Source organism: Terrisporobacter sp. (assembly GCF_017888745.1).
Lineage (GTDB): Bacteria > Bacillota > Clostridia > Peptostreptococcales > Peptostreptococcaceae > Terrisporobacter.
Genome location: NZ_JAGHFM010000328.1, coordinates 1 through 56,927, shown reverse-complemented (window position 1 = coordinate 56,927; position 56,927 = coordinate 1). Strand labels below are relative to the sequence as shown.

The window sequence follows — 56,927 nt, the reverse complement described above, 5'->3', positions numbered from 1 at the left end:
CAGTGTGCCAAGTATAGAATAAGAAGTAGAAGGACCTTTTCTAACGTTTAGGTTAGACTTTGTTACACCTGTCTTTGTAGTTGAAACAGGTGGATTAGTATCAGTAGATGTATTTTGAATAGTTATATAATCATTAGATACATAACCATAGTCATTTTTATACTTAATTTTATACCAACCAGTTTTAGAGTCAGTACCAACTATTTCAACCTTAGTGCCAGAAGGTAGTGTGCCAAGTATAGAATAAGAAGTAGAAGGACCTTTTCTAACATTTAAGTTTGATTTTGTCACACCTGTTTTTATTACACTTACTTCAGCATCTGTTTTTGTATCTAACACTGAAGAGAATTCTCCATAATAAACTTTACTATTAATTTCTTTATAAGCTCTTATTTTATAGCTATAAGAAGTATCAGGTTTTAATCCACTATCTTTATAAGATGTAGTTGAATTACTTGTTATTTTATTTAATAACTTATATGAATTAGAGCTTGAATCATACTTGTAAACTTCGTAACCAGTTGAATTATTTATCTTTGACCAAGAAATATCTAAAGAAGTTGTAGTTTTACTATTTAATTTTAAGTTGGAAACTTTTTCTACATTTGTAACTTCATTAAATATATCAGAATAATCACCATAATGATAATTTCCATTTATAACCTTATAAGCTCTTACTCTATACTTGTAAGAGGTAGCTGAGCTTAAATTTATATCAGTATATGAGTTATCAGTAACATCTCTTAATTTCTTATATGAATTAGAATTTGAGTCATATCTTTCAACTTCATAACCATCAACATTATCAAGTTTTGACCATGAAAACTGTATCGAATTAGAAGTTTTTTTAGTAAGAGAAATATTAGTTACTCTATTAGGTACAAAATTAACTATTTCAAAAGTTGTTTTTATAGTACCTTCATAATTTCCTATACCTGTTATAATTATATTTGCCACACCAACATTAATATTATTAGAGTAATTTACTTCATAATCTGTATCTAGTTTTAATTCTTGTCCATTAAGAGAAAGTTTTACATCAGGTTTTATTTCTTTTCCAGTGTAAACTTGTGAATCAATTTTATCTACAGAAGCATTTTCTATATTTTCTTTTGTAGGAGTAGGAACACTATTATTACTTGTTGGCTTTAAGAACGTATAATTCATATCAAACTTAGTGCTATTAATACCATCTATAGTACCTTGGTCAGTATATTGCCACATTATATAAGGTCTATTATATGTACAATTATCTGAGTATTGAGCAACCCAAAGATTATTTTCAAGAAGTAAATCTTCACTAAAGTATCTATCACCAAAGTCTTTATTAGTATATATACCGCTTGTGTATCCTTGTTTTTCTACTTCATTTAAGAAAGTATTAGCCATTTCTGTGGCTAAAGATTTTGTTATTGTTGCACCATTGTCATTGGCATATCTTACACTATCATACTCGAAGTCAAAGTATACTGGATAAGATATATTATTTTTATAAGGAGCTATAGTTTCTAAACAAACCTTAGCTTCATTTTTTGCCATTTCTACATTATAAGCATAGCTGAACCAATAAACACCTATCTTAAGACCAGCTTTACTAGCACCTTCTATGTAAGACTTGAACTGAGGATCCACTGTTTTACTTCCATATCCAACCCTAATTATAACATAATCAATACCACTGGCTTTTACTTTGTTCCAATCAATAGTACCATTCCATTTACTTACATCTATACCTTTTTCAAAAGGACTAAGACTTACATAAGATGATGAAATATATCCAACACTATCTTCAAAAGAAATCTTGTACCAAGTTCTATTTTTCTCTAAGACTTCAATCGGAGAATCTTTTACGAGTGTGCCAATTTTATCATAAGATGTTGATGGTCCACTTCTTACATTTAAAGTTGCTGCAGTAGTTTTTCCTAGTCCAATAACATTTGGTTTTGTTATAGGTGTTATTGGTAAATTTGGTATACCACGACCAGATTTGCTGTAAGTAGAATTAAGTAGACCCATATTATAAGTTGGATTTTCTTTTGGATCAGGTTCTACTAAAGAAGTTTCATTATTTAAGTTGATTTTTACTAAAGAATTTTCTTTACTAATATTTGTTTTGGCTATTTCTTCAGCATTAGCTATAAAAATTACATTTTGAGAAACCATTGTAATCGATAATGATAATGCTAGAAATGATTTTGCTGTTTTTTTCATAAATTTCCCCCTGGGGTGAAAGAGGTTATGCTCTTTCACGTTTAATCTCCTTTCTTTTAAAATTTTAATTGATTTAATACACTATAATTTTACATAATTATACACATATGTCAAAAATAGTACAATAAATTACATATAAACAACTATATAATAAAATTAATGAATAGTAAATGGTTTCATAATAGAAAATTGAAATATATAATAAATTTTTTAGTATTTTGTAAATATATATATTTAAAAGGTCTGATTTCGATAGAATATCGTAATCAGACCTTTATTGTTTAAATATTAAAATAGATATTACCAAAGTTTTTATTCGTATATATACCGCTTGTATAGCCTTGATTTTATAATTTATTTAATAAAGTATAAGCCATATCAGTAACTAAAGATTGTATAATTGCTATGCCTTGATCATTAGCATATCTTACACTATAATATTCAAAGTCAAAATATACTGGATAACTTATTTTATCCCAATCAATATCACCATTATAATAACTTACATCGACACTTTCTCTAAAACTTTAATATTTGAATCTTTTTTGTGTTTCTATTTTATTATGATTAGCTGATGGATCACTTTTTGAATTTAATTTTGTGGCAGTTGTTTTTCCAATAACGATGATATATGGTTTTGTGATAGGTGTTACTTTTGCATTTTATATTTAAAATAATGATCCTTCTGAATATCTGTGAATACCTATGCGATAAGACTGATTATTTTTTGATTTTACTCGATTGAAGAATCTTACTTTATAGAAGTTTTATGTTTAAAAGAAATATATTGAGTATCAGATTACTCTTGTTTGAGAGCAAAATTTTCATATGAAGATTGTTCTTCATTAGTATCATTTTCTTATTAATTTGAGTAATTCTCGTTAGTCAAAGATTTATTAGTGGGGATCAGTTATAAAAATATACAGTTGGGTGGAAAATAACAGTTTATAATACTAACTTTAGCTTTTCACATTTTATTTATCTATATTTATAAGATCATATTCATCTTCTTTAATACATAGTTTGTTAAAAATAGTAGTGTAATTAAAAATTATCATCAAAAAAATTATAAATAAAAAAACAGATAATAAACTTATAAAAACTTATTATCTGTTTTATTTACAGTTATTTTTTTAATTTTACAATCATTTCTTCTGTAGGCGTTACATAAATTGTACTGTTAGTTTCGTAAATTACCATACCAGGTTTAGAGCCACTTGGTTTTTTTACATGCTTTTTCAGAGTATAGTCTACTGGTACCTGAGATGACATTCTACCTTTACTATAGTATGCAGCTAGCATAGCACTTTCGTATAAAGTTTCATCGGAGATATTTTGACCAGCACACTTTATAATAACATGAGAACCAGGAATATTTTTAGTATGCATCCAAATATCCTCTGGATCTGCTATTCTCAGAGTAAGATAATCATTTTGTTTATTATTTTTACCGACTAAAATAGTAAATCCATCTGAAGATATGAATTGATTTGGCTTTGTAGTCAAATCTATGTCTTTTTTAGCTTTGTATTTATGAGGAGATTTAGCATATCCAAGTCTTATTAATTCTTCTTTAATATCTTCAAGTTCTTCTAAGTTTTCGCAGTTCTCAATGCCTAACATAATATTTTCTAGGTACTCAATTTCTTCATTACAAATTTCTATTTGAGAAGTTAATTCTTTTTTTGCAGTTTTTAATTTTGAATATTTTTTAAAGTATTTTTGTGCATTTTCAGAAGGTGTTAAGTTCTCATTTAGAGATATAGTTATATTACTATAATTTTCATCGTAGAAATTAGCAACTTCTATACTTTTCATACCTTTTTCTATCATATATATATAAGCCGTTAGAAGCTCACCTCTAACTTTATAAATATCAGCATTATCAGCATCTATTAATTCTTTTTCTATTTTCTTTTGTTTATGATAAAGTCTATCTAATTTAATAGAAATACTTTTTCTTAAATCAGAAGTTCTTTGGTGAATTCTATCTTTTATGTCTTTTGTTTTATAGTAATCTTCAATAATTTGAGATATACTATCATTTCTAATGAATTTATTACCATCTAAATAAGTAAGATCAATACAACTAAAATCAATTACTTTATCAAGTTTTTCATCGATTACTATACAAGGAGAATATTCATTATTTTTTATTTTAGTAAATAAATCTGAAAAAATTCTATATAAAATAGACAACTCATCTCTAGACATATTCTCAGCTTTATCATTAGGGTTTAAATTTGACCTATGACAAATTTCTCTAGCAACACATGGACTTACTCCTAAAAACTTAGAATAGATACCTTTAAAAAGAGGTCCATCAAATTCTCTTAAAGTGTTGATAAAACTTTTTATAGAAGTACCCTTAATTGGATTTATTTTATCCTGAGCGGGAGGTAGTTCATAAGTTAAATTTGGTAATAATTGACGTACTCTACTTATACTAGGAGGAATTCTTTTTATTGAATCTATTATTTTTTCTTCCTTCTGTTGAACTAAAATTATATTACTATGTCTCCCCATTATTTCTATATAGATATCTTTTGTAGTTTTTTCTTTCAATTCATCAAAAGACTCAATACTGATTTTTATTATTCTTTCAAAATTAACTTGAGAAATTTCTGTTATAATACCACCTTGTATGTACTTTCTAAATAGCATACAAAACATAGGTGCTTTTATAGGATTTTCTTTTTTATAATCATTTGCTATATAAACTCTAGGGTTAGAAGCGCTAGAACTTAATACTAGCTTAAAGTTTTCTTTATTATTTCTTATATATAAAACTAATTCATCATTTTCTGGCTGATGAATTTTATCTATCTTACCACCCACAAGCTTAGAATGTAGCTCATGTGCTAGGCTATGAATCACTAAACCATCTAATGCCATAATAATCTCCTTTCAAACATAAGTAATAAACCTATTATTACATATTATAACCAAGATGTGAATACTAGGCATACAATCTTTTATATGAATGTGTAAAATGAAATAATATTAAATAGATCTTTATATTTTATTTAAAATGAAAATAGAAAAAAAGCTAAAAATAAGGTATAATATTTAGTTAGAAATAATGAAAAAAGGGAGATAGAAAAATGAAATTTTGGAAGTTACAAGGGATAGGAAATGATTTTATTGCAATAGATGGAAGATTTGATAATATAGATACAGATAATTATGGAGAATTAGCTAAGAAAGTTTGTCATAGAAGATTTTCAGTAGGCGCAGATGGTCTTTTAGTAGTGAAAAATAGTGATGTGGCGGACGTTGAAATGGTTTATTATAATTCTGATGGAAGTCGTGCTCATATGTGTGGTAATGGAATTAGATGTTTTGTTAAATTTGTTTATGACAATAATATAGTTAATAAAGAAGAATTTGATGTTTATACATTAGATGGCATAAAAAAAATAAAAATAAATTTAAAGGGCAATGAAATTGATACTGTAAAAATAAATATGGGATCAGGTAGCTTTAAAACATGTGATATTCCAGTAAATGATGAAGATAATACTTTTATAAATAAAACTGTTAAAGTATTAGATAAAGAATTCATTATAAGTTCTATGCTAATGGGAGTTCCTCACACAATAGTATTTGTAGATGAATTTGATATGTATGAAATACATAAATATGGAGCATTGCTAGAAAAGCATGAAAAGTTTCCTAAAAAAACTAACGTAAACTTTGTAAAAGTATTAGATGAAGAAAATATAATAGTACGTACATGGGAAAGAGGTTGTGGATATACATTAGGATGTGGAACTGGTATAACAGCTTCAGTAATAATTAGTAATTACTTAGGCAAAGTAGGAAAAAGTGTTAATGTTACTTCAGAAGGTGGAAGTATAAAAATAGATTTAGAAGAGGACTTTGCATATATGACTGGAAATGCAGTGAAAATATGTGAAGGAATTTTGGAGGTATAGAAAATGGCTATAAGTATGACTGGTTTTGGTAGAGGTGAGTTTAAAAATGATAATTATCATTTTTTAATAGAGTGTAAAACTATAAATCATAAATATTGTGATATAAATGTGCGACTACCAAGAAAAATATCTTTTTTAGAAGATAAAATTAGAAATTACGTTAAGAATTTTGTAAAAAGAGGAAGAGTGGATTTATATATAAAGCTTGACTTAATTGGTTCAGAGGATGTAAACTTAAAGTTCGATGATAAATTAGCAACTCAATATGTAAATATATTAAAAGAAATAAAAGAAAAATTTGATTTACAAGATGATATAAGTGTCATGAATGTGGCTAAATTTCCTGATATAGTTAAATGTGAGGAAAAAGAAGAAGATGAAGATTTATACTGGTCAATGCTTAGAGAAGCTTTAGATATTGCGCTTGAAAAATTAGGTCAAATGAGACAAGAAGAAGGTAAAAAGCTTGCTGAAGACACACTAGAAAGATGTGATATTCTAAAAAATATAGTTAATAAAATTGAAACATATTCAGATACTGTTGTAGATGAATATAAAGAAAAATTAAGCACTAGAATAAATGAAATACTTGATAATCCAAGTATTGTAGATGAAAATAGATTAGCACAAGAAATTGCAATTTTTGCAGATAAAAGTAATATTACAGAAGAGATAGTTAGATTTAAAAGTCATATTGAGCAGCTTAAAAATACAGTTGTAAAAAATGAATCTATAGGTAGAAAAATAGATTTTCTAATTCAAGAAATGAATAGAGAAGTTAATACAATGGGCTCAAAATCATCTAATATAAATATAACTAATTTAGTTGTAGAAGTTAAAAGTGAATTAGAAAAAATTAGAGAACAGATACAAAACATTGAATAGTATAAAGTATTATTTATACTATTTAATGTATAATACTATTATAGATAAGTTGAAAGGATGAAATATTAATGGTTATAAATAAGAAAGGTCTTTTACTAGTTGTATCGGGGCCATCTGGTGCAGGAAAAGGCACTATTTGTAAAGTATTAATGAACAGAAATAATGATTTAAAACTTTCTGTATCAGCAACAACTAGACAGCCAAGAAATGGAGAAGTGGAAGGTGAAAACTATTACTTCTTAACTCATGAAAAATTCAATGATATGATAAGTAAAAATGAGTTTTTAGAATATGCTCAAACATACAGTAATTTCTATGGAACTCCAAAGGGACCTGTTATGGAGAGTTTAGAAAAAGGTCAAGATGTTGTACTTGAAATAGAAATGCAAGGAGCAAGACAAGTAAAGCAAATATATCCAGAAGCTATATTAATATTTGTTTTACCACCAAGTTTAAATGAACTAGAAAATAGATTATCTTCAAGGGGAACAGAAACAAAAGAACAAATGCAAGAGAGACTAAGCTGTGCCTTTGAAGAAATTAAACAAATTAAAGATTATAACTATTTTATTTTCAACGAAACTAATAGGGAAGTTGAAGCTGCACTGGAAATTGAACACATAATAAGTGCAGAAAAAAATAAATCTGCAAGATATGAAGAAGAAATAATAAGAAAATTTAGGGAGGAATTATAAAATGAAACCATCTATAAACGAAGTATTAGCGAAAATAGACAACAGATATTATTTAGTAGGAACAGTAGCTAAAAGAGCTAGAGAATTAGTTGACGGAAATGAGTCTTACGTAGATAGCAAAATAAATAAAGGTAAACCAGTAATGCTTGCTACTGAAGAAATATCTGAAGGAAAAATAACTTACAGATTATTAACTGAAGAAGAGATAGAAATACAAGAAGCATTACATGCTGAGGAACAAAGTAAATTAATTGAGGAGTAAGATATGTTAAAAAATAAAACTGTAGTAATTGGAGTAAGCGGAGGAATAGCAGTATATAAAGCTTGTGATGTTGTAAGCAGACTTAAAAAGTTAAATGCTAATGTTCATGTAATTATGACTAAAAATGCAAAAGAATTTGTTACACCATTAACCTTTCAATCACTTAGCCAGAATTATGTTGTATCAGATATGTTTGAAGAACCGAAAACTTGGGATGTTGAGCATATATCTTTAGCAAAAAAAGCAGATGTATTTTTAATAGCGCCAGCTACTGCAAATGTAATTGGTAAGATAGCAAATGGTATTTGTGATGACATGCTTACAACTACAGTTATGGCAACTACAGGTAAGGTACTTATAGCACCAGCTATGAATACAAATATGTATAAAAATCCTATTCTTCAAAGAAACATAAAAATACTAAAAGAACTAGATTATAGTTTTATAAATCCTGAAAGTGGTAGACTTGCTTGTGGAGATGTGGGAGAAGGAAAACTAGCTTCTCCAGAGGTAATCGTTGATTCTGTGATAGATTTACTTTGTAATACTAATAAAGATTTAAAAGGTAAAAAAATAATGATTACAGCAGGACCTACAGTAGAAAGTATAGATCCTGTAAGATACTTAACTAACAGATCTACTGGAAAAATGGGATATGCTATTGCTAAAGCAGCTGCTAATAGAGGGGCAGATGTAACCTTAGTTAGTGGACCTACAAATATTGAGCCACCTTCTAATATTAAAAAATTAATAAAAACTCAATCAGCAGAAGATATGTACAATGCAATTATAGATAATTTTGATGAAAGCCAAGTAATTATAAAAAGTGCAGCAGTAGCAGACTATAAACCTAAAACTTATAGTGATAAAAAAATTAAAAAAAGTAATGATGATTTAGTAATAGAGTTAGATAGAAATAAGGATATAGCCTTTGAAATAGGAAAAATTAAAAAGGATAAAATTTTAGTAGGATTTGCTGCTGAAACTAATGACCTTATTCAAAATGCAAAAGGTAAAGTTAGAAAGAAAAATTTAGACTTTATTGTAGCTAATGATTTAACTGAAGAAGGTGCAGGATTTGGAACTGACACAAATATTGTTAAAATAATAGACAAAGAAGGTAACATAAGTAAGTATCCTCAAATGAAGAAGGATGAAGTTGCAGATGTTATTTTAGATAAAGTAAAATCATTATTAGAAAAGTAAGCATCTATTTATAGGTGCTTATATTTTTAAGGAGCAATCTATGTATATAGAAAAATACGCAAAAGTTATAGTTAAAAACAATAGCATATATACAGATAACTTATTTACATATAAAATACCAGAATTTCTTTTAAATCATGTAGAGGTAGGTCATAGAGTACTAGTTCCTTTTGGAAAAGGAAATAAGCCTATAGAAGCTTATGTATTTTTAATTACAGATATAGTTGAAAATAATATAGACTTCAAAGAATTATTTGATATTTTGGATGAATATCCAATTTTTAAAGTTGAAGATATTAAACTTATACAATGGATGAAAAATAGATACTTATGTACTTATATGGATTGTATTAGTTTACTTCATCCTAAAGGATATAAGGTAGAAAGTTTTAAGGAAATAAGTTTAAATAATGACTTAAAAGAATTAGATGCTAAAAGTTTTTACGAAAAAATAGATAGCTTAAGTGAAAATAGAAAATTTATTCTTAATAAGATAATAGAAAATAAAAACAAAATTAAAGTAGATAAATTAATAAAAGAAAAGGCTATAGATGAAGGTATTAATCCAAAAGATTTAAAACTTTCTACGACTATCAATAATCTTTTATTAAAAATGAAAGAAGAAAAGTTAATAGATATATATTGGAATTATAAAAGTCAAAAAAATGAGAAGAAAATTTGTTATGTATCTTTAAATATAGATAAAAATATTATAGAAGATTATATAGGATATAATAAAATTAGGCTTGGAGAGAAGCAAAGAGATATTATAGAGTTCTTAAAATATAATGATGATATAGAAATTAATGATTTAATTAAATTATTAAATGCTTCAAAATCTAGTATAAGTTCTTTACATAAGAAGAACTTAATTACACTTGATTTTAAAGATTACTACAGAAGTCCTAGTGATTTTTATGATGAAAAAAGAAAAGAAATAATCTTAAATGAAGAACAAAAGACGGTAGTTGATAAAATTACATCTGATATGTTTAAGGAACATAAAAAACCTTATATGATTCACGGCGTAACAGGTAGTGGAAAAACAGAAGTTTATATGGAAATAATTGATTATGCTTTAAAACAAGGTTTAGATAGTATATTTTTAGTTCCAGAAATATCCCTTACTCCTCAAACTATTTCTAGATTAAAAAATAGATTTGGAGATATTGTGGGGGTATTTCATAGTAAGCTTTCAGAAGGTGAAAAACATGATGTATTTAAAGCCATAAAAAAAGGTAAAATCAGAATATTAATTGGAGCTAGATCGGCATTATTTGCGCCATTTAACAGTTTAGGCGTAGTAATAATAGATGAATTCCATGAAAGTGCATATAAATCAGAAAAAAATCCAAAGTTTAGCGCTATAGAAGTTGGAAAGTATATGGTGTTAAAACAAAATATTACATTGATTCTTGGCTCGGCAACACCATCAGTAGAAGAGTATTATAGGGCTAAGAATAATGAATATGAATTAATAACTATCAAAGAAAGAGCTAATAAAAAGCCTCTTCCATCTATAGAAGTGGTGGATATGAAGAAGGAACTAACTTTAGGCAATAAAAGTATTTTTTCTTATAAACTTCAAGAAGAAATTGAAACTGAACTAAGTAACAATAATCAAGTAATATTGTTTTTAAATAGAAGAGGATACGGAAATTTTGTATCCTGTAGAAAATGTGGTTTTGTTTTTTCTTGTAAAAATTGTGATATTTCTTTGACTTATCATAAAAATAATAATAGTGGTAGATGTCATTACTGTGGATATGAAGAAAATATACCTAAAAGTTGTCCAGAGTGTGGTAGCGATTATGTAAGACCTTTTGGAATAGGAACAGAAAAAGTAGAAGAAGAAATAAAAAAATTATTTAAAAATGCAAAAGTTCTTCGAATGGATAAAGATACAACTTCTAAAAAGGGAGAACTTGATAAAATTTTAAATAAATTTAAGAATAAAGAAGCAAACATCTTAATAGGAACTCAAATGTTAAGTAAGGGGTTAGATTTTGAAGATGTAACCTTAGTTGGTATATTATCTGCTGATATGATGTTAAACTTTCCTGACTTTAAAAGTTTTGAAAATACATTTCAGTTAATTACACAAGTATCAGGTAGAGCTGGCAGAAGTGATAAAGAAGGTAAGGTAGTGCTTCAAACTTATGACACAGATCATTATGTAATACGAAGGGCTTTAAATTACGATTTTGAAGGCTTTTACGAAGATGAAATAAAAATTAGAAAAATATTTTCATATGCACCTTTTAATAATATGATAAGTGTAGTTGTAAGTGGACGTAATCAAAAACTTGTTGAGAAGAATATAAAAAATATGTACAATTCTCTTATCTATTTATTAAAAAATAGAGGAGTAGACGATTTTGACTTTATATTAGGTCCAAATCCTTGTGCTATTTCTAAAATTAATCAAAATTACAGATATCAATTATTATTTAAAGATGATAATATTGAAATTAATTTATTAAAAGGTATAATAAAATATATATGTATAACGAAGAAAGAAGTTGTATTTGATAAGGATGTTAATATATCTATAGATGTTAATCCAAACAATATTCTTTAATTATAGGAGGAAGAAATAATGGCAATTAGACAAATAGCTCAAATTGGAGAGCCAGTGCTTAGAAAAAAATCAAAGGTTGTAGAAAAATTTGATCAAAAATTAATAGATTTATTAGAAGATATGGCAGATACTATGTATGAAGCTGATGGTGTTGGTCTTGCAGCACCTCAAGTTAGCATATTAAAAAGAGTTGTAGTAATAGATATTGGAGATGGTTTATTAGAACTTGTTAATCCAGAAATAATAGCAACAAGTGGTGAGCAAATAGATGCAGAAGGTTGTTTAAGTGTTGCTGGAGAAAATGGTGACGTTAAAAGACCATATGTGGTAAGGGTAAGAGCCCAAGATAGACATGGGAATACTTTTGAAATAGAAGGTGAAGAACTATTAGCTAGAGCTTTCTGTCATGAAATAGATCACTTAGATGGAATATTATTTGTAGACAAAATAGAAAAATAATAGGAGTGATATAAATGAAAATAGTATTTATGGGAACACCAGATATAGCAAAAGGATGTCTGGAAAAATTAATAAATGAAAATCATGAAGTAGTAGGTGTTGTAACTCAAGCTGATAAGCCTATTGGTAGAGGTAAAAAAATGGGTATGCCACCAGTAAAAGAGCTTGCTCTAGAACATAATATACCTGTATATCAGCCAACAAAAGCAAGAGATGAAGAGTTTATAAATACTTTAAAAGAAATAAATCCTGATGTAATAGTAGTTGTTGCATATGGTCAAATCTTACCAAAAGCTTTATTAGATATACCTAAACATGGATGTATTAATGTACACGTATCTCTGCTACCTAAGTATAGAGGAGCAGCACCAATAAACTGGGTAATCATAAATGGAGAAGAAAAAACAGGAGTTACAACAATGTATATGGATGAAGGTCTAGATACTGGAGATATAATACTTCAAAATGAATTCCTTCTAGATAATGAAATAACAGCTGGTGAATTACACGATGTAATGACTGTTAAAGGTGGAGAACTTTTAATAGAAACTTTAGATTTAATAAAAAAAGGAACTGCACCAAGAATTAAACAAGATGATGAAAAATCTTCTTATGCACCAATGATGAATAAATCTTTAGGGAATTTAGATTTTTCTAAAGGTGCAAAAGAAATACATGATTTAGTAAGAGGAGTTAATCCTTGGCCAAGTGCTTATACTACTTATGAAGGAAAAACTATGAAGGTTTGGAAAACCAAAGTATTAGATGAAGCTAGTAGCAAAGAACCTGGTACAATAATCAAAGTAGATAAAGATGGAATAAGAGTATCTACTAATAATAAAGTTTTATTAATCGAGGAAATACAAATGCCAAATAAAAAGAGAGTGGCAGTATGTGAATATATAAAAGGAAATAAAATAGAAGAAGGTAGTATATTAGGCTAGGTGAGGAATGACTGATATAAAGAAGTATGTTACTACAATTAATGTTTTTTTAATTATACTTATTAGTGGAGTATTTATAATTAACTTATTTTTATCAAAGTTTATAAATACATTGAGTTTAGTGATAAATATAGTTGTTGTAGGAATAATATTAATAACTATATTTTCAACAATTACAACTTATTATATAGCAACGAATAAAAATGTTGATAATAAGCTAATGAAAATTAACTTTAAGATAGTAAGCATTATATTTCCTATAATAAGTAAATTAGCTAAATTTATAGGAATATCGAAAGATGAAATAAGAAAAATATATATAAAAATAAATAATGCTTATATTTATAGTAATAAGTATAATTTTAAAGGTGAAGACTTAATAATATTAATACCTCATTGTATTCAAAATCATGATTGTAAGCTTAAAGTAACAAATGATATAGAAAATTGTAAAAAATGTGGTAGATGTAAAGTAAAAGATTTGCTAGGACTTAAAGAAAAATATAATACTAAAATATTTGTAGCTACAGGAGGAACTCTAGCTAGAAAAATTATTATAGACAATAAGCCAAAGGCTGTTATTGCTGTAGCTTGTGAAAGAGATTTGACATCAGGAGTTCGAGATATTGATAAAATACCTGTTCTTGGTATATTTAACTTAAGACCTAATGGTCCTTGTATAGATACAAATATTAATATTAAAGAAGTAGAGAATGCTATTAATTTCTTTACAGATAAATAAGGAGAGTGTTTTATATGTACCCTGGAATGTATTATGGTGGTTATGGATATGCAATAGATCCTACTATGATATTATTAATACCAGCTATATTATTGACAATATATGCTCAATTTAAAGTAAGTTCTACAACTAATAGATACTTTAGGGTAAGAAGTGGAAGAGGATATACTGGAGAGCAAACTGCAAGAGAAATATTAGATAGAAATGGATTATATAATGTAAGAATAGAAATGGTTAGAGGGAGACTTAGTGACCATTACGATCCAAGGTCTAATGTAGTTAGATTATCAGAGGATGTGTATAGTGGAAATTCTATAACTTCTATATCAGTTGCGGCTCATGAATGTGGTCATGCTATACAACATGCTCATGGATATGTACCATTAAATATAAGAAGCAGTTTAGTTCCTGTAGTTAACTTTGCTTCAAATATGTCTTGGATATTTATTATGTTAGGCTTTTTAACAACAAGAGGTCCATTATTAAGTATAGGAATATTATTATTTGCAGCATCAGTACTATTTCAAATAGTGACATTACCTGTAGAATTTAATGCTTCAAGTAGGGCATTAGCACAAATGACTTCCCTAGGTATAGTAGATGATCGTGAAGTAAGAGATAGTAGGAGAGTGCTTCAGGCAGCTGCATTAACTTATGTTGCAGCAGCAGTAACTGCAATTCTTCAATTACTAAGATTAGTAATGATTGCACAAAATCGTGATGATTAATATTTAGGTCCTAGTTTACTAGGGCCTTTTTTAAAAAGTATATAAAAATCAAAATTTGATTAAATTTTGATAATATAAGGAGATAAATATGAACGCAAGAGAAATAGCATACAAAGTTCTATTAGATATAGAAAAAAATAAAAACTATTCGAATATGGCAATTAATAAACATTTTAAAGATATAAAATTATCAAATCAAGATAGAGGACTTGCAACAGAAATAATATACGGAGTAATAGAAAATAAGTATTATATAGATTATATAATTGATAAGCTATCTAAAATAAAAACTAATAAGATGGAAATTTACGTAAAAACTCTTCTTAGAATGGGAATCTATCAAATTTTATTTTTAAATAGTATTTCTGATTATGCTGCAGTAAATGAAACTGTAAATTTAGCAAAGAAAAAAAATCCTAAAATATCTGGTTTTGTAAATGGAATACTTAGGAATGTAATAAGACAAAAAGAAACTATAAGAAGTATTAATGTTAAAGATGAAATAGATTATTTAGCTATTAAATATTCTTATGACAAATGGATAATAAGAAACTGGATGATTCACTTTGGTAAAGAATTTACTCTGGACTTATTAGAAGCCAATGCTGAAAAACCTAGTATATATTTAAGAGTGAATACACTAAAAACAACTAGAGATGAATTAATTGAGAAGTTAGAAGGACAAGGTGTTAAAGCATCTAAAGTAAGTCAAATAGAAGAAGCTATTAAAGTGGAAAATTTAAAAAATATAGAAAATAACTCATTATATAAAGAAGGGCTGTTTACTATTCAAGATATAAGCTCTATGTTAGTTGGTAAAGTTATGAATCCAAAGGAAAATACACTAGTATTAGACGTATGTAGTGCTCCAGGTGGAAAAACTACTCATATAGCAACTTTAATGAAAAATACAGGAACAGTTGTATCTAGAGATATATATGATCACAAATTAAAATTAATAAAATCAAGTTGCAAGAGATTAGGACTTGAAAATGTTCAAGTGGAAGATTTCGATGGAATGAAATTAGATAGAGAAAGTATTGATAAATTTGACTATGTACTTGCAGATGTTCCATGTTCGGGTCTTGGGATAATAAGAAGAAAACCAGAAATAAAATATAAAGAAAAAGAAGATTTTAGAGATTTACATTCTATACAAAAGAAGGTTTTAGAGAATGCATCTAAATATGTTAAAAATGGTGGGACTTTAATTTATAGTACTTGTACAATTCAAGAAGCAGAAAATATGGATGTTATAAATGAATTTTTGCAAAAAAATAAAAATTTTAAATTAGCGCCGATAAATGAAGTCAATATAGATTTAGATAATCAAGAAAATGGATACATGAAAATTTATCCTAATATTCATGGAATGGATGGATTCTTTATATCAAAATTAATAAGAGTAAGGTAGTGATAATATGTCAGAAAATAAAATAGCATTAAAGAATTTTACAGAAGATGAATTAAAAGAATTTTTAAAAGATATGGGAGAAAAACCTTTCAGAGGTAGTCAAATTTTCTCTTGGATATATAAAGGTGCAAAAACTTTTGATGATATGGAAAATATACCTAAAAATTTAAGAGAAAAATTGGATCAGGTGTCTTATATAGGTAATATAAAGCAAGAGTTAGTACTGGAATCAAAAATAGATAAAGCGAAAAAATACTTATTTGAGTTAAATGACGGAAATATAATTGAAACAGTTATGATGGATTATGGAGATAGAATAACTGTATGTATATCAAATCAAGTAGGATGTAGAATGGGATGTAAGTTTTGTGCATCTACATTAGAAGGATTGATTAGAAATTTAGAACCTTGGGAAATTTTAGATCAAATTTTAAAAGTTCAAGAAGATACTAATAAAAGAGTTTCTAACTTAGTATTAATGGGAAGTGGAGAGCCTTTAGATAACTTTGAAAATACTAAGAAGTTTTTCAAACTAGTTAACGAGAAAAATGGATTGAATATAGGATATAGACATATTACTTTATCTACTTGTGGTGTTGTGCCCAAAATGTATGAATTTGCAGATTTGCAACTACCTATTAATTTAGCTCTTTCCCTACATTCTCCTTTTGATGAAGAAAGAAAAAAAATAATGCCAGTTGCCAATGCATACAAAATAAATGATATAATAAAAGCATGTAAGTATTATATTCAAAAGACAAATAGAAGGGTTACTTTTGAATATTCGTTAATTAAAGGAGTAAATGATTCTAAAAAAGAAGCTGATGCAATTGTAAAACTTCTAAAAGGAATGTTATGTCATGTAAATTTAATTCCTATAAATAAAGTTGAAGAGAGTGAATTTGAAAGACCTGATAAGACATATATTTATAAGTTTAGAGACATTTTAGAAAAAAACAATATACCAGCTACAGTAAGAATATCTATGGGATCTGATATTGGAGGCGCTTGTGGACAACTTAGAAGAAAACACAAGTAAATAAGGAGGGTAATTTCTATGATTTATAATTGTGACTCTCATGTAGGAAAAGTTAGAAAAAATAACGAAGATTACTGTATGGGGGAGATTATACAAACTGAAGAAGAAAGTATAGGAATATTTGCTTTAGCAGATGGTATGGGAGGCCATAAAAAAGGAGAAGTAGCAAGTAAAATTGCAGTAGAAAGCATTATAAATTTTTTGAAAGAGAATATTTTACAAGAATGTGGCATAAAAATGGATTATTTAGATGATGTAATCAAACAGGCTTATAATTATGCAAATAAAAAAATATATGCAAAATCTTTAGAAGATATTTCTTTTGAAGGTATGGGTACAACTCTTGTGGTAGCTGTCGTTTATAGAGATGAAGCTATTATAGCGAATGTTGGAGATAGCAGGTGTTACTTACTACATAATGATAAATTAAAAAAAATTACTAAAGATCATTCTGTAGTTGAAGAACTTTTAAGTGCAAATTTAATAACAGAAGAAGAAGCTAAACATCATCCTCGAAGAAATCAAATTACACGTGCTATGGGTGCTGAAGAAATTATTATTGTAGATATTTTTAGAGAAAAAATTGAAAAAGATGATATTTTACTTTTAGCTACAGATGGCCTAACAGGTTGCGTAGCAGATGAATCTATAAAAGAAATAATTATGCAGGATAAAGATATTAAAGTATTATGCGAAGAGCTGATTAATCAAGCTAATGAAAATTCAGGTAAAGATAATATATCTGTTATCTTAAGTAAGATAGATTAGGATGGTGATATTGTGGGAGAAACAATTTTAGGAAATAGGTATGAAATTATCAGTAAAATTGGTGATGGAGGAATGGCCTTTGTTTACCAAGCAAAAGATAGATTATTAAATAGAGTCGTTGCTGTTAAAGTATTAAGACCAGAATTTGTTGATGATGAAGAATTTTTAGCAAAATTCAAAAGAGAAGCAGAAGCAGTTGCAAATATCAACCATCCAAATATAGTTAATGTATACGATGTTGGTTGTGATGGAAAAATAAATTATATAGTAATGGAGTATGTTGATGGACAAAATTTAAAGGAAATTATAAAAAACGAAGGAACATTAGATGAATATACTGCTTTAGATATAACTAAGCAAATAGCTAAAGCCCTTGAAGCTGCTCATAAAAAGGGGGTTATTCATAGAGATATAAAACCTCATAATATATTAATTTCCAATGAAGGCAGAAATGTAAAGGTTGCAGATTTTGGCATAGCTAAAGCAGCTACTAATTCTACTATGACGAATATAGGAAGCATAATTGGTTCTGTTCATTATTTTTCACCAGAACAAGCTAAAGGCCAATCTGTAAAAAATAATGCTGATTTATATTCTCTTGGTATAGTTCTATATGAAATGATACTTGGAAAGGTACCTTTTAAAGGTGATAGTCCAATTTCTATAGCCCTTCAACATATTAATGAAGATATAGAATTTACACCAGAAGAAAAAACTAATGTACCTCAAAGTATAAGAACTTTAATAAAAAAATTAACAGAAAAATCACCGGAAGATAGATATCAAAGTAGTGAAGAAGTTATTGAAGATATAGAGTATATTGAACAAAATATTGATTTAGATTTCATAAAACAATATGATGATTTTGCTACTAAAAGGATGAATGATTCTAATGTAATAAGTTCATCTAATAAAAAAGATAATACTGTTGAACTAGAAGTAGAATATGATGATAAAGATGATCTATATGAAGAAGGGAAGGAAAAGAAATCTAAGAAAAAAACAAAGAAAAATAAAAAAGGATTCAAAGGAAGTTTAATTGCTATATTTGCTTTGGTTATTTTAGCATTTGCTGGAATAACAACAAAAGGATTTGGATTATTAGGAAATAATAATGATGGTGATGTAATTTATGCTCCAGCTCTTTTAAATTTAAGTCTTGAAAATGCTAACAAAATGGCTAGAGATGCGGGATTAAAATTAGAAATATCGGTAGAAGAGTATGATTCTTTAATAGAGAAAAATCATGTTATATCACAAACTCCATCTGAAGGTACAGAGCTTAAAAAAGGTGATACTATTCATGTAATTATAAGCCTTGGTCCGAAAGATTTATCAATACCTAACTTAATGGGTTATACACTAGAAGACGCTAAGAAAGTATTAAGTCAAGAGGGGTTATCACTTGGACTTGTAAGTTATGAGTATAGTGAGATATATGCATCTGGTACAGTGATTAATCAAAATCCTACTGCTGGATCTGGAAATGTTAACAAAGGTGATGCGATAAATATCGTAGTTAGCAAGGGTAAAAAGCCAGAAGAAAAACCATCAGAAGAGGAAACACCAAATGAAGATGGTTCTAGCTCAAATAATAGTGGTGAAGGTAACGGAAGTGGAACTGGTACTGGTGGAACTGGAAATGGTGAAGGTAACGGAAGTGGAACTGGTACTGGTGGAACTGGGAATAGTGAAGGCACTGGCAATGCTAATAGTGATTCAGCCAGTCATCAGACAATAAATGAAAACAGTGAAAATAGTAATTAAGAATAAAATTAAATTCATATTAGCAAAATATAAGTAAGCATAGCTTACTTATATTTTATTTTTGTTTATTTTATATCCGTAAAATACTGATATATTATAATTAATTTAAAAATAATAAAATTATTGTGGTAATATATAATAAAGTGTTAATGAAAAATAAGGAGGCAGTTAATGTTAGATGGAAGGATAATGAAAGGAATAGGGGGATTTTACTACGTAGATACAGTAAATGGATTATATGAATGTAGAGCTAGGGGGATTTTTAGAAAAAATAAACAAACACCTCTAGTAGGAGATAGAGTAAAAATTAGTATTGTTGATGAAGAAAAGAAAATAGGTGTTGTTGAAGAAATTGACAAAAGAGATAGTGAGCTTATAAGACCACCTATATCTAATGTTGATAAGGCATTAATAGTTTTTGCTGTTAAAAACCCTACACCTCATTTATCTTTATTAGATAGATTTATAGTTCTTGCAGAAAGAGAAAACTTAGAAATAGTAATAATACTTACGAAAGTTGACTTAGATGAAGATAATACTACTGAAAAAATTAAATCAATATATGAACTTAGTGGATACAAAGTAATTCCAGTTAGTAGTAAATCTAAAATGAATATAGATAAAGTTAAAGAAGAGTTAAATAATAGCGTGGTAGTATTTGCAGGTCCATCTGGAGTAGGCAAATCAAGTTTATTAAATGAAGTAGATCCAGATTTTGAATTACAAACTGGAGAAGTTAGTGATAAAATAAAAAGAGGGAAGCATACTACAAGACATGCTGAACTTTTAAAATTAGAATGTGGTGGAATTGTTGCAGATACACCAGGATTTTCTTCTTTAACATTGGATGATATAGATGAGAATGAACTAAAAGAATATTTTATTGAATTTGATGAAGTAGATGGCTGTAAATTTGGAAATAAGTGTATTCATGAAAATGAACCAAATTGCGGAGTTAAAGAGGCTGTCGAAGAGGGGGAAATTTCAAAAGTAAGATATGAAAGTTATATACAACTACTAAATGAAATAAGACAAGGGAAAAGGAGATATTAAGAGATGATAAAATTAGCACCATCAATATTATCAGCAGACTTTGCAAGATTGTTAGAAGACGTTAAAAAGGTAGAAGAAGCAGGATGTGAATACCTACATATTGATGTTATGGATGGACATTTTGTGCCTAATATAACATTAGGACCAGGAATTGTTAAATCATTAAGAAAAGATGTAAATATGATATTTGATACTCATCTTATGATAGAAAATCCTGATAACTATATTAAGGATTTTGTTGATGCAGGAAGTGACTTAATAGTTGTTCATCAAGAAGCATGTAGACACTTACATAGAACTATTCAAAATATAAAATCTCACAATGTAAAAGCAGGTGTAGCTTTAAATCCAGCTACCCCTATAGAAACTATTAAACATGTACTTGAAGATATAGATATGGTACTTATAATGACTGTTAATCCAGGATTTGGAGGACAATCTTTTATTGAAAGTACAATAGAAAAAATTCAAGAACTAAAAAAAATAATAGATGAAAAAAATCTAAATGTTGATATACAAGTTGATGGTGGTATTAAGCCAAATAATATAGATAAAGTTGTAAAAGCCGGAGCGAATATAATAGTTGCAGGATCAGCTATCTTTAATAGTGATGATATTCCTCAGACAGTAAAATTAATGAGAGAAAATGCTAAACTTTAGGAGATATTAATGAAAGTTTGTATTATATTAAATGGAGAAGTAAAAGATTATATTAAAACAAAAGAAATAATACTTGAAGAAAATTATGATTATATTATAGGGGCTGATGGTGGCTGTAATCATTTATTTAAAATGAATATTATACCAAATTATATTGTGGGAGACTTAGACTCTATAGAAAGAGAAGTAATAGAGTATTATGAAAATAAAAATGTAATATTTAAAAGATACCCTTCTCATAAAGATGAAACTGATTCTGAAATATGTATATATTTAGCTAAAAGTCTAGGAGCTGACGAAATAGACCTTTTTGCTACACTAGGTGGAAGAATAGATCATACTTTAGCCAATATAGGATTAATGAATTACATAAAAGAAAATAGTATTAGGCCTAGAATACTGACTAGTGAAGAAGAAATTTTCATGGTGAAAAATGAAACAATAAATTTAAAGGGCAAAAAAGGTGATACTATATCTGTAATATCTATAAATGGAGAATCAAAGGGCGTAACATTAGAAAAATTAGAATATCCTTTAGATAATGCCATAGTTAATCATTTATCTCCTTTAGGAATTTCTAATGTTATGTTAGAAGATGAATGTATAATAAGTATAGATGATGGATGTGCATTAATTATACGAAATTTTAATATTTAATATAAAGTGAAAACTCCTTCGTAATTTATATATTATGAGGGAGCTTTTTATTAGAAAATATACTTATATAGATGTATTTTTAATAAATTTATAGACTATATATTAAGTATGATTTATTAAAATTAATAAAATAATAAAGTTATAATTCTAAAATAAAAACCTTCTTTAATATAATTATATAAGAGTTTTTATATATGGTTAAAATATATAGTCTTTATGGTACAAAAATAGAGTGATACATATGAAGGATAGGTTTGATAAGGAATAGTTACAAGTTTTTGATAAAAGGTCTATAAACCTTATATAATGCATAAAAATTATTAATATTATGATTAAACTTTATGGGTATTATTTAAAACATAAAGGCTTGTATTAGCCTAGGAGGGATAATTATGAAGATGGTAACTATAAAACTACCAAAGTGGATTTCTAATATTGTTTTAAAATTTATGAGAGGAAATAAAAACAATAAATAGGGGAAGGTATTATAATAAACTATTAGATAAAAAATGAGAGCCTACAATAATGTAGGCTCTTTACTAATAAAATTAATTTATTATTAAGCTCTTTCAACTTTATTTGAACGTAAGCATCTTGTACAAACTTTAACTCTTTTTGGAGTTCCATTTTCTATAACTTTAACGTTTCTTAAGTTAGCAGCCCATGTTCTTTTGCTGTGTTTATTTGAGTGTGATACTTGGTTTCCTGAAACTTTACCTTTACCACATACGCAACATACTCTTGACATTATATACGCCTCCTTAAAATGATAACTATTTTAAGACTAAAAACATATTTATATTAACATAAAATTTGAATTTCTGCAATAAAAATATATAATTGTCCTTAATATATTGAAGATTTTCCTATTATCATATAAAATTATATATATAAATTTTGCTAATGTAAATATTAAAAAAGAAAATAATGATAAAAGTTTATAGTCATTATCTTACTATTAGGTAAATTACTATGTCTAATAAAAATAAAATTATATATTTTTTTATATTTACCACATAGTAAATAGAATAAACGTCTTTTTAGTTATAAATTAATTAGCTTTTAATTATTAATTACTTATAGTATTATATATCTTGTCTAAAATAGAAATATAAACTATAATTTATTAAAATAAAAGAAAAATGTTTACTGTAATAAAATTTTAAATAACATTGAACAAAATATAAAATTAATAAAATAAAATGAGGGGGTAAAACCATGGCTACTAAAGTAAACAATGAATATGGATGTATAGAAATAGATAAACATGTTATAGCTCAAATTGCATATAGAGCTGCAATGGAGAGTTACGGATTAGTAGGTTTCTCGCAAAAAATAAAAGGTATTGTCGAATTATTAAAAGGCGATAATGCAACAAAAGGCGTTAAAGTAATAGAGACAGAAGATAATACATTAGAGATAGAATTATTTGTTATAATGCAATATGGAATTAATATTTCTACAGTAGCAAATAACATAATTGACCGAGTAAAATATTCAGTAGAGAATACTACATCAATAAAAGTAAGTAAAGTTGATGTTAATGTTCAAGGTATAAGGGTTAAGTAGTATAGGAGGAAAAATATGATTCAATGTATAGACGGAAACAAATTTAGAGATATGTTTGTTTCAGGTGCAAATAATCTTCAAAATAATAAAGATTTAGTAGATAAGTTAAATGTATTTCCAGTACCAGATGGAGATACAGGAACAAACATGTCTTTAACTATATCTTATGCGATAAAAGAATTATCAAAAGTTAACAATGATAATATAACAGATATAGGTAAAGCTCTTTCTAAAGGTTCTTTAATGGGAGCTAGAGGAAACTCAGGAGTTATACTATCACAAATAATAAGAGGAATAGCAAAATCTATAGAAGGTAAAGAGTCATTAAATGTTAATGATTTAGCTTTAGCTCTAAAAAATGGTTCAGATACTGCTTACAAAGCTGTTATAAAACCAATAGAAGGAACTATCCTTACTGTAATAAGAGAAACTGGAGAATATGCTGTTAAAACTTCTACTGAAGACATGGATATGATAGAATTCCTTGAACTAGTTGTAAAAAAAGCAAATGAATCATTAGATAAAACGCCAGAACTGTTAAAAGCATTAAAAGAAGCTGGAGTAGTAGATTCAGGTGGTAAAGGTCTAGTACTTATATTAGAAGGTATGTTATCATCTTTAAAAGGGAATAGTATAGATTCTATTGCAGGTGGAGTATCTAATAACGTGGAAGTTAAAGTTGAACAAAATATATCAACAGAAGATATTAAATTCCAATACTGTACAGAATTTATTTTAGAAAGTGATAAAGTAGATGATCTTGTAATAAGAGAAAAATTCATGAAGTTTGGAGATAGTCTAGCTGTTGTTGGAGATGAGGGTGTAATAAAAGTACATGTTCACACTAATGATCCAGGGCTTGCATTACAAGAAGCTTTAAGATATGGGCAATTATTAACTATAAAAATTGAAAACATGAAACTTCAACATGAAAATATAGTTTTAAGTGAATCTGAACAGACTAAAGAAGTACAAGTTGAAGAAAAGGAATATGGATTTATAGCAACTTCTATGGGTGAAGGTTTAGCTCAAATATTTAAAGATTTTGGAGTAGATCACATAATAGAAGGTGGTCAAACAATGAACCCAAGTACAGAAGATTTTATGAAGGCAATAGAAAGTTTACATGCGAGAAACATTATAATACTACCAAATAACAGTAATATTATAATGGCTGCGAATCAAGCTAAAGAATTAAGTGATAAAAATATAATAGTAATACCTACTAAAAATGTTGCTCAAGCATTTGCTTCGTTAGTAACATTTGATGGTGATGCTACTGCTGAAGAAAATGAAGCTAATATGGTTGAAGCTTTATCCACAGTAAAATCAGGTCAAGTAACTTATGCTGTAAGAGATACAGTTATAAATGATATTGAAGTAAAAGAAGGAAATATAATAGGTCTAGCAGAAGGAAAATTGCTTGCTGCTGGTGAAGAAGTTAATGAAATAACTACAGACCTAATAGAAAAATTAGTAGACGAAGATAGTGCTATAATAACTTTATTCTACGGTGAAGATACTTCAAAAGAGGATGCTGAAGCATTAGCAAGTGACCTAGAAGAAAAATTCGAAGATATAGACGTTGAATTACACTATGGAGGACAACCTCTTTATTACTACTTGATTTCAGTTGAATAATAATTAATTAGTCCTGTATAATCGTACTATATTTAGTATGTTATACAGGATTTTTATTCGTAGTGAATTTTTAGGTAATAGGTGATAATTATGAATAACTTAAGTAAAGAAATACAATTTGTAAAAGGTATTGGGCCTAAAAGAGCTAATAAGTTGAATAAATTAGGTATTTTTACATTAAAAGACCTTATATATTATTTTCCAAGACAATATGAAGATAGAAGTAACATTAAGAAAATAACCCAATTAGAAAATGATGAAAAAGCATCCATCAAAGGTATTATAACTAGAATGGATACTTATAGTCCTAAAAAAGGTATGAATATTACTAAAATTGATGTAAGAGATGAAAGTGGATATATAAGACTAGTTTTTTTTAATCAAGAATATATAACAAAGGTATTTAAAAGTGGAGATAGTATTTTAGCTTATGGAAAAGTTAAAATCGAGAATAATTTTAAAGAGTTATCTTCTTGCGAAATAGAGCACTATACAAATGCACCACAATCTACTTGTAAAATACAACCAGTTTATCCTTTAACTTATGGACTAACAAATAAAGAATTGGAAAGTATAATTAAATCAGTTCTTTTAAAAGAAGAATTTAAAGTAAAAGAATACTTACCTAGATACATAATAGAAAAATATAAATTATGTGGAATTGATTACGCTATAAGAAATATCCATAATCCAACTAGCAAAGATGCCTTAAAAATAGCATTATATAGACTGGTATTTGAAGAATTTTTAGTTCTGCAGCTAGGATTATTTTATTTCAAAAGTGGTGTTAATGAATCTAATGGTATAGAATTTAAAGAAAATGAAAAATTAAATGATATAGTAAATTCTTTACCGTTTAAACTTACAAAAGCTCAAAATAGAGCTTTAGATGAAATTTTGGAAGATATGCAATCAAGCAAGGTTATGAATAGATTAGTACAAGGTGATGTTGGGAGTGGTAAAACAGTAGTTGCCTTACTTTCTCTTGCTAGTGGGGTATTAAATGGCTATCAAGGGGCTTTAATGGCACCTACAGAGATTTTAGCATCGCAACACTACGAATCATTCAAAGAAACACTTGAAACCTTTAATATTAAGTCTGAGTTACTTGTAGGTAGCCTTACAAAAAAACAAAAAGATAAAGTGCTTGAAAAAGTAAAAAATCAAGAAATTGATATTTTAATTGGAACCCATGCACTTATAGAAGATAAAGTTGAGTTCAAAAATTTGGGCATTGTCATAACTGATGAACAACATAGATTTGGTGTTAGACAAAGAGGTAGATTATCTAATAAAGGAGATAGCCCGGATATACTTGTTATGACAGCCACACCTATACCTAGAACATTAGCACTTATTTTATATGGTGACTTAGATATATCCATAATAGACGAGCTTCCTCCAGGAAGGCAGCCAATTGAAACTATTGCAATAGAGCATAAAAGAAGAAGTGAAGCTTATGAAAATTTAGTAAGAGATGAAGTTAAAAAAGGTAGACAAGTGTATGTAGTTTGTCCTTTAGTTGATGAAAGTGAAAAGATAGAAGCTACAGCAGCAGTAGAGTTAGTTGAAGAATTGAAAAGAGAGTTTTTTAGTGATTTAAGAGTAGGACTTTTGCATGGTAAAATGAAACCTAGTGAAAAAGATTCTATTATGGATGATTTTAAAAATAAAAGATTGGACATATTGGTTTCTACAACAGTTATAGAAGTTGGTGTTAATGTACCTAATGCTACTTTGATGATAATAGAAAATGCAGAAAGATTTGGTTTAGCACAATTGCATCAGCTAAGAGGACGTGTAGGGAGAGGAAAACATAAATCTTATTGTATATTAATATATAATTCTAAAACTGAAGTATGCAAAGAAAGAATGTCCATAATGGAAGAAACTACCGATGGATTTAAAATTTCACAAAAAGACTTAGAAATAAGAGGTCCAGGAGAGTTTTTTGGAACAAGACAACATGGTATTCCAGAACTTAAAGTGGCCAATATATTTAAACATATGAAAATATTAAAACTAGCTCAAATAGAAGCTAGATATATAATTGGACAAGACGTAAAATTACAATTAGAAGAAAATAAAAAACTAAAAGAAGAAATATTATATAAATTTAGTGAACGTGAAGAAATCTCATTAAATTAGATAAAATTATGTTAAAATATAGGAAGGAGATATAACTTTGAGAGTTATTTCAGGAAAAGCTAGAGGTTTAAAATTAAATGCTCCTAAAAATGATGATGTAAGACCGACAACTGATAGGGTTAAGGAATCATTATTTAATATGATTAACTCGTATATAATGGATAGTGATATATTAGATTTATTTGCAGGAACTGGTTCCTTAGGTATTGAGTGTTTATCTAGAGGTGCTAATAAATGTATTTTTGTTGATAATAGCAAAGAAAGTATTAGTATTGTTAAATCTAATATAAAAAAAGCAAGGGTAGAAAAAGAAAGTGTTGTATTAAATTCTGATTTTAAAAGCGCTATAAACTCTTTAGCGTTGAAAACAGAAAAATTTGATGTTATTTTTATGGATCCTCCATACTATAAAAATATGTTTAATGATGCTCTTGGTGGTATTGATAATAATAATTTATTAAAAGAAGACGGGATAATAGTTGTTGAACATGATACTAAAGACAAATTTCCAGATAGTATAGGAAGACTTTATAAGAGTAGAGAAAAGAAATATGGTAATACAACATTAACTTTCTATAAAATGGAGGAATAGTATGGATAAACCATTACGTAAAGCGATTTTTGCAGGAAGTTTTGATCCGATTACAAATGGACATTTAGATATAATTTTTAGAGCATCAAAATTATTTGATGAATTACAAATTGGAGTACTTATTAATCCGAATAAAAAAGGACTTTTTACTTTAGAAGAAAGAGTAAAATTAATAGAGTTATGTACTAAAGAATTGGATAATATAAAAATTATTAGTTTTCAAGGACTATTAGTTAATTATTGTGCTGAAAATGGAATTAGCACTTTAGTTAGAGGTGTGAGAAGTGAAGATGATGTAAACTATGAATTACAAATGGCTCATATGAATAAGGAATTGAATTCTGATATAGAAACAATATTTTTACCGACAAATAAAAAATATTCTTTTGTAAGTTCATCATTAATAAAAGAAGTTTTAAGCTTTGGAGCAGATGTTACAAATTTTGTGCCTGTTGAGGTACTAGAAGAATTAGAGAAAAAGACAAAATAGTAAAACGTATTTAGGGGGAATAGTATGAAAATAGATTTAGAAATAATGGATTTACTCCAAGAGCTAGAAGAAATTATTGAACATGCACCAGTTAAAGGTCTTGCTAGGAAATCTATAAGTATAGAGAAAGAAGAAGTACTTTCTATTATAAATGAAATAAAATCATTACTTCCAGAGGAAGTTAATCAAGCTATATGGATTAATAGAGAGAGACAAAGAATAATAACAGAAGCTAAAGTAGAAGCTGATCAAATAATAGCTCAAGCTAATCAAGAAGCTGAGTTGAAGGTCAGAGAAGGAGAGCAGTTTGAAGAAAATCTTAAGCAACAATTTGATGATATTGTCGAATCAAATGAGGTTGTTGTAAGAGCAAAAGAAAGAGCTACAGAAATTATAAGTAAAGCTGAAGCATATGCAGTAGAGATAAGAGAAGGTTCTTTAGTATATGCAGAAGATGTTATAAGTTCAGTTGAGCAAAACCTGATAGAAACTTTAGAAATAGTTAAAACTAATAAAAGAGAGTTAAGAGAAGGTTAATAAAAACTCCTACAGTGCTGTAGGAGTTTTTATTATTAAGTTAATTATATTTTTATAAGGCTTTTATTATCTTGTCTTATAGACGAAATAAACATCGTAAATTATGTAGACTATGATAATTATAACCACAAAAATTTTAAAATTATAAAAATATTGATTCCATAGATTGTTGTTATAAAGAGAATTATAAATATTTGAAATATTAGATGCAGGTAAAATGTTTTGACTAATAGGATAAAGTAAGAAAGTAAATATACCAGCAAATAACCCGTGCAAAAACTTACTGAATATGTACAAATTTATTTTTATATCTGTTTTTCCTATAAAGTTACAACATTGAGATAATATAGATAAGCCACTAAAACCTATTATAAAACTGCACAAACTAGCTTTAATTCCCTCAGAAAGGGTAGAAAGTTCACACACGTTATTACAGCCGATAGTTATTTCAAACAGTCCGCTTAGAAACGTACTGCATACTTCTTCTGTTACATGAAAAATAGAAAGAGGTATACATACAAAATGTGAAATAGCATCAATAACATTGAATAAATCTAGTATCTCAAATACGACAGAGAAAATTATTACAAATCCCCCTACAGCTAATAAGGTATTTACGCCATTTACAACAGCATTTCCAAAGGATACAAAGAAGCCACTTTCTTCAGGTGTGTTTATAATTTTTTTTAGATTATGTATTAAATTATATTTAGAACTATTTCTTTTTTCATGTCCATATTTTCTAAATATCAAGCCTACAGTAATAGCACCTAAATAATGACAGATAAGCATTAGATATCCTAAATCTTCGCTATTTAACATTCCAACTGATACGGCACCTATAATAAATAAAGGACCTGAAGTAGAACAAAATGAAACTAATCTTTGAGCTTCATATACAGATATCTCTTTTTTATCTCTTAAGTCAGAAGCAAGCTTTGCGCCAACTGGATATCCTGATACAGCTGATATGGCAAATACTAAAGCGCTTTTACCGGATACATTGAATACAAATTGTGTGATAGGGTTAATTATGGTACCTAAAATATCTACAACTTTTAATGATACAATTATATTTGCACCGATTATAAAAGGTAGTAGTGATGGAATTAGTGTATTAACCCAGATATTGATTCCATCTTTAGCAGCATCTATAGACTCATCAGGAAATATTATGATACCTACTATTAAAATTAATACAATTAACTTAGGTACAAAATATTTTATTAGTTTTGATACTTTCATATTATCACCTATGTATTAAAGACTTTAAGATATTATATTAAACTTCAAAATAAAATATGAAAAATTTAGAATGATAAAATTTAATAAACAGAAAAGCTAATAATAACAAGAAGTTTATTTAAAAATAATAAAAAAGAATATAAAATAAAAAGCTATAATTAAAATATTTATAGCTTTTTATAATACATATCTTGGCGAGAAATAAAAGTCCATAGGTCCTTTTATTAGAGATTTATTATTTTTATAATAAATAAGATTATACATATTACTTGATTTGATATCGTATTTAATTAAAGTATTAAATAAAGGATCGCTAATGTGGCTTATTTTAGATAGTTTAGTTATAATTTCTATATCTGATGATTTTTTTATTTGCCTTATAATTTCTCTTCCTTTATCATTGAATGCTAAAACTCTTATATAGGGTATACTACAAATATCTTTTGTGCTAATTACATCATCTTTTGTTATGCCTAGTAAAATATTATTTAATGTACGTTTAACTTTAGTCATAGTATAGCGTTTAGATTTTATTGATGAAATTAAATCATCGAGATTTTTACTTGTAAAGATGTTTGAGTAAATTTTATTTTCTATTCCTTCATTAACTTCAAAATATTTTTCAAGGTTTTCATAATCTCTAACTATTGTTGATGATAATAAGTCATAAAACATATAGTCAAATACTGGATTGAAATTAGCATTCATATTATTTTTTATATCAACAAAAGTAGGATTAGGGACAACATTTTCGATTTGTTGCAAATTAAGATTGTCTTTTAAAACATTTCTTATGGCTGTTGCAGAACAAATATTACTGTTTATATCACTTGAGTTATACTGTGAAGCAATTCTACTAATTGTAAAAGGTTTTATAGAACTATTAAGTTTAATTAAACTTTTTATATATTCAATTCCTAGTATATTGTTAGATGAATTTAAAATATTTTGAAGTTTATTTTCAGATATATTCAAAATATTATTCTCGTTTATATAATCATATAATGCTTTGCTTCTTGCTGTGGGGAAAACCAATCCTTCATCGAGATACTTTTTTAAATAGGTCTTAAAATCTATAGGTTCTTCAACTAATATTTTTGAAATAATTTTAAGAACATCTATACTCCCTTCTTCACTTCCAAAACAAACTGAGTCAACACAATTTAAAGAGTTTAAAGTTGTAATTGCTCCATGGGAAAAAATTTCTGCACTTTGACATGAGTAAAGGGTAGGAAGTTCTATAACTAAATCGACACCATTTTTTACTGCTATCTCAGCTCTAGTATATTTATCAAATAAAGCAGGTTCTCCTCTTTGTAAAAAAGAACCACTCATAACAGCTATGGTATGAGTTGCTTTTGTTATTTTTTTAGATTTTTCTAAATGGTATAAATGACCATTGTGAAAAGGGTTATACTCAACAATTAGTCCTAGTATATTCATATATTTCTCCTTGTGGTAATTTTTACTATATAATATGTTACAATTTAAAAGTTGACAAATTCAGATGAAATATTTGATAATATAATAATGTAAATGTGTAAAAAATACACATAATTATATTTTATTATATTAATAATAAATAAGACATCTTATTAAAAATTTAAAACGTATTAGCTATTTATTATATCAAATAAGATATTATATTTCATCATAATATGAAAATATTATGTAATGAAATATTTATAAATAGTATGTACTTTTAATAAAAAAGGTGTTATATTTATTATGATTGACAATTAAAAGTTAAATAATCATTTTGGATATTAATTTAAGGAAAACATTAATTTTTAAGGAGGATTGCTAATAATGAAAGTATTAGTATTAAACTGTGGTAGTTCTTCATTAAAATATCAATTAATAGATATGGAAAATGAAGCAGTATTATGTGTAGGACTTGTTGAAAGAATAGGTATAGAAGGTTCTATATTAAAACAAGAAAAAGATGGTGTTGAAGGTAAATACATAGTTGAACAATCAATGAAAAACCATGAAGAAGCTATAAAATTAGTTTTAGATGCTGTAGTTGACCCAACTTACGGTGGTGTAAAAGATATTAAAGAAGTTGAAGCTGTAGGACACAGAGTTGTTCATGCAGGTGAAAAGTTCGCTACTTCTGTAGTTATAAATGACGAAGTTGAAGCTGCATTAAAAGAATGTATAGATTTAGCTCCACTTCACAATCCAGCAAACATAATGGGAATAGATGCTTGTAAAGCTATACTTCCAGGTGTACCAATGGTAGCTGTATTCGATACTGCTTTCCATCAAACAATGCCTAAAAAATCTTATTTATATGGATTACCTCATGAGTTATACACTAAATATGGTGTAAGAAGATACGGATTCCACGGTACTTCTCACAAATATGTATCTCAAAGAGCAGCTGCTATGTTAGGTAAAAACATAGAAGATGTAAAAATAATAACTTGCCACTTAGGAAATGGTGCTTCTATAGCAGCAGTAGATGGTGGAAAATGTGTAGATACTTCTATGGGATTCACTCCATTAGAAGGATTAATAATGGGAACTAGATGTGGAGATATAGATGCAGCAATATTACCATTCTTAATGAGAAAAGAAAACTTAAATGCAGATCAATTAGATAACTTAATGAATAAACAATCTGGAGTATATGGTATGACTGGTATATCAAGTGACTTTAGAGATATAGAAGACGCAGCTGCTAATGGTGACGAAAAAGCTCAAGTTGCTTTAGATGCATATGCTCAAAGAGTTAAGAAATATATAGGATCTTATGCTGCTGAAATGAACGGTGTAGATGCTGTTGTATTCACTGCAGGTGTTGGTGAAAATGGAATAGACATGAGAGAAGCTATAGCTACAAACATGGAATTCTTAGGAATGAAATTAGATAAAGAAGCTAACAAAGTTAGAGGAAAAGAAAGAGTAATATCTACTGAAGATTCTAAAGTTAAGATATTATTAATACCAACTAACGAAGAATTAATGATAGCTAGAGATACTTTAGCATTAGTTAAATAATTAATAAAATATTTTAATTGTGAATAATATATGTAAAGTTTTAAGGTAGGCTTTGACCTACCTTAAAATGATTTATTGATATATCTCAGTAAACAAATATAAAGTATTGTAATCTTATTTTTACTATCAAGTAAAAATACTTGACAAACATTGACTAGATTTGTATAATGAATTTGGTAATATAACGAGGTGAAAGTATGATAATTAGTCTAGATAAGTTAAACAGAAAAGAAACTGATAAAATAGACTTGAATTTTTCACAAAAAATTGATAGTATTAATTATTGTGAGAACACATATAATGTAACTTCACCGATTAACCTTAAAGGTAAGGTATCTAGAACAAATAAAGGCTATTATTTGGATGCTATTGTTAGCTTTGAAATATTAGATAACTGTGCTAGATGTTTAGATGAAGTTAAAGTACCAATAGAATATGCTATAGAGGGTTTCTTAGTTAGAGAAAATTTTGATGAAGATGAATTTGAAGATTATGATGCTTTTATTATTGACGGAGATGAAGTCAATTTAACTGATATAATAGGACAAACATTAATCTTTAATTTACCACAGCAAGTTCTTTGTCATGAAGAGTGCGAAGGACTTTGTCAAAATTGTGGAGCTAACCTAAATAGAGAAACTTGTGCATGTAGCCAAATTGCCAACGACGAGGATGAAATAGATCCACGTTTTGCTAAATTAAAAGATTTGTTCAAAAATGACTAAGGAGGTGGCGTAAATGGCAGTACCTAAGCGTAAAACAGCTAAATCAAAAACTAAAATGAGAAGAGCGGCTAACTCAAAAATGACAGCAACAGGATTCGTAGAGTGTCCACAATGTCATGAACCAAAATTACCACATAGAGTTTGTCCAGATTGTGGACACTACAAAGGTAAAGAAGTTATATCTGAATAATGATATTTTAAAAACATGTAGATTAATCTACATGTTTTTTTGTTAAAATATAAATATAAGTGAGAGTTGAAAAAAATAAATCGTTAATGTAGAATATTAGTAATAATTTGTAAAAATAAAAATATTTGTATATATATAAATAGATAAATATATAAGGAGGGTCAGTATGAGAATAGTTGTCGATGGTATGGGTGGCGATAATGCACCTAAAGCCATAGTAGGTGGAGTTGTAGAAGCTATTAAAGAATTTGATGTAGAAATAGCTATTACAGGAGATAAGGAGATACTTGAACAAGAATTTGCTACTTATGAGTTTGATAGAAGTAAGTTAGAAATTATTCATACTACAGAAATAATAGAAAATGAAGATAAACCAGTTCAAGCTATAAGAAGGAAAAAAGACTCTTCTATGGTAGTTGCACTTAATTTAGTAAAAGAAAATAAAGCAGATGCTATAGTTTCTGCAGGGAGTACAGGAGCACTTCTTACAGGAGCTACATTGATAGTAGGAAGAATAAAAGGGATAGATAGACCTTGTCTATGTCCTTGTATGCCTAATATAAAAGGTGGAATGACTATAATAGCAGATAGTGGTGCCAATGCAGATTGTAAGCCTAGAAACTTAAGTGAATTTGCTATGATGAGTAATATATATCTTAAAAAAGTTTTAGGAATGGAAAATCCTAGAATAGGTCTTGGTAATATAGGCTCTGAAGAAGGAAAAGGAAATGAACTTGTAAAAGCTGCTTATGAAGAATTAAAGAATATGGACTTAAACTTTGTAGGTAATATAGAAGGTAGAGATGTAATCGAGTCTAAAGCTGATGTAATCGTTTGTGATGGATTCACAGGAAATATAATGTTAAAAACTTGTGAAGGTGTAGCAATGGGCATGATGAAGCTTATGAAAGAAACTCTTATGAGTAGCTTTAAAGGTAAGTTAGGAGCTTTATTAATAAAGGAAGATATGAGAAAGTTAAAAGCATTCCTTGATTACTCAGAATATGGTGGAGCACCTTTCTTAGGGGTAAAAGGTGGAGTTATAAAAGCCCATGGAAGTTCTGACTCAAAAGCAATAAAAAATGCTATAAAACAAGCTATTAATTTTGCACAAGGTAATGTTGTTGAAGATATAGAATCTTATATATTAGCTAAAAAAGAAGCAGAAAAGCAACAAGAAGAAAATAAAGTTGAAGAAAAGTAAATTTATAATTAATAATTATAAATATAGATTTACTACAATTAAAAAATCCCTTCCATTATTAGTGGAGGGGATTTTTTAGATGAATATATTTTTATTTAAAGTAATTATTAGTCTTGTTTAATAAAAATATATTTTCTTTCTGTTGATAAACTTTCATCAAATTTATATCCATCAAAAGTAAAATATTTTAAATCTTCAGGATTATTTATTTTATTTTGGACTAGATATTTGACCATTTGTCCACGTGCCATTTTTGCCCATGTACCCATAGTTTTTAATTTTCCATCTCTATGAACCTTAAAATCTATGTCGATAAAAATATTGTCTTCATTTAAAAACGGTCTTATTGTCTTAGCGTATTCTTCAGAAGCTAAATTTATTATAACATTGTCTTCTTCATATAACTTTTTATATAATTTATCATTCCAAAATTTATAAAGATTTTTATCGTTGATTTTTATAGGATATTGCATTTCTAATCTATAAGGTAATACACCATCAAGTGGATTAACTATTCCATAAAAAGCATCTAAAATTCTTATATGATCATTGGCAAAATCAAAATCATCCTCTGTGAATTCTTCGGTTTTAATATTTTTAAATGCTAATCCATCATAGGCTAAAAGAGCGCAAACACCTTCATCTTCAAAATTAAAGTCTTGAAAATATGCATAAGATTGAAATGCTATTTTCTCATTAACCTTCATAAAAGACCCTATATCCCAAGGACTTAACGCCTTTAGAACATTAATAATTTCTTCTGTTTCCTTTGAAAATAATCTATTTTTACCGTATACTTCAGGTTTTATATTGTCTATTTTAATATTTCTCATATTTTTAGCAGGTGAGATAATTGCAATCAAATGAAAACCTCCTTTGTAAATGTGAATTTATTAAGAATTTATACCCAAATTAGTTCATTATTATATCACATTTGGCTAAAAAAATTCATTCTAATTTTATCTAAAATTCATTTTTAATACAGGAGGGTTATATATGATAAATTTAGTAAATATTTAAGGGAGGAAGTATATTGAGTAAAAGAAAAGTAATAAGTGCTATAACTATGATTTTTACAATACTAGTTATATCATATCTTATTATAATTAGCATTAAAAAGCAATCGACAATGGAAACTTTAAACACATTAAATGTATCTATTAATGGAGAAAATATCACTTTGAAGGGAGAAGGTAAATATAATAGTATAAATGTTAAACAATTAAGTTCTACAACAGAAAATGAATTATTGATTAAAGAAACAGAAAAAATTAAATCTATAAAATTAGATGATGAAGAAGTAAAATTACAAGAAAGTATTATTTTTAATGTTGATGAAATTAGTAAAAATAATAGGATAAAATCATCTATAAAATATAATGGACAAGATAGTTATTCCAATTATTATATAAACACATACAGTTCTTATTTTCCTGGATATGATGTAGAAGCAAATAGTCCTTATGATGGAGAATACTACTTAACAACTCACAATGAAGAGCACAATTATATATTTAAATTAAATAATAAAGGAGATTTAATTTTTTATAAGGAGGTAGAATCAAATCCTTTTGATTTTAAAAAAATAATAACTGATGATAATAAAGTCAGATATGGATATTTAGTTGTAGATAAGTCTTCAAATAGAATTAGTGGAGTAGGATATTCACCTACCAAATTGGTTGTTATGGATGAAAATTATAATGAGATAAATAATATTAAACTAAGTGAATATGGCGATATAAAAGAAGGTACAGAACTTGAAAACCATGATTTTATTTATATAGATGATAATCACTATATATTATCAAGCTATCAAGTTGTAGAAGCTGATAATATACCTGAGAATTTAAGCAATGGAAATAAAACAGAAGTAGTAGCTCAAGTATTGCAAGAGGTAAAAGATGGAGAAGTTATATGGCAATGGATTAGTACAGATTATGAAGAATTTTATAATATGAGTGTAGAAAATAATACATTCGATGAAGATAATGAAACTCCTCTAGATTATATACATTTTAATTCTATGGAAATAGATCCAAATGATAATAATTTAATTTGTTCTTTTAGAAATACAGATTCTATTGTAAAGTTGGATAGAGAAACAGGAGAAATAATTTGGATACTTGGTGGAAAATATGATGAATTTAACTTAGATGATGAACAATTATTTTCAAGACAACATCATGCAAGACTTACTGAAGATGGATATTTGACAATTTATGATAATGGTGTAGCCAATGAAAATAGTAGAGCCATAAAGATTAAAATAGATGAGGAAAATAAAGAAGTAATTGAGTTTAATGAATATAGTGTAGATGAATTCTATAAATATACAGGTTCAGTACAAGAAATTGACAGTGAGAATGAAGTATTTTTGATTGGTGTGGGAACGCAACCTGGAATAGATCAAAACTTAATTGCTATGGAAAAAAACTATTCTACTGGGGAAGTATATTTTAAAATTTCATTTGATAGTGGAGAAGGATTATATAGATGTTATAAATTTAAATAGATATGATGAAAAGACCATGATAATTAATTGTTATTATGGTCTTTTTAAGTGTAAGGAAATTATATGTTATATAATCTGTAGATAACATATAATTTTCAACTTTGTTACTTGAGCAACGGACACAGTTGTTGGCGACATGAACGAAGTGAATTTTTTATATTTTAATAATTAAGTTTTATAATATCATTATTTCTTGATAACATAAAATATATATGTAAAAAGAAAAGAAATAAGAGAAAAGACTAAACCAGTACTTAAAAATAAAAGTAAATAAATATTATAATTCATTAAACTTATTAGTAAATCATTCAAATTAAAATTAAAAATTATGAAAAATAAACAAACTATAAAATAGATGATAAATATAGAAAAAATCCCTATAATACTATTTTGAAAGTCTTTTTTACTTAAAGAAATATGAGTTGATACACAAGTCATTAAATAAATAAAGATATAAAAATTTATATTTGATAAATTTTTAATATTAAACAACATTAAAAATAAAGATTTACATAAAGAAAAAAATAATAAAATAATATTTCCTAAGTTAACCTCATTAAGGTAATTCACATAATTTTGAATATCAATTAAAGAATACATATGAGGTAATAATAATCTAAAACTCAAAATAATAAATAAGGTTCCTGATATAATAGGCCCAACTCCTATGAAAAAGTTCCCAACTTGTTGATATATACTATTCTCATTATATCTGTGAGAAACATAACCTAAAGTTTCTTCGTATTTATATCCTTTAAAGTTGAAAAGTTGAAAATCAGTTATCTTATGTTTAAATATAATGCACATAATCAAGTGACCTAATTCATGAATGGTAGTTCCGATCACACCAGTAAATAGAATACCTGCACTTCCAAATGTATATAGTAAATATTTAGTATTTCTTTTTTCTATAATACTGTAAATATATCCAAATAAAAGAAAAGCCCCTGTAGTTAAAAATGTTAGCAAGAAACTTGACTTTAATACTGTAATTATCATACTATTCTCCTTTTTTAATTTGTATATTTTATTAAAGTTATCTAATTATTATTAAATATTATCATAGGTATTTAGAAAGTCAATAATTGAATGATATAAAAGTTGTTCTAAATGTAATATTTATCACATCTAATAAATATAAATATTATAAACAAGAAGGAGGACAAGATTATGAAACTTTCTGATGAAATAATTAATTCACTCTCTCTTAATCTAAGAGAAAAAATAAAAAATATTAAGAGAGAAAATATAGAAGAAATAAGATTAAGAATAAACAAGCCATTAATAATAAATGGCAATTTAAAAGATTATTTTTATAATGTAAAAACTAATAGTCTAGATAGAAATATGGATAATGCTTATGTAGTAACTAAAGAGGATATTGAGCAGACTTTTCAAATTATATGCAAATACTCTATACACTCCTTTATGGATGATATAAAAAAAGGATTTATAACCCTTAGAGGTGGGCACAGGGTAGGTATAGTTGGAAAAGCCATAGTTGAAAATGGAAGAGTGGAAAATATAAAACATATATCTTCTTTAAATATAAGAGTTTCTAAAGAAATTAAAAACTGTTCAGATAAAGTTATGAATCATATTATTAAAAGTCCAACTGAGATAAATAATAGCATAATAATTTCACCACCTCAGTGTGGTAAGACTACATTACTTAGAGATATAGTAAGAAATTTAAGTAATGGAAGTAATAAATATAATTTCAAGGGTGTCAAGGTTGCATTAATAGATGAAAGAAATGAAATCGCAGGCTCTTACTTAGGAGTATCTCAAATGGATGTTGGAATTAGGACAGACATAATTGAAACTTGTCCAAAAGATGTGGGGATTATGATGGTTCTAAGATCCATGTCACCGAATGTAGTGGTAACTGATGAAATTGGTACAGAAAAAGACATAAAAGCTTTATATACAGCATTAAATGGTGGTGTCGGATTAATAACAACAGTCCATGGAGACTCAATTGATGATATTAGAAATAGAAAAGAATTAAAAAACTTATTGGATGATGAGCTATTTAGAAAAGTAATTTTACTTTCTGCTAAAAAAGGACCAGGGACAATAGAAAATATTTATGATTTAAAAGAAAAGAGATGGTATTTTGCAAATTAAAATTTTTTTCATAGGAATATTAATAGGATCTAGTTATTTAATAGGAGATATTATATATAAAGCATTTATTAAAAGGCATAAAGAATTAAATGAAGTTATAAGTATATTAGAAATAATTAGGATGGATTTAGCTTTTGGATTATATACATTAGAAGAGATATTTTATAGAGCATCTCTTAAGAAAGATTATTGTTTATGTGATTTTTTTGAAAATATGTATGTAGACCTGGTGAAGGAAGATGGTAGGACATTACAAAAAATCTTAAATAAAAATATTGATATGTTGAAAGTTGAAAGTAATTTGCAAAGCAAAGAGATAGAAGAAATAAGAAAGTTATTTTTAACTCTTGGACAAAGTGATATAGAAGCGCAACAGAGAATAATAGACCTAACATGTGATAATTTAAAAAAAATAACTAGTGACAGTAAAGAAGAAATCTTTAAAAAGGGAGCTTTATATAAAAAACTAATAACATTTGCAGGTATCTGCATAGGAATAATTTTAATTTAGGAGGTAATTATGGAAATTGCATTGATACTAAAAGTTGCTGGTGTAGGGATATTAATATCTGTATTAAACATGATTCTAGAAAAAGTTGATAGAAAAGATTGGGCAACTCTAACGACATTAGTAGGAGTAGTTATAGTTTTAGGACTAGTAATTACAGAAATTAGCGATTTATTTAATACAGTCAGAACAATGTTTCAACTTTACTAAAGAGGAGGAGATAATTTGGAAGTTATGCAATTAGTTGGTATTGCAATGGTTTCCACCATACTCTGTTTAGTTATTAAAAAAGATAGACCTGAAATGGCAAACTTTGTAGGTATTACTGCTGGGGTGATAATACTACTTTCTGTTGTTATGAAGTTAGGCTTTATAATAGATGGAATTCAATCTTTGGCAGATAAAGTGAATATACCAGCTATGTACATAAGATTAATAATTAAATTGATAGGTATTTGTTATATCATAGAGTTTGCTGTTTCTTTGTGTAATGACTGTGGTGAAAAAAACATTGCATCTAAATTAGAGTTTGGGGGAAAAATCATCATCATGACAATGTCATTCCCTATACTTTTATCAATTATAGATACAATAATTAATTTAATTTAAAGTAGGAGAATGATTTAGTATGAAAAACAAAGTTTTAAGTCTTGTTTTTATTATATTTTTCTCTTTACTTACAGGAGTGACATTTGCAGCAGAAGATGATGAAGTTAAAAGTAATACAGAAGAATATAATGATACAAAAGAAAGTATAGATTTATATATAGAAAATCAGTTGAGTAAGATAAACATAAATGAAATAGAAAAATATATAAAAGAAGACAATGTTATTAAAGATGTTGACATGAAAACATATATAAAAGACCTGATTAAAGGTGATGCTAATATACTAGATTTATTTGATAAAGATAAAATAAGTACAGCCATATTTGGAGAAATAAAAAGTAGTTTGAAAATAGCAGCTAGTATACTTGTCTTAGCCCTTTTATCATCATTAATAAAAAGTTTAGAAAACTCATTTTCATCATCAGGAATAAGTACAGTTACAAATTATATAGTATTCATTACAGTAGTAGCTTTAACTCTAATAAGTTTTAAAGATGTACTTGCTATTTGTCATTCAACGATAGAAGGTATTATAGGACTTGTAAATGTAGTGATTCCTATTATGATTTCATTATTACTACTAATGGGATTACCTATAACATCTACTGCGTTGAATCCGATTGTTATAGGTGGAATAGCTGCAATTAATATAATTTTTAAGAAGTTTATATTTGTAGCTATATCTTTTGCTTTTGCCATATTGGTAATTAATAATATAACTAACAATATTAAATTAAGTCGATTATCTTCATTTATAAAGCAAATAAATGTAGTTGCTTTAGGAGCAGTATTTACTGTTTATCTAGGTTTAGTATCTATACAAGGATTATATGTTACTTCATTTGATAAGTTTAGTGTGAAAACTGCTAAGTTTGCAATAGGTAATTTTATACCTGTAGTAGGAGGATTTGTATCAGACTCTGTTGATATATTATTATCTTCTTCTCAACTTATCAAAAATGTATTTGGTGGGATAGGGTTAGTGATTTTAGTAGGGATGTGTTTAATTCCTTTGATAAAAATTATAGGAGTAATATTGGTTTATAAAGTTTGTGCAATAGCAGTGGAACCTATTGGAGAAGATAATATTTCTTCATTTTTAAATGAAGTAGCAAATTTAATGACAATAGTTTTAGTAACATTAATAGCAATAACAATTATGTTTTTTGTAACGATAGCAATATTAACTTCCATAAGTGCGGTAATTTCTTAAATTAAATAAAAGGGAGGGATCTATTATTGCTAGTATAAAAGAATGGGTTATGTGTATTATCATAGGAGCATTTATTATAAATATGGTTGATATGATATTACCTAGTACGAAATTAAAATCATATGTAAATTTAGTTTGTAATTTTATTTTTGTATTCATAATAATTAGTCCAATTGTAAGTGTATTTTCTAATAATACTTCTTTGGAAGATGCTATTTTGAGAAAAATAAGTGATTATTCAAAAATGTATGTGGATAGTTATAATGATTTAGCTGGAAAAACAAATAATGGAGAACTAAGTAAAGGATATGAAGATGGCTTAAAAAGCGTATTACAGCTTAAACTAGATGAATATGGATACGAATTAGAGGATATAAAGCTCGATGGGTCAGATATTGAAACTATAAAGATTAAAGAAAAAAATAGTAATAATGATAACAAAAAGGACATACAATCTAGTGACATGGAAAAAGAAGAAGAGGTTTTTAAAAACAAAGGAGAATTAAATTTAAAAGAAAATGAACTTAAAGAAGACCTAATAAAAGTACTAGATATATCCATAGGGGATATAGAAATTGATTAAGAGGAGTTGGGTGGTAATTGAAAAAATTTAATGAACTATTTAATGATACAGAAAAAAAGAAATTAAAGCCCCTTATATTTATGGCGGGGATTTGTATCTTAGCCCTTATAGTTATAGCAGTCATGCCAAGTGGACAAGACAAAGAAACTAGTGCAAATGACAATGATAATACAATACAAGCATCTGCAGAAACTGAATCAGAGAAAAGAGATTTAGAAAGTAAATTAACAGAAATATTGAGTAAGATTAACGGTGCAGGTGATGTAGATGTAATGATAACCTTTGAATCTAGTGAAGAATTAGTACCTGCATATAATTCTAATACAACTACAGAAACTACAAAAGAACAAGATTCTTCAGGTGGAGAGAGAACAACTACAAGTTCAACAGAAAATAAAACTATGATTACTTCTAGTACAAATGAGCCAGTGGTTTTAAAAACTTCTGAAGCTAAAATAAAAGGTGTTATTGTGGTAGCAAGTGGAGCTAGTAATTCAGCTGTTAAAGAAAAATTATATAGCGCAGTACAAACATCTTTACAAATATCTGGTCACCAAGTAGAGATATATTCTAAATAAACGAAAGTGGAGGGGTAAATATGAAAATTAATTTAAAACATAGGGGAGTTGTAGTAATATCATTATCAGCAATGTTAATAGCTCTTGGAGTTGGAAATTATCAATTAAGTAAACAATCTGCACTTACTGTATCTGAAGAATTTGAAGCTTATGAACAAGCTCAACAAGATAAAAACACAGATAAAGAAGAATCTAAAGAAACTGCAGAGATAACTGTAGTAGATAGTAAAGATAGTGAACAAAGTGACATTGAAGAAAAAGCTATAGAAACAAGCAAAGAAATTGAAGAGCAATTGGCCTCAAAGGAAAACATGAGTAAGTCTACATATATTCTTGATATGAAAATGGAAAGAGAAAAACAAAGAAATGATTTATCTGAAGAACTGAATACAATTATAAATAATCCATCTACATCTGATGAATCAAGAGAGGAAGCTTCAAATATGAAGGTCCAACTAGTTAAGTATCAAGAAACTGAATTAAAAATAGAAAATTTATTAAGTGCTAAAGGATATGAAGACGCTTTAGTATATATAGGACAAGACAATGTGAATGTAGTAGTAAATAAATCAGAATTGACAAAAAGTGATGCAGCAAAAATATTTGATCTAGTAGCAGAGCAAGCTGGAGTAGATTATGATAAAATAAAATTAACTCCTAATTCACTACAAAAATAATAAGATGATTTTAAAATAATATTATTTAGGCTATAATAATATAAGAGACTAATACCTCAGAATTTACTGAGGTATTTTCTTGCAAAACTTACTATAATTTGCTATGATAATATATAATTATAAAATCCTTAATACAGGGGGTAACAATCTCATGGAAAATAACAATAATTTAGGGCAAGTTAAAATTTCTAATGATGTTATAGTTACAATAGCAGGGCTAGCTGCGTTAGAAGTTGAAGGTGTAGAGACAATAACTTCATTAACAGATAAATTACTAAAAAACAACGGTGTTAAAATTCAAATAGAAGAAGAAAAAGTATCATTGGATGTTGTTATAACAGTAGAATATGGTATGTCTATACCTGAAGTATCTTGTAAAGTACAAGAAAATGTTAAAAATACAGTTGAAACAATGACTGGATTAGAAGTTTCTCAAGTAAATATACAAGTTCAAGAAATTAGCTTCAAGAAAGAAAAAGAAGAAAAAGAATTAGCAAAACAAGCTAAGAGAGAAGAAGCTAAGTTAGCAAAACAAGCTAAGAAAGAAGAAGCTAAGAAGATATCAAAATAAATTAAATAAAGCCCTCTGAAAATCAGAGGGTTTTTTAATTGCTTAATGGTATATAATAAGACTGAAGGAGGTTAGTATATAATGAAAAAAGACAATGTAAGTAAAATTAGTTATATAGAAAAGGCAAGAAAAATAACAAGTAGAGAATATTTAATGAAATTAATTTATCAAATAGATATATTAGAAGGTGACTTACAAGATATAAATAGTTACTTTGAAGATTTTTTAAATAATCATGAAGAATACATAATAAATAGATATGAAGAGTTAGTTTTACAATACTCAAATGAAAGTAATGTAAACTTAAATGATGTAAACTTAAATAATGCTATAGATATAGAATATATGAAAAGAGTTTGTAATTCTTTAAGTGAACACTGCTATGAAATAGAAGGACTAATTACTAAACATGCCCTAAATTGGTCTTTAGATAGAATAGCAAAAGTTGATTTAGCAATACTGAAATTAGCAATATGCGAAGTTGTTTATATGAATGACGAAGTTCCTGTTAGGGTTTCAATAAATGAAGCTATAGATTTAGCAAAATTATACTGCGACGACAAATCTCCTAAATTTATAAACGGAATTTTAGGAAGTGTTGCTAATGGCATTAAAGAAAAATAATATTATAATAGGATTTGATACTAGCTGCTATACAACATCTATAGCAGCTATATCTTTAGATAAAGAAGTTATTTTAAATAAAAAAATACTTCTTAAGGTAAAAAAAGATTCAAAAGGATTAAGACAAAGTGAAGCAGTTTTTCAACATGTTAATAATTTGGGAGAACTAGGAAATAGTATTAATGAAACATTAAAAAAGTATAATATTATTGGTGTTTGTGCATCTAGCAAACCAAGACCTTTAGATAATTCATATATGCCAGTATTCACTGTAGGATGCAATTTTGCAAAATTAATAAGCAGTATAAATAACTGTAGCTATTTTGAGACATCACATCAAGAAAACCATATAGAAGCAAGTTTATTTAGAAATGAGCTAAAAAATAAAAAAAGATTTTTAGCAGTTCATATGTCTGGTGGAACTACAGAAATTCTTCTAGTTAACAAAAAGTTAGAAGGATATGATATAGAGATTGTAGGCGGTAGTTTAGATGTCAGCTTTGGACAGCTAGTAGATCGTATTGGTGTAAATCTAGGATACGACTTTCCTTGTGGGAAGTATATTGATGAAGATGCTATAAAATGTGATATCAAGATAAAAGAAGGATTAAAAACATCTGTAAAAGAAGGATATATGAATTTATCAGGAATTGAAAATCAAATTAATAAAGTTTTAAATGATTATTCAAAAGAATATATTTCTAAGTTACTTTTAGATACATTAGTAAGATGTATGTATAAATCTTTATCATATATATGTAAAAAATATGAAATAGATGAGGTTTTATTTGCTGGAGGAGTATCTGCTAGTAAATATATTTCAAAAGAACTAAAAAATAAATTAAAAAAAGATAGAGTAATTACATATTTTACTGAGAATAAGTATGCAACAGATAATGCTTTAGGATGTGCTATAATAGGATTAAATCAAATGAAAAATTATTAGGAGAAAATGTATGAAACTTAGAGCTTTGAATATAAGTGAAGTAAATTCATATATAAAGAGGATTCTAACAAATGATCCTATTCTTTATAACCTTAGAGTAAAAGGAGAAATATCTAACTTTAAGGTTCATAGTAGTGGAAATGTTTATTTGTCTTTGAAAGATGAAACATCAAAAATAAATTGTATTATATTTAGAAATAACTATGATAAAAGTTTAAAACTTGATAATGGAGTTAAAATAATAGCAAGTGGATATATATCAGTATACGAAAGAGATGGAGCCTACCAATTTTATATAAATGAAGTTGAGATAGAAGGTATAGGTAACTTATATATTGAGTTTAACAAATTAAAGGAAAAATTAAAAAAAGAAGGTTTGTTTGATTCAATGTATAAAAAAGAAATACCTAAAATTCCAAAATCTATAGGTGTAGTTACTTCACCTACAGGATCGGTCATAAGAGATATAATTAATGTTGTGAAGAGAAGATTTCCTAAAATAGATTTAAAATTATATCCTGTCAATGTTCAGGGAGAAAGATCAGCTGAAGATATTTGTGAAGGGATAGAATTTTTTAACCGTATGGAAAATGTAGATATAATAATTGTAGGTAGAGGAGGAGGCTCTTTAGAAGAGTTATGGTCTTTTAATGAGGAAATTGTGGCAAGAGAAATTTTTAAATCAAAAATTCCCGTAATTTCAGCAGTAGGCCATGAAACTGATTTTACTATATGTGATTTTGTATCGGACATGAGGGCACCTACACCATCTGCAGCAGCAGAAATTGCTACGCCAGATTTATCTGATATTTATTTTAAATTAGATAATATAAAAAATCGAATGAGTAGATCATTAAATAATCAAGTTATATTTGACAATGAAAAGTTAAATAATACCTTTGATAAAATCAATAATTATATGAAATCTTATATAATAAGGGATAAAAATATACAGCTAGACCAAATTTATGATAAAATTAATTTTAGACTAGAACAAAATATTGAAAGTTCAAAAGAACAATTGTCAAAAAAAGGAGCTATACTTCATAATTTAAGTCCTTTAGCTACCCTTAGTAGGGGATATTCAATAGTAGAAAAAGATGGTGAAGTAATTAACTCTATAGAAAATGTCAAGATTGAAGATGAAATTAATATCATACTAACAGATGGAAACTTAGAGTGTAATATAAATAAAATTAATAGTAAAGAGGTATAATCATGAAGCTTACTTATGAAGAAGCCTTTGAAAAGTTAGAAGAGATTTTAATAAATTTAGAATCTAAGAATACTAGCTTAGATGAGTCGTTAAGTTTATATGAAGAAGGTATCAAATTATTTAAATATTGTAATAAACTTTTAGAAGATGCTGAACTTAAAATAAGCAAATTTAACAAGATGGGCATTGAGGAAGATTTTAATATTGGGGAGGATTAGTATGGAATTTAAACAAGTTTTAAAAGAAAAAATAGGTTATATAGAAGAAATTTTAAATGAGTATATGCCAAAAGAAGAAGGTTATCAAAAAACTATTATGGAAGCTATGAACTACAGCTTAAAAGCTGGAGGGAAAAGACTTAGACCTATTTTAACTTTAGAAAGTTGTAAGGCAGTAGGAGGAAAAGAAGAAGATGCGATTCCTTTTGCGGTAGCGATAGAAATGATTCATACATACTCTTTAATTCATGATGACTTACCAGCACTAGACAATGATGATTTAAGAAGAGGTAAGCCGACGAATCATAAAGTATTCGGAGATGCAATGGCAACCTTAGCTGGAGATGCTCTTTTAAATTATGCTTTTGAAATTATGTTATCTTCATCTATTGACAAAGAAGATTCAAATAAATATTTGAAAGCAATAAATGAAATTGCAAAACATGCAGGTATTTATGGAATGATAGGTGGACAAGTAGTAGATATTGAAAGTGAAAATAAAGTTATAGAAAAGAAAAAGTTAGACTTTATTCATGTTAACAAAACTGCAGCAATGATTGTAGGATGTATGAGAGCAGGCGCCATAATTGGTGGAGCTAGTGAAGATGAATTACAAAGAATAACTAAGTATGGAAAAAATATAGGTTTATCATTCCAAATAGTAGATGATATACTAGATATAACTGGAGATGAGAAAACTTTAGGTAAACCAATAGGAAGTGATATGGAAAATCATAAATCAACATATCCTTCATTATTAGGTTTAGAAAAATCTAGGGAAATAGCGAAAGGGTTAATTAATGATGGAAAAACTAGCATAGAAGGTTTATCTTCACAAGTGCAGTTTTTAAATCAATTAGCAGATTATATAGTTAGCAGAGACTGTTAAGGAGGCATCATGAGTTTTTTTTCACAATTATTTAGCAACCATATACTATGGACAAGTATTTTTGCTTGCTTCTTAGCTCAATTTATAAAAATATTTACTGGCAAAGAAAAGAGATTTGAATTATCTAGAATTTTTATGTCAGGAGGAATGCCTAGCTCTCATAGTTCTTTTGTGACATGTTTATCCACTTTAGTGGGTATTTACAGAGGATTTGATTCTATAGAGTTTGCAATATGTACAGTTTTTGCACTTATAGTAATGTACGATGCATCTGGAGTAAGAAGGGCCGTAGGAAAACAGGCAGCAATATTAAATAAAATAGTTCAAGATTTACAACATAAAAAACATATTGAACATGAAACATTGAAGGAACTTGTAGGTCATACACCTAAAGAAGTTATATGTGGAGCAATACTAGGGGTTATAATAGGAATCCTTATGTCTTAAATTGAAAAAAAATGTATTATATGATATAATTTTTTTTGTTTTAAAAGAAATTATAGAAGTTGATATATTTTAAATAAATTGAAATTATTTATTTTCCAAAATACATGGAAACTAAAATGGAAAGTCTTCTATGGAAGGCTTTTTTCATATTATTTATAAATTAAACCATTATAAAGGTGAGGAAAATTATGTGTAATTATTTAAATGAAGTGAATTCTCCAGATGATATAAAAAAATTAAATATAGTTGAAATGGAAGAGTTAGCACAAGAAATAAGAGAATTTTTAATGAATTCTATTTCGAAAACTGGTGGACATTTAGCTTCGAATTTAGGAACAGTAGAGTTGACTTTAGCATTGCATAAAGTTTTCGACAGTCCAAAGGATAAACTAATATGGGATGTAGGGCACCAATCCTATGTTCATAAAATTATTACAGGGCGTAAAGACAAATTTGCAACACTTAGACAACTTAATGGATTAAGTGGATTTCCAAAGGAAAATGAAAGTGAACATGATATATTTGATACAGGTCATAGTAGTACATCTATATCAGCAGGTCTTGGTATTGCGTGTGCAAGAGATATAAAAAGAGAAAATTTTGAGGTGGTTTCAATCATAGGTGATGGCTCTATAACAGGGGGAATGGCACTAGAGGCTATAAATCACTTAGGATATTTAGATAAAAAAATGATAATCATTTTAAATGATAATGAGATGTCTATAGATAAAAATGTTGGGGCTATGTCAAGATATTTATCTAGCTTAATTAGAAATGCTAAGGCAAATCAAGTAAAAGATTCTATAGAAAAAATAATGACACTTACTAAAGCTGGCAATTTTATCTATAAAACTGCTGATAAAGTGAAAGATGGTATAATAAGTAAGTTTACACCGCAAAATTGTGAACTATTTGAATCTTTTGGGATTAAATACTATGGACCTATAGACGGACATAATTTAAAAGAACTAATTGATATTTTAAATAAAGCTAAGAAGAAAAAAGGTCCAGTTTTAATACATGTCATTACGGAAAAAGGTAAAGGGTATAAATTTGCTGAAAATGCGCCAGATAGATATCATGGTGTTTCTAAATTTAATATAGAAGAAGGTATCAAGTCATCAAAGGGTGAAAGTATATCATCATTTGTAGGGAAGAAACTAGTTAATATGGCCGATAATGATGAAAGTATAGTAGCTATAACAGCAGCTATGCCATCTGGGACAGGTTTAAATCAATTTGCAGTATCTTATCCTTATAGATATTATGATGTAGGTATAGCAGAGCAACATGCAACAACATTCGCGGCAGGACTTGCTAAAGAAGGAATGAAACCATACTTTGCAGTATACTCATCATTTTTACAAAGAGGTTTTGATCAAGTGATTCATGACGTGTCTATTACAAAGAAAAATGTAACTTTCTTAATAGATAGAGCTGGACTGGTTGGTAATGACGGAGAAACACATCATGGTATATTTGATTTAAGTTATTTTAATATGATTCCTAATATTACAGTTATGGCTCCTAAAGATGCTGATGAACTTTCTTTAATGATGGATTTATCAGCAGAAATAAATGGACCTGTGGCAATAAGATATCCAAGAGGAAATACTTATTACTTAAATAAAGGAGATTATGAACCGATAAAAGTAGGAACTTATGAAGTATTAGAAAAAGGAAAAGATATTTTAGTACTTGCCATAGGTAATATGGTTAAAAAAGCTTTAGAAGCTAAGGAGATACTTTTAAATGATAATGTTAATCCTACTATAGTAAATGCACGATTTTTAAAGCCTATGGATGAAACTTTATTACACGAATTACTTAAGAAACATGATAAAGTTATTACTATAGAGGATAATATTGTAGATGGTGGATTTGGAAGTAGAATAAATAAATTTATATTAGATAATAATTATAATGTGAAAATAGAAAATATAGGTATTCCAGATGAATATGTTGAACATGGTGACGTTGAAAAATTATTTGAAACAATAGGAATGTCTAGTGAACAAATAGCAATAAGAATAAAAAAATTATAATCAGAAGGAAAGTATAATGAAGAAAAGAATAGATATTTTACTAGTAGACAAAGGTCATTTTGAAAGTAGAGAAAGAGCAAAAAAAGCTATAATGGCTGGTCTTGTTTTTGTAGATAATCAAAGATGTGATAAACCAGGTACTGAAGTAAAAGAAGATGCTAATATTTTAGTTAAAGGTAATCCGATTCCTTATGTAAGTAGAGGCGGATTAAAATTAGAAAAAGCTATGAAATATTTTGGTGTCACTTTAAAAGATAAAGTGTGCATGGATATTGGTGCATCTACAGGAGGATTCACTGACTGCATGCTTCAAAATGGTGCAGTAAAAGTATTTTCAATAGATGTAGGATATGGACAACTTGCATGGAAATTAAGACAAGATGAAAGAGTAGTTTGTATGGAAAGAACTAATATAAGACATGTTACAATTGAAGATACAAAAGAGTTTGCAGACTTTGCTTCAATAGATGTATCTTTCATATCTTTAAGATTAGTTTTACCGAAAGCAAAAGAACTTTTAAGTTCAGAGGGAGAAATTGTTGCCTTGATAAAACCTCAGTTTGAAGCTGGTAAGGAAAAAGTTGGTAAAAAAGGTGTAGTAAGAGATAAAAAAGTTCATATTGAAGTTATAGAAAACATATCTCAATTTGCAGTAGATAGTGGATTTGCTATATTACATTTAGATTATTCACCAATAAAAGGACCGGAAGGGAATATAGAATATTTAATACACTTAAGAAATAATAACGAAGGATTTGCTTTTGATAAAGAGGCTTTCGAGAAAAAGATAGTTGAAGTTGTAGAAGAATCTCATAACCTAAACAAATAAATAGTACGGATAAAGGGGGCATAAAATGATCCTTGAATTATATATGAAAAATTGTGCTTTAGTTGAAGAAAGTAGAGTTAGTATAGGCGAAAACCTGAATATACTTACAGGGGAAACTGGTTCTGGAAAATCTATTATAATAGAGGCTCTTGGACTATGTTTAGGAAATAAATATGACAAGTCTTTTTTAAGAAAAGGAACTGAAAAAGGAATAGCTGAAATAATAGTATCTTCTCAGAGTGAAAATCTAAAAAATATTCTTAAAGAATATGATTTAGATAGTGAGGATGATGAACTAATTATAACTAGGATTATTTATGCAGATGGGAAAAGTGTAGCAAGAATAAATGGTAGAACTATAAAAATGTCAATTTTAAAAGAAATAGCTCTTACATTTATAGACTTACATGGTCAACATCAAAATCAAGCTTTATTCAATAAAGACACACATTTAAAATTCTTAGATTTATTTGGAGGTAAAAAGTTAGAACACCCTAAAAATGAATATAAAGAAATTTATTTAGAGTACAATAAAGTAAAAAAAGCATTAAATACATTAAATGAAAATAAAGATGAAAAAGAAATACAAAGAGAAATTGATTTACTAAAATTCCAAATTAATGAAATAGAAGCAGCATCTTTAAGCAAAGATGAATATGATGACTTATTAAAGCAAAGGGAAATATTTAGAAATAGTGAAAAGATTTATAATAACCTTAATTTAAGTTATGAAAAATTACATGAAGGTAATGTAAATGCTGTAGATTTAATTGGAATGGCATCTCATGAGTTAAGTGAAATAAGTAAATATGATTCTACTTTAAGTGAATATAGTGAAACTATAGAAAGAATAATGTACGAATTACAAGATATATGTAGAGATGTTAGGAATTATAAAGAAAATATTGATTTTGAACCATATGCACTTGAACAAATAGAATCTAGGGTTGATGAAATAAATAATTTAAGAAGAAAATATGGTGATACTATAGAAGATATTTTAAATTATCACAAAAAAATAAGTACAAGATTAGAAGAAATAATTAATAGAGATGAAATGGCTGAAGAGCTAAAAAATAAGCTAGAAATTCTTGAAGAAGAATTAAGTAAAAAAGCAGACTTATTAACAAATGTAAGAAAAGAAGTAGCTGTTGATTTGGAAGAAGCTATACTTAAAGAGCTTAAATCACTGGATATGAAAGGTGTAACTTTTAAAGTTAATTTTACAGAAATTAGCTATTCTCAACATGGAAATAATGATGTTGAATTTATGATATCTTTCAATTTAGGTGAAGATATGAAGCCTATTTATAAAGTTGCATCAGGAGGAGAAATGTCTAGATTTATGCTAGCTTTCAAAACTATACTTGCAGATATAGATGAAATAGGTACTATAGTATTTGATGAAATAGATACAGGTATAAGTGGAATAGCGGCACAAGTTGTAGGGGAAAAACTGCATAATATAGCTAGAAAAAAACAAATATTATGTATAACTCATCTTCCACAAATTGCAGCTAATGCAGATACTCATTTTTGTATAGAAAAAAATAGTGATGAGAATAGAACATATACAACTATAAAAAGATTAGATCAAGAAAAAAGTATACAAGAAATAGCTAGATTAATAGCTGGAAGTAATATAACTGAAACTACTATAGAACATGCTAGAGAAATAGTTAATTTAACTAAGAAAAATCATTAATTATACTTTTTCTAAGATAAAATAATATTTAAATATTATTAAAAGAATAGAAATTAATTTCTATTCTTTTTTTATTGAGGGATTATAAATTATTTCAATTGAGGATAATTTATAATCCCTTAAAATTAGCTTTTGAGCAAATGATGAAGTTGTTGGCAATATGGATTGAAATAAATTTATTTATTGTAGGGAAATTATAATTTGATTAATAGATTAAATTTGTTGAATATTTTCTTTATCATATGGAATTATAATATAGAAATTATAATTAGAAGGATATGGTATTTAAGATGAAAATAATAAAAAATAGATTATTAATTAGTACTTTTTTAATTTTTACTATATTACTTTGTAGTATTTATATTTATAAAAATAAGGTTTGTAAAGTAACAGAAGTATTTAAGACTGAAAGTATATATAATAAGCAGTATGTATATCCTTTGGGAAATATAGTAGGAATTAAGGCGAATACTGATGGAGCTTTAGTTATAGGATTTGAAGATGATGATATAGAGTATGTTGGAGGTATGAAAATAGGGGATAATATTATCTCTATAGAAAATAAAAAAATAAATAACAGTGAAGATATAGGACGTATTTTAAATACTTTATGCATGGATGAAGTTAAAGTCACTTATGAAAGAAATAATAAAACTAAAGTTTCTACAATAAAAACAAAATATGAAGATGATAAATACAGATTAGGGCTTTGGGTTAGGGATAAAATATCTGGTATAGGAACTCTAACTTGTTATAATCCCCAAAATAATGAATTTTATGCTATAGGTCATGGAATTTGTGATACAGATACAGATAAGTTACTAAGCATAAAAGAAGGTAATATATATAACACATCTAGAGTAGAAATATTAAAAAAAGATAAAAACAATATAGGTCAAATAAAAGCGACAGTAAATTATGATAATTCTGTAGGGAATTTTTCAATAAACTCAAATAATGGCATTAAAGGGAAACTTTTTAACTTTAAATGTGAAAACAATTTACCACTTATCGAAATAGGCAAAAAAGATGATGTAAAAGTTGGAGAAGCCTACATACTCTTCCAATCTGAAAAAGGAATTATAGAGCCATACAAAATAAAAATAGAAAAAATTATAAAAGAAGAAAGTAATATGTTAATAAAAGTAGTCGATAATGAATTAATTGACTATACAGGAGGAATTGTAAAGGGTATGAGTGGTGCTCCTATAATACAAAATAACAAGCTTATTGGCAGTTTAACTTATGTATTTAAAAATAATCCTAAAAAAGGATATGGAATTTTTATTGATGAAATGTTAAAATTGTAAATTGATAAGAAAATATTTTAATACTTTGAAGGAATATAATTTTACAGTGTCGAATAAACCTTAAAGAGTAGGATAGAAAATAATTTAAAATGAAAAAACTTATTATTGGGGGGAATTTTAGTGAATGAAAAGATTAAAATAGTGTTAGCAGATGATAATAAAGATTTTTGCCAACTATTAAAGGAATATTTATCTAATGAAGATGATATTGAAATATTAGGAATTGCTAAAGATGGTATTGAGGCTCTTGATCTAGTACAAAAAACTCAACCAGACTTATTAGTTTTAGATGTTATTATGCCGCATTTGGATGGACTTGGTGTAATTGAAAAACTAAACTCAATGAACTTACCAAAACAACCAAAAATAATAGTATTATCTGCAGTTGGTCAAGACAAAATAACACAAACAGCTATAAATTTAGGAGCAGACTATTATATAGTAAAACCTTTTGATTTTGTTATATTTATAAATAGAATCAGAGAATTGGTTACAAATAAAGTTGTAGGTGCTGAAACAAAATCAAGACCAAGTCAAGAAGTACAAATGACTAGAAGTGATTTCGTTAAAAATTCTGGAAATATAGAAACTGAAATAACAAATATAATCCATGAAATAGGAGTTCCAGCGCATATAAAAGGATATTTATATTTGAGGGAAGCTATAAAAATGGTTATAGATAATGTGGAACTTTTAGGTGCTGTAACTAAAGAATTATACCCAAGCATTGCAAAAAAATATAACACTACACCAAGTAGAGTTGAAAGAGCAATAAGACATGCAATAGAAGTTGCGTGGAGTAGAGGGAAAGTTGATACAATAAATCAGTTATTTGGTTATACAGTTCATAACACAAAAGGAAAACCAACTAACTCTGAATTTATAGCAATGATTGCAGATAAATTAAGATTAGAGCATAGTATGGTTAAATAAATTATAAGTTGATTACTCGAAGCCTTCTATCTATTTAGGAGGCTTTATTTTTTTATTAATTAAACATCAATATAAGGAGATGCATAAAGTGAAAATATTTTTACCTCCAAAAGTAAAATATATAATAGACAAAATAGATGAAAATGATTATGAAGCTTTTATTGTAGGTGGATGTGTAAGAGATAGTGTAATTGGGATACAACCTCATGATTATGATATAACTACTAGTGCAACACCACAAAAAATAATGGAGATATTTAAAGAATTTAAATGTATAGAAACAGGTATAGAACATGGAACTATAAGTGTAGTAATTGATAATGAAATTTATGAAATAACAACATATAGAATAGAAGGAGAATATAAAGATCATAGAAGACCAGATAAGGTTAAATTTACTTGTAATTTACAAGATGATTTAAAAAGACGAGATTTTACCATAAATGCAATGGCCTATAATGAAAAAACTAAGTTAGTAGATATATTTGGAGGCAAATCAGATATAGATAAAAAAATTATTAAAACAGTCGGTAATCCAAATGAAAGATTTAATGAAGATGGATTAAGAATGATAAGAGCTATAAGGTTTTCTAGCAAATTAGATTTTGATATAGAAGAAGATACACTTAAGGCTATTTATGATAATGCACATATAATAGAAAATATAAGTAAAGAAAGAATAACAGATGAATTTAGCAAAATAATTTTAAGTGATAGACCTGAAAACTTAATATATTTATTTAAAACAAAGATATTTAATTATTTAAATATTTCAGAAGAATTTGATGATAAGAAAATTGATAATTTGTTTAAAAAAATAATTGTATTAAAAAAAATAGAAAAAGATTTGATTAAAAGATTAACAATAATTGATTATATAATAGAAGAATTGAATATTAATTGTAAAAATATATGTAATGAATTAATATATTCTAAAAAAATAGTAAAAATAGAAAATATACTTTTAGAATGTATGAGTGAAATTGATGTAGAAAAACTAGACAAAATTAATATAAAAAAAATAT

General features: G+C 27.2%; 55 protein-coding genes. 49 read left to right on the top strand and 6 right to left on the bottom strand.

The features are described 5' to 3' along the window. Both J7G74_RS14790 and J7G74_RS14785 read right to left on the bottom strand, forming a co-directional pair. On the bottom strand, positions 1 to 2,211 hold a 2,211-nt coding region (locus tag J7G74_RS14790), incomplete at its 3' end, for an SH3 domain-containing protein (protein WP_297136735.1). A gap of 1,125 nt (positions 2,212 to 3,336) precedes the next feature. Then, positions 3,337 to 5,106 (bottom strand): Rqc2 family fibronectin-binding protein, encoded by a 1,770-nt coding sequence (locus tag J7G74_RS14785; protein ID WP_297136733.1) that lies wholly within the window; start codon positions 5,104 to 5,106, stop codon positions 3,337 to 3,339. 209 nt (positions 5,107 to 5,315) lie between these two features. Between J7G74_RS14785 and dapF the strand changes: the two genes are divergently transcribed. The 17 genes from dapF to J7G74_RS14700 all read left to right on the top strand — a co-directional run bounded on the left by dapF (position 5,316) and on the right by J7G74_RS14700 (position 22,009). Next, the gene (gene dapF, locus J7G74_RS14780; protein ID WP_297136731.1) at positions 5,316 to 6,149 is read left to right on the top strand and encodes a diaminopimelate epimerase; all 834 of its coding nucleotides are present in this window, start codon (positions 5,316 to 5,318) and stop codon (positions 6,147 to 6,149) included. 3 nt (positions 6,150 to 6,152) lie between these two features. Continuing rightward, on the top strand, positions 6,153 to 7,034 hold the full coding sequence (locus J7G74_RS14775) for a YicC/YloC family endoribonuclease (RefSeq protein ID WP_297136729.1): 882 nt from the start codon (positions 6,153 to 6,155) through the stop codon (positions 7,032 to 7,034). A gap of 68 nt (positions 7,035 to 7,102) precedes the next feature. Further along, on the top strand, positions 7,103 to 7,729 hold the full coding sequence (gene gmk / locus J7G74_RS14770) for a guanylate kinase (protein ID WP_297136726.1): 627 nt from the start codon (positions 7,103 to 7,105) through the stop codon (positions 7,727 to 7,729). Position 7,730: 1 nt separating this feature from the next. Continuing rightward, positions 7,731 to 7,991, top strand: a complete 261-nt coding sequence (rpoZ, locus tag J7G74_RS14765; protein ID WP_297136724.1) for a DNA-directed RNA polymerase subunit omega — start codon at positions 7,731 to 7,733, stop codon at positions 7,989 to 7,991. A gap of 3 nt (positions 7,992 to 7,994) precedes the next feature. Further along, a complete protein-coding gene (gene coaBC / locus J7G74_RS14760) occupies positions 7,995 to 9,197 on the top strand; it encodes a bifunctional phosphopantothenoylcysteine decarboxylase/phosphopantothenate--cysteine ligase CoaBC (protein WP_297136722.1) in 1,203 nt (400 codons plus the stop codon). Between the two features lie 40 nt (positions 9,198 to 9,237). Beyond that, entirely contained in the window at positions 9,238 to 11,778 is a 2,541-nt protein-coding gene (gene priA / locus J7G74_RS14755; RefSeq protein WP_297136720.1) for a primosomal protein N', read from the top strand. Between the two features lie 18 nt (positions 11,779 to 11,796). Then, entirely contained in the window at positions 11,797 to 12,237 is a 441-nt protein-coding gene (gene def, locus J7G74_RS14750) for a peptide deformylase (protein WP_297136718.1), read from the top strand. A 14-nt stretch (positions 12,238 to 12,251) separates the two neighbouring features. After that, positions 12,252 to 13,181 (top strand): methionyl-tRNA formyltransferase, encoded by a 930-nt coding sequence (gene fmt / locus J7G74_RS14745; RefSeq protein ID WP_297136716.1) that lies wholly within the window; start codon positions 12,252 to 12,254, stop codon positions 13,179 to 13,181. Between the two features lie 7 nt (positions 13,182 to 13,188). Next, positions 13,189 to 13,923, top strand: a complete 735-nt coding sequence (locus tag J7G74_RS14740; RefSeq protein WP_297136714.1) for a DUF116 domain-containing protein — start codon at positions 13,189 to 13,191, stop codon at positions 13,921 to 13,923. A 14-nt stretch (positions 13,924 to 13,937) separates the two neighbouring features. Beyond that, positions 13,938 to 14,651 carry a zinc metallopeptidase gene (locus J7G74_RS14735; protein ID WP_297136713.1) on the top strand — a complete coding sequence of 238 codons (714 nt, stop codon included), beginning with the start codon at positions 13,938 to 13,940 and terminating at the stop codon, positions 14,649 to 14,651. A gap of 88 nt (positions 14,652 to 14,739) precedes the next feature. Then, the gene (rsmB, locus tag J7G74_RS14730; RefSeq protein WP_297136711.1) at positions 14,740 to 16,065 is read left to right on the top strand and encodes a 16S rRNA (cytosine(967)-C(5))-methyltransferase RsmB; all 1,326 of its coding nucleotides are present in this window, start codon (positions 14,740 to 14,742) and stop codon (positions 16,063 to 16,065) included. A gap of 7 nt (positions 16,066 to 16,072) precedes the next feature. Then, positions 16,073 to 17,104, top strand: a complete 1,032-nt coding sequence (gene rlmN, locus J7G74_RS14725) for a 23S rRNA (adenine(2503)-C(2))-methyltransferase RlmN (protein WP_297136709.1) — start codon at positions 16,073 to 16,075, stop codon at positions 17,102 to 17,104. A gap of 18 nt (positions 17,105 to 17,122) precedes the next feature. Next, positions 17,123 to 17,872: a Stp1/IreP family PP2C-type Ser/Thr phosphatase gene (locus J7G74_RS14720; RefSeq protein WP_297136707.1), complete on the top strand. Its 750-nt coding sequence runs from the start codon at positions 17,123 to 17,125 to the stop codon at positions 17,870 to 17,872. Between the two features lie 12 nt (positions 17,873 to 17,884). Further along, positions 17,885 to 19,639: a Stk1 family PASTA domain-containing Ser/Thr kinase gene (gene pknB, locus J7G74_RS14715; protein WP_297136705.1), complete on the top strand. Its 1,755-nt coding sequence runs from the start codon at positions 17,885 to 17,887 to the stop codon at positions 19,637 to 19,639. A 171-nt stretch (positions 19,640 to 19,810) separates the two neighbouring features. Continuing rightward, on the top strand, positions 19,811 to 20,692 hold the full coding sequence (gene rsgA / locus J7G74_RS14710) for a ribosome small subunit-dependent GTPase A (protein WP_297136703.1): 882 nt from the start codon (positions 19,811 to 19,813) through the stop codon (positions 20,690 to 20,692). Positions 20,693 to 20,695: 3 nt separating this feature from the next. Continuing rightward, complete coding sequence (rpe, locus tag J7G74_RS14705) at positions 20,696 to 21,352, top strand: ribulose-phosphate 3-epimerase (protein WP_297136701.1); 657 nt, start codon at positions 20,696 to 20,698, stop codon at positions 21,350 to 21,352. 9 nt (positions 21,353 to 21,361) lie between these two features. After that, entirely contained in the window at positions 21,362 to 22,009 is a 648-nt protein-coding gene (locus J7G74_RS14700) for a thiamine diphosphokinase (protein WP_297136699.1), read from the top strand. Positions 22,010 to 22,568: 559 nt separating this feature from the next. On the opposite strand, the gene rpmB is transcribed toward J7G74_RS14700, so the two are convergent. Beyond that, complete coding sequence (rpmB, locus tag J7G74_RS14695) at positions 22,569 to 22,757, bottom strand: 50S ribosomal protein L28 (protein WP_187295825.1); 189 nt, start codon at positions 22,755 to 22,757, stop codon at positions 22,569 to 22,571. Positions 22,758 to 23,227: 470 nt separating this feature from the next. Here rpmB and J7G74_RS14690 point away from each other — a divergent pair, with 470 nt between their 5' ends. The 6 genes from J7G74_RS14690 (at position 23,228) to J7G74_RS14665 (ending at position 28,986) form a co-directional block, all read left to right on the top strand. Continuing rightward, complete coding sequence (locus tag J7G74_RS14690; RefSeq protein WP_297136696.1) at positions 23,228 to 23,578, top strand: Asp23/Gls24 family envelope stress response protein; 351 nt, start codon at positions 23,228 to 23,230, stop codon at positions 23,576 to 23,578. Between the two features lie 15 nt (positions 23,579 to 23,593). Next, the gene (locus tag J7G74_RS14685) at positions 23,594 to 25,219 is read left to right on the top strand and encodes a DAK2 domain-containing protein (RefSeq protein WP_297136695.1); all 1,626 of its coding nucleotides are present in this window, start codon (positions 23,594 to 23,596) and stop codon (positions 25,217 to 25,219) included. Between the two features lie 90 nt (positions 25,220 to 25,309). Beyond that, on the top strand, positions 25,310 to 27,367 hold the full coding sequence (recG, locus tag J7G74_RS14680) for an ATP-dependent DNA helicase RecG (protein WP_297136693.1): 2,058 nt from the start codon (positions 25,310 to 25,312) through the stop codon (positions 27,365 to 27,367). A 37-nt stretch (positions 27,368 to 27,404) separates the two neighbouring features. Next, positions 27,405 to 27,959 carry a 16S rRNA (guanine(966)-N(2))-methyltransferase RsmD gene (gene rsmD, locus J7G74_RS14675; RefSeq protein ID WP_297136691.1) on the top strand — a complete coding sequence of 185 codons (555 nt, stop codon included), beginning with the start codon at positions 27,405 to 27,407 and terminating at the stop codon, positions 27,957 to 27,959. A 1-nt stretch (position 27,960) separates the two neighbouring features. Further along, a complete protein-coding gene (gene coaD / locus J7G74_RS14670; protein ID WP_297136689.1) occupies positions 27,961 to 28,449 on the top strand; it encodes a pantetheine-phosphate adenylyltransferase in 489 nt (162 codons plus the stop codon). A gap of 24 nt (positions 28,450 to 28,473) precedes the next feature. Further along, complete coding sequence (locus J7G74_RS14665; protein WP_297136687.1) at positions 28,474 to 28,986, top strand: hypothetical protein; 513 nt, start codon at positions 28,474 to 28,476, stop codon at positions 28,984 to 28,986. 66 nt (positions 28,987 to 29,052) lie between these two features. Here J7G74_RS14665 and ylbJ read toward each other — a convergent pair whose 3' ends face one another. After that, a complete protein-coding gene (gene ylbJ / locus J7G74_RS14660; RefSeq protein WP_297136686.1) occupies positions 29,053 to 30,231 on the bottom strand; it encodes a sporulation integral membrane protein YlbJ in 1,179 nt (392 codons plus the stop codon). 177 nt (positions 30,232 to 30,408) lie between these two features. Next, entirely contained in the window at positions 30,409 to 31,674 is a 1,266-nt protein-coding gene (locus J7G74_RS14655) for a nucleotidyltransferase (protein WP_297136683.1), read from the bottom strand. A 366-nt stretch (positions 31,675 to 32,040) separates the two neighbouring features. Here J7G74_RS14655 and J7G74_RS14650 point away from each other — a divergent pair, with 366 nt between their 5' ends. From J7G74_RS14650 to plsX, 4 genes are all read left to right on the top strand, one after another. Next, positions 32,041 to 33,237, top strand: coding sequence for an acetate/propionate family kinase (locus J7G74_RS14650; protein WP_297136681.1), 1,197 nt, complete (start codon positions 32,041 to 32,043; stop codon positions 33,235 to 33,237). Positions 33,238 to 33,434: 197 nt separating this feature from the next. Further along, entirely contained in the window at positions 33,435 to 33,962 is a 528-nt protein-coding gene (locus J7G74_RS14645) for a YceD family protein (protein ID WP_297136679.1), read from the top strand. Positions 33,963 to 33,975: 13 nt separating this feature from the next. Beyond that, entirely contained in the window at positions 33,976 to 34,152 is a 177-nt protein-coding gene (gene rpmF / locus J7G74_RS14640) for a 50S ribosomal protein L32 (protein WP_187295836.1), read from the top strand. 166 nt (positions 34,153 to 34,318) lie between these two features. Beyond that, on the top strand, positions 34,319 to 35,356 hold the full coding sequence (gene plsX / locus J7G74_RS14635) for a phosphate acyltransferase PlsX (protein ID WP_297136677.1): 1,038 nt from the start codon (positions 34,319 to 34,321) through the stop codon (positions 35,354 to 35,356). A 107-nt stretch (positions 35,357 to 35,463) separates the two neighbouring features. Here plsX and yaaA read toward each other — a convergent pair whose 3' ends face one another. Continuing rightward, positions 35,464 to 36,219 (bottom strand): peroxide stress protein YaaA, encoded by a 756-nt coding sequence (gene yaaA / locus J7G74_RS14630; protein WP_297136675.1) that lies wholly within the window; start codon positions 36,217 to 36,219, stop codon positions 35,464 to 35,466. 170 nt (positions 36,220 to 36,389) lie between these two features. Here yaaA and J7G74_RS14625 point away from each other — a divergent pair, with 170 nt between their 5' ends. The 22 genes from J7G74_RS14625 to J7G74_RS14520 all read left to right on the top strand — a co-directional run. Next, on the top strand, positions 36,390 to 37,871 hold the full coding sequence (locus J7G74_RS14625) for an aryl-sulfate sulfotransferase (protein WP_297136673.1): 1,482 nt from the start codon (positions 36,390 to 36,392) through the stop codon (positions 37,869 to 37,871). Between the two features lie 1,170 nt (positions 37,872 to 39,041). After that, complete coding sequence (gene spoIIIAA / locus J7G74_RS14620) at positions 39,042 to 40,001, top strand: stage III sporulation protein AA (RefSeq protein ID WP_297136671.1); 960 nt, start codon at positions 39,042 to 39,044, stop codon at positions 39,999 to 40,001. After that, positions 39,991 to 40,512: a stage III sporulation protein AB gene (locus J7G74_RS14615; RefSeq protein ID WP_297136670.1), complete on the top strand. Its 522-nt coding sequence runs from the start codon at positions 39,991 to 39,993 to the stop codon at positions 40,510 to 40,512. Before spoIIIAA ends, J7G74_RS14615 begins: the two co-directional genes overlap by 11 nt. A gap of 9 nt (positions 40,513 to 40,521) precedes the next feature. Continuing rightward, positions 40,522 to 40,719, top strand: a complete 198-nt coding sequence (spoIIIAC, locus tag J7G74_RS14610) for a stage III sporulation protein AC (RefSeq protein WP_074915317.1) — start codon at positions 40,522 to 40,524, stop codon at positions 40,717 to 40,719. 24 nt (positions 40,720 to 40,743) lie between these two features. Further along, positions 40,744 to 41,118, top strand: coding sequence for a stage III sporulation protein AD (spoIIIAD, locus tag J7G74_RS14605; protein WP_297136737.1), 375 nt, complete (start codon positions 40,744 to 40,746; stop codon positions 41,116 to 41,118). A gap of 19 nt (positions 41,119 to 41,137) precedes the next feature. Next, a complete protein-coding gene (spoIIIAE, locus tag J7G74_RS14600) occupies positions 41,138 to 42,331 on the top strand; it encodes a stage III sporulation protein AE (protein WP_297136667.1) in 1,194 nt (397 codons plus the stop codon). Between the two features lie 49 nt (positions 42,332 to 42,380). Continuing rightward, the gene (locus J7G74_RS14595) at positions 42,381 to 42,914 is read left to right on the top strand and encodes a stage III sporulation protein AF (protein ID WP_297136665.1); all 534 of its coding nucleotides are present in this window, start codon (positions 42,381 to 42,383) and stop codon (positions 42,912 to 42,914) included. Positions 42,915 to 42,931: 17 nt separating this feature from the next. Then, on the top strand, positions 42,932 to 43,492 hold the full coding sequence (locus J7G74_RS14590) for a stage III sporulation protein AG (protein WP_297136663.1): 561 nt from the start codon (positions 42,932 to 42,934) through the stop codon (positions 43,490 to 43,492). Between the two features lie 20 nt (positions 43,493 to 43,512). Next, positions 43,513 to 44,169 carry a SpoIIIAH-like family protein gene (locus J7G74_RS14585; RefSeq protein WP_297136661.1) on the top strand — a complete coding sequence of 219 codons (657 nt, stop codon included), beginning with the start codon at positions 43,513 to 43,515 and terminating at the stop codon, positions 44,167 to 44,169. 151 nt (positions 44,170 to 44,320) lie between these two features. Beyond that, complete coding sequence (locus tag J7G74_RS14580) at positions 44,321 to 44,740, top strand: Asp23/Gls24 family envelope stress response protein (protein ID WP_297136659.1); 420 nt, start codon at positions 44,321 to 44,323, stop codon at positions 44,738 to 44,740. A gap of 81 nt (positions 44,741 to 44,821) precedes the next feature. After that, positions 44,822 to 45,364 (top strand): transcription antitermination factor NusB, encoded by a 543-nt coding sequence (gene nusB / locus J7G74_RS14575; protein WP_297136657.1) that lies wholly within the window; start codon positions 44,822 to 44,824, stop codon positions 45,362 to 45,364. Beyond that, positions 45,345 to 46,310: a Kae1-like domain-containing protein gene (locus J7G74_RS14570; RefSeq protein ID WP_297136655.1), complete on the top strand. Its 966-nt coding sequence runs from the start codon at positions 45,345 to 45,347 to the stop codon at positions 46,308 to 46,310. The genes nusB and J7G74_RS14570 overlap by 20 nt, the downstream gene beginning before the upstream one ends. 10 nt (positions 46,311 to 46,320) lie before the next feature. Then, entirely contained in the window at positions 46,321 to 47,526 is a 1,206-nt protein-coding gene (gene xseA / locus J7G74_RS14565) for an exodeoxyribonuclease VII large subunit (RefSeq protein WP_297136653.1), read from the top strand. Positions 47,527 to 47,528: 2 nt separating this feature from the next. Next, entirely contained in the window at positions 47,529 to 47,744 is a 216-nt protein-coding gene (gene xseB / locus J7G74_RS14560) for an exodeoxyribonuclease VII small subunit (RefSeq protein WP_297136651.1), read from the top strand. 1 nt (position 47,745) lies between these two features. Further along, positions 47,746 to 48,633, top strand: coding sequence for a polyprenyl synthetase family protein (locus J7G74_RS14555; RefSeq protein WP_297136649.1), 888 nt, complete (start codon positions 47,746 to 47,748; stop codon positions 48,631 to 48,633). Between the two features lie 9 nt (positions 48,634 to 48,642). Next, positions 48,643 to 49,080: a divergent PAP2 family protein gene (locus J7G74_RS14550; protein WP_297136647.1), complete on the top strand. Its 438-nt coding sequence runs from the start codon at positions 48,643 to 48,645 to the stop codon at positions 49,078 to 49,080. A 188-nt stretch (positions 49,081 to 49,268) separates the two neighbouring features. Then, complete coding sequence (dxs, locus tag J7G74_RS14545) at positions 49,269 to 51,125, top strand: 1-deoxy-D-xylulose-5-phosphate synthase (RefSeq protein WP_297136645.1); 1,857 nt, start codon at positions 49,269 to 49,271, stop codon at positions 51,123 to 51,125. 16 nt (positions 51,126 to 51,141) lie between these two features. Next, positions 51,142 to 51,954: a TlyA family RNA methyltransferase gene (locus J7G74_RS14540; RefSeq protein ID WP_297136643.1), complete on the top strand. Its 813-nt coding sequence runs from the start codon at positions 51,142 to 51,144 to the stop codon at positions 51,952 to 51,954. A gap of 25 nt (positions 51,955 to 51,979) precedes the next feature. Further along, a complete protein-coding gene (recN, locus tag J7G74_RS14535; RefSeq protein WP_297136641.1) occupies positions 51,980 to 53,659 on the top strand; it encodes a DNA repair protein RecN in 1,680 nt (559 codons plus the stop codon). Between the two features lie 290 nt (positions 53,660 to 53,949). Next, positions 53,950 to 54,969, top strand: coding sequence for a SpoIVB peptidase S55 domain-containing protein (locus J7G74_RS14530; RefSeq protein WP_297136640.1), 1,020 nt, complete (start codon positions 53,950 to 53,952; stop codon positions 54,967 to 54,969). 105 nt (positions 54,970 to 55,074) lie between these two features. After that, the gene (gene spo0A / locus J7G74_RS14525) at positions 55,075 to 55,902 is read left to right on the top strand and encodes a sporulation transcription factor Spo0A (protein WP_443081660.1); all 828 of its coding nucleotides are present in this window, start codon (positions 55,075 to 55,077) and stop codon (positions 55,900 to 55,902) included. Positions 55,903 to 55,990: 88 nt separating this feature from the next. Continuing rightward, positions 55,991 to 56,927, top strand: a 937-nt coding sequence (locus tag J7G74_RS14520) for a CCA tRNA nucleotidyltransferase (protein ID WP_297136636.1), incomplete at its 3' end; no start/stop codon positions are given.

Excerpts from the sequence above, each read along its gene's own strand:
- J7G74_RS14785 (WP_297136733.1), bottom strand. The coding sequence starts at position 5,106 with ATGGCATTAGATGGTTTAGTGATTCATAGCCTAGCACATGAGCTACAT.
- dapF (WP_297136731.1), top strand. The coding sequence starts at position 5,316 with ATGAAATTTTGGAAGTTACAAGGGATAGGAAATGATTTTATTGCAATA.
- J7G74_RS14775 (WP_297136729.1), top strand. The coding sequence starts at position 6,153 with ATGGCTATAAGTATGACTGGTTTTGGTAGAGGTGAGTTTAAAAATGAT.
- gmk (WP_297136726.1), top strand. The coding sequence starts at position 7,103 with ATGGTTATAAATAAGAAAGGTCTTTTACTAGTTGTATCGGGGCCATCT.
- rpoZ (WP_297136724.1), top strand. The coding sequence starts at position 7,731 with ATGAAACCATCTATAAACGAAGTATTAGCGAAAATAGACAACAGATAT.
- coaBC (WP_297136722.1), top strand. The coding sequence starts at position 7,995 with ATGTTAAAAAATAAAACTGTAGTAATTGGAGTAAGCGGAGGAATAGCA.
- priA (WP_297136720.1), top strand. The coding sequence starts at position 9,238 with ATGTATATAGAAAAATACGCAAAAGTTATAGTTAAAAACAATAGCATA.
- def (WP_297136718.1), top strand. The coding sequence starts at position 11,797 with ATGGCAATTAGACAAATAGCTCAAATTGGAGAGCCAGTGCTTAGAAAA.
- fmt (WP_297136716.1), top strand. The coding sequence starts at position 12,252 with ATGAAAATAGTATTTATGGGAACACCAGATATAGCAAAAGGATGTCTG.
- J7G74_RS14740 (WP_297136714.1), top strand. The coding sequence starts at position 13,189 with ATGACTGATATAAAGAAGTATGTTACTACAATTAATGTTTTTTTAATT.
- J7G74_RS14735 (WP_297136713.1), top strand. The coding sequence starts at position 13,938 with ATGTACCCTGGAATGTATTATGGTGGTTATGGATATGCAATAGATCCT.
- rsmB (WP_297136711.1), top strand. The coding sequence starts at position 14,740 with ATGAACGCAAGAGAAATAGCATACAAAGTTCTATTAGATATAGAAAAA.
- rlmN (WP_297136709.1), top strand. The coding sequence starts at position 16,073 with ATGTCAGAAAATAAAATAGCATTAAAGAATTTTACAGAAGATGAATTA.
- J7G74_RS14720 (WP_297136707.1), top strand. The coding sequence starts at position 17,123 with ATGATTTATAATTGTGACTCTCATGTAGGAAAAGTTAGAAAAAATAAC.
- rsgA (WP_297136703.1), top strand. The coding sequence starts at position 19,811 with ATGTTAGATGGAAGGATAATGAAAGGAATAGGGGGATTTTACTACGTA.
- rpe (WP_297136701.1), top strand. The coding sequence starts at position 20,696 with ATGATAAAATTAGCACCATCAATATTATCAGCAGACTTTGCAAGATTG.
- J7G74_RS14700 (WP_297136699.1), top strand. The coding sequence starts at position 21,362 with ATGAAAGTTTGTATTATATTAAATGGAGAAGTAAAAGATTATATTAAA.
- rpmB (WP_187295825.1), bottom strand. The coding sequence starts at position 22,757 with ATGTCAAGAGTATGTTGCGTATGTGGTAAAGGTAAAGTTTCAGGAAAC.
- J7G74_RS14690 (WP_297136696.1), top strand. The coding sequence starts at position 23,228 with ATGGCTACTAAAGTAAACAATGAATATGGATGTATAGAAATAGATAAA.
- J7G74_RS14685 (WP_297136695.1), top strand. The coding sequence starts at position 23,594 with ATGATTCAATGTATAGACGGAAACAAATTTAGAGATATGTTTGTTTCA.
- recG (WP_297136693.1), top strand. The coding sequence starts at position 25,310 with ATGAATAACTTAAGTAAAGAAATACAATTTGTAAAAGGTATTGGGCCT.
- coaD (WP_297136689.1), top strand. The coding sequence starts at position 27,961 with ATGGATAAACCATTACGTAAAGCGATTTTTGCAGGAAGTTTTGATCCG.
- J7G74_RS14665 (WP_297136687.1), top strand. The coding sequence starts at position 28,474 with ATGAAAATAGATTTAGAAATAATGGATTTACTCCAAGAGCTAGAAGAA.
- ylbJ (WP_297136686.1), bottom strand. The coding sequence starts at position 30,231 with ATGAAAGTATCAAAACTAATAAAATATTTTGTACCTAAGTTAATTGTA.
- J7G74_RS14655 (WP_297136683.1), bottom strand. The coding sequence starts at position 31,674 with ATGAATATACTAGGACTAATTGTTGAGTATAACCCTTTTCACAATGGT.
- J7G74_RS14650 (WP_297136681.1), top strand. The coding sequence starts at position 32,041 with ATGAAAGTATTAGTATTAAACTGTGGTAGTTCTTCATTAAAATATCAA.
- J7G74_RS14645 (WP_297136679.1), top strand. The coding sequence starts at position 33,435 with ATGATAATTAGTCTAGATAAGTTAAACAGAAAAGAAACTGATAAAATA.
- rpmF (WP_187295836.1), top strand. The coding sequence starts at position 33,976 with ATGGCAGTACCTAAGCGTAAAACAGCTAAATCAAAAACTAAAATGAGA.
- plsX (WP_297136677.1), top strand. The coding sequence starts at position 34,319 with ATGAGAATAGTTGTCGATGGTATGGGTGGCGATAATGCACCTAAAGCC.
- spoIIIAA (WP_297136671.1), top strand. The coding sequence starts at position 39,042 with ATGAAACTTTCTGATGAAATAATTAATTCACTCTCTCTTAATCTAAGA.
- spoIIIAC (WP_074915317.1), top strand. The coding sequence starts at position 40,522 with ATGGAAATTGCATTGATACTAAAAGTTGCTGGTGTAGGGATATTAATA.
- spoIIIAD (WP_297136737.1), top strand. The coding sequence starts at position 40,744 with ATGCAATTAGTTGGTATTGCAATGGTTTCCACCATACTCTGTTTAGTT.
- spoIIIAE (WP_297136667.1), top strand. The coding sequence starts at position 41,138 with ATGAAAAACAAAGTTTTAAGTCTTGTTTTTATTATATTTTTCTCTTTA.
- J7G74_RS14595 (WP_297136665.1), top strand. The coding sequence starts at position 42,381 with ATGTGTATTATCATAGGAGCATTTATTATAAATATGGTTGATATGATA.
- J7G74_RS14585 (WP_297136661.1), top strand. The coding sequence starts at position 43,513 with ATGAAAATTAATTTAAAACATAGGGGAGTTGTAGTAATATCATTATCA.
- J7G74_RS14580 (WP_297136659.1), top strand. The coding sequence starts at position 44,321 with ATGGAAAATAACAATAATTTAGGGCAAGTTAAAATTTCTAATGATGTT.
- nusB (WP_297136657.1), top strand. The coding sequence starts at position 44,822 with ATGAAAAAAGACAATGTAAGTAAAATTAGTTATATAGAAAAGGCAAGA.
- J7G74_RS14570 (WP_297136655.1), top strand. The coding sequence starts at position 45,345 with ATGGCATTAAAGAAAAATAATATTATAATAGGATTTGATACTAGCTGC.
- xseA (WP_297136653.1), top strand. The coding sequence starts at position 46,321 with ATGAAACTTAGAGCTTTGAATATAAGTGAAGTAAATTCATATATAAAG.
- xseB (WP_297136651.1), top strand. The coding sequence starts at position 47,529 with ATGAAGCTTACTTATGAAGAAGCCTTTGAAAAGTTAGAAGAGATTTTA.
- J7G74_RS14555 (WP_297136649.1), top strand. The coding sequence starts at position 47,746 with ATGGAATTTAAACAAGTTTTAAAAGAAAAAATAGGTTATATAGAAGAA.
- J7G74_RS14550 (WP_297136647.1), top strand. The coding sequence starts at position 48,643 with ATGAGTTTTTTTTCACAATTATTTAGCAACCATATACTATGGACAAGT.
- dxs (WP_297136645.1), top strand. The coding sequence starts at position 49,269 with ATGTGTAATTATTTAAATGAAGTGAATTCTCCAGATGATATAAAAAAA.
- J7G74_RS14540 (WP_297136643.1), top strand. The coding sequence starts at position 51,142 with ATGAAGAAAAGAATAGATATTTTACTAGTAGACAAAGGTCATTTTGAA.
- recN (WP_297136641.1), top strand. The coding sequence starts at position 51,980 with ATGATCCTTGAATTATATATGAAAAATTGTGCTTTAGTTGAAGAAAGT.
- J7G74_RS14530 (WP_297136640.1), top strand. The coding sequence starts at position 53,950 with ATGAAAATAATAAAAAATAGATTATTAATTAGTACTTTTTTAATTTTT.